Annotated in this window: 52 protein-coding genes and 1 pseudogene (1 of these 53 cut by a window edge); 27 read left to right on the top strand and 26 right to left on the bottom strand. The window is 42.8% G+C overall.

From position 1 onward, the window contains the following. Positions 1-646, top strand: the 3' portion of a protein-coding gene (locus LVD17_RS00755) for a hypothetical protein (RefSeq protein ID WP_233764033.1). 317 nt of this gene lie to the left of the window's left edge; only the last 646 of its 963 coding nucleotides appear in the window; its start codon lies off the left edge, out of view; its stop codon occupies positions 644-646. Positions 647-1,091: 445 nt separating this feature from the next. Here LVD17_RS00755 and LVD17_RS00750 read toward each other — a convergent pair whose 3' ends face one another. From LVD17_RS00750 to LVD17_RS00740, 3 genes are all read right to left on the bottom strand, one after another. Then, on the bottom strand, positions 1,092-1,802 hold the full coding sequence (locus LVD17_RS00750) for a hypothetical protein (RefSeq protein ID WP_233764032.1): 711 nt from the start codon (positions 1,800-1,802) through the stop codon (positions 1,092-1,094). A gap of 72 nt (positions 1,803-1,874) precedes the next feature. After that, positions 1,875-2,102: a hypothetical protein gene (locus LVD17_RS00745; RefSeq protein WP_233764031.1), complete on the bottom strand. Its 228-nt coding sequence runs from the start codon at positions 2,100-2,102 to the stop codon at positions 1,875-1,877. A gap of 7 nt (positions 2,103-2,109) precedes the next feature. Beyond that, the gene (locus tag LVD17_RS00740) at positions 2,110-3,108 is read right to left on the bottom strand and encodes a beta-ketoacyl-ACP synthase III (RefSeq protein ID WP_233764029.1); all 999 of its coding nucleotides are present in this window, start codon (positions 3,106-3,108) and stop codon (positions 2,110-2,112) included. Positions 3,109-3,227: 119 nt separating this feature from the next. On the opposite strand from LVD17_RS00740, the gene LVD17_RS00735 reads away from it, so the two are divergent. Both LVD17_RS00735 and LVD17_RS00730 read left to right on the top strand, forming a co-directional pair. Further along, positions 3,228-3,731 carry a YybH family protein gene (locus LVD17_RS00735; protein WP_233764028.1) on the top strand — a complete coding sequence of 168 codons (504 nt, stop codon included), beginning with the start codon at positions 3,228-3,230 and terminating at the stop codon, positions 3,729-3,731. 84 nt (positions 3,732-3,815) lie between these two features. Then, positions 3,816-6,224: an ABC transporter permease gene (locus LVD17_RS00730; protein WP_233764026.1), complete on the top strand. Its 2,409-nt coding sequence runs from the start codon at positions 3,816-3,818 to the stop codon at positions 6,222-6,224. A gap of 25 nt (positions 6,225-6,249) precedes the next feature. Here the strand turns inward: LVD17_RS00730 and LVD17_RS00725 are convergent, their stop codons facing one another. From LVD17_RS00725 to LVD17_RS00675, 11 genes are all read right to left on the bottom strand, one after another. Beyond that, on the bottom strand, positions 6,250-6,951 hold the full coding sequence (locus LVD17_RS00725; protein WP_233764024.1) for a lycopene cyclase domain-containing protein: 702 nt from the start codon (positions 6,949-6,951) through the stop codon (positions 6,250-6,252). Between the two features lie 53 nt (positions 6,952-7,004). Next, on the bottom strand, positions 7,005-7,478 hold the full coding sequence (locus LVD17_RS00720) for a sterol desaturase family protein (RefSeq protein ID WP_233764023.1): 474 nt from the start codon (positions 7,476-7,478) through the stop codon (positions 7,005-7,007). Positions 7,479-7,488: 10 nt separating this feature from the next. After that, positions 7,489-7,965, bottom strand: coding sequence for an SRPBCC family protein (locus tag LVD17_RS00715; RefSeq protein WP_233764021.1), 477 nt, complete (start codon positions 7,963-7,965; stop codon positions 7,489-7,491). Between the two features lie 40 nt (positions 7,966-8,005). Continuing rightward, entirely contained in the window at positions 8,006-9,451 is a 1,446-nt protein-coding gene (locus LVD17_RS00710; protein WP_233764020.1) for an SDR family oxidoreductase, read from the bottom strand. Beyond that, complete coding sequence (locus LVD17_RS00705) at positions 9,448-10,749, bottom strand: cryptochrome/photolyase family protein (RefSeq protein WP_233764019.1); 1,302 nt, start codon at positions 10,747-10,749, stop codon at positions 9,448-9,450. The genes LVD17_RS00710 and LVD17_RS00705 overlap by 4 nt, the downstream gene beginning before the upstream one ends. After that, entirely contained in the window at positions 10,750-10,917 is a 168-nt protein-coding gene (locus LVD17_RS00700; protein WP_233764018.1) for a DUF6435 family protein, read from the bottom strand. A 22-nt stretch (positions 10,918-10,939) separates the two neighbouring features. Then, positions 10,940-11,461: an isopentenyl-diphosphate Delta-isomerase gene (gene idi / locus LVD17_RS00695; RefSeq protein WP_233764017.1), complete on the bottom strand. Its 522-nt coding sequence runs from the start codon at positions 11,459-11,461 to the stop codon at positions 10,940-10,942. A gap of 2 nt (positions 11,462-11,463) precedes the next feature. Continuing rightward, positions 11,464-12,300 (bottom strand): phytoene/squalene synthase family protein, encoded by an 837-nt coding sequence (locus LVD17_RS00690; RefSeq protein ID WP_233764015.1) that lies wholly within the window; start codon positions 12,298-12,300, stop codon positions 11,464-11,466. A 3-nt stretch (positions 12,301-12,303) separates the two neighbouring features. Beyond that, positions 12,304-13,779 carry a bifunctional phytoene desaturase/3,4-desaturase gene (crtID, locus tag LVD17_RS00685; protein ID WP_233764013.1) on the bottom strand — a complete coding sequence of 492 codons (1,476 nt, stop codon included), beginning with the start codon at positions 13,777-13,779 and terminating at the stop codon, positions 12,304-12,306. 9 nt (positions 13,780-13,788) lie between these two features. Next, on the bottom strand, positions 13,789-14,295 hold the full coding sequence (locus LVD17_RS00680) for an RNA polymerase sigma factor (RefSeq protein WP_233764011.1): 507 nt from the start codon (positions 14,293-14,295) through the stop codon (positions 13,789-13,791). A gap of 445 nt (positions 14,296-14,740) precedes the next feature. After that, positions 14,741-15,340, bottom strand: a complete 600-nt coding sequence (locus tag LVD17_RS00675) for a MerR family transcriptional regulator (protein WP_233764009.1) — start codon at positions 15,338-15,340, stop codon at positions 14,741-14,743. 542 nt (positions 15,341-15,882) lie between these two features. Here LVD17_RS00675 and LVD17_RS00670 point away from each other — a divergent pair. The 3 genes from LVD17_RS00670 (at position 15,883) to LVD17_RS00660 (ending at position 21,708) form a co-directional block, all read left to right on the top strand. After that, entirely contained in the window at positions 15,883-18,420 is a 2,538-nt protein-coding gene (locus LVD17_RS00670; protein ID WP_233764007.1) for a GEVED domain-containing protein, read from the top strand. 373 nt (positions 18,421-18,793) lie between these two features. Further along, positions 18,794-21,331 carry a fibronectin type III domain-containing protein gene (locus LVD17_RS00665; RefSeq protein WP_233764005.1) on the top strand — a complete coding sequence of 846 codons (2,538 nt, stop codon included), beginning with the start codon at positions 18,794-18,796 and terminating at the stop codon, positions 21,329-21,331. A gap of 137 nt (positions 21,332-21,468) precedes the next feature. Then, positions 21,469-21,708: a hypothetical protein gene (locus LVD17_RS00660; protein WP_233764001.1), complete on the top strand. Its 240-nt coding sequence runs from the start codon at positions 21,469-21,471 to the stop codon at positions 21,706-21,708. On the opposite strand, the gene LVD17_RS00655 is transcribed toward LVD17_RS00660, so the two are convergent. The 3 genes from LVD17_RS00655 to LVD17_RS00645 all read right to left on the bottom strand — a co-directional run bounded on the left by LVD17_RS00655 (position 21,695) and on the right by LVD17_RS00645 (position 23,857). Continuing rightward, the gene (locus LVD17_RS00655) at positions 21,695-22,321 is read right to left on the bottom strand and encodes a class I SAM-dependent DNA methyltransferase (RefSeq protein WP_233764000.1); all 627 of its coding nucleotides are present in this window, start codon (positions 22,319-22,321) and stop codon (positions 21,695-21,697) included. The genes LVD17_RS00660 and LVD17_RS00655 overlap by 14 nt on opposite strands. Before the next feature lie 271 nt (positions 22,322-22,592). Further along, the gene (nudC, locus tag LVD17_RS00650) at positions 22,593-23,522 is read right to left on the bottom strand and encodes an NAD(+) diphosphatase (protein WP_233763996.1); all 930 of its coding nucleotides are present in this window, start codon (positions 23,520-23,522) and stop codon (positions 22,593-22,595) included. Positions 23,523-23,533: 11 nt separating this feature from the next. After that, on the bottom strand, positions 23,534-23,857 hold the full coding sequence (locus tag LVD17_RS00645) for a winged helix-turn-helix transcriptional regulator (RefSeq protein WP_233763991.1): 324 nt from the start codon (positions 23,855-23,857) through the stop codon (positions 23,534-23,536). A 301-nt stretch (positions 23,858-24,158) separates the two neighbouring features. Between LVD17_RS00645 and LVD17_RS00640 the strand changes: the two genes are divergently transcribed. Together LVD17_RS00640 and LVD17_RS00635 are read left to right on the top strand one after the other, a co-directional pair. Then, positions 24,159-25,820 (top strand): leucine-rich repeat domain-containing protein, encoded by a 1,662-nt coding sequence (locus tag LVD17_RS00640; protein ID WP_233763989.1) that lies wholly within the window; start codon positions 24,159-24,161, stop codon positions 25,818-25,820. After that, entirely contained in the window at positions 25,813-26,271 is a 459-nt protein-coding gene (locus LVD17_RS00635; RefSeq protein WP_233763984.1) for a hypothetical protein, read from the top strand. The genes LVD17_RS00640 and LVD17_RS00635 overlap by 8 nt, the downstream gene beginning before the upstream one ends. A gap of 42 nt (positions 26,272-26,313) precedes the next feature. Here LVD17_RS00635 and LVD17_RS00630 read toward each other — a convergent pair whose 3' ends face one another. Both LVD17_RS00630 and LVD17_RS00625 read right to left on the bottom strand, forming a co-directional pair. Beyond that, positions 26,314-27,246 (bottom strand): TolB-like translocation protein, encoded by a 933-nt coding sequence (locus tag LVD17_RS00630; RefSeq protein WP_233763982.1) that lies wholly within the window; start codon positions 27,244-27,246, stop codon positions 26,314-26,316. Between the two features lie 36 nt (positions 27,247-27,282). Further along, on the bottom strand, positions 27,283-27,981 hold the full coding sequence (locus LVD17_RS00625) for a J domain-containing protein (RefSeq protein WP_233763980.1): 699 nt from the start codon (positions 27,979-27,981) through the stop codon (positions 27,283-27,285). Positions 27,982-28,235: 254 nt separating this feature from the next. On the opposite strand from LVD17_RS00625, the gene LVD17_RS00620 reads away from it, so the two are divergent. The 3 genes from LVD17_RS00620 to LVD17_RS00610 all read left to right on the top strand — a co-directional run bounded on the left by LVD17_RS00620 (position 28,236) and on the right by LVD17_RS00610 (position 33,774). Next, positions 28,236-28,568 carry a PadR family transcriptional regulator gene (locus LVD17_RS00620; RefSeq protein WP_233763976.1) on the top strand — a complete coding sequence of 111 codons (333 nt, stop codon included), beginning with the start codon at positions 28,236-28,238 and terminating at the stop codon, positions 28,566-28,568. Continuing rightward, positions 28,565-31,228, top strand: coding sequence for an ABC transporter permease (locus LVD17_RS00615; protein WP_233763975.1), 2,664 nt, complete (start codon positions 28,565-28,567; stop codon positions 31,226-31,228). Before LVD17_RS00620 ends, LVD17_RS00615 begins: the two co-directional genes overlap by 4 nt. A 536-nt stretch (positions 31,229-31,764) precedes the next feature. Then, on the top strand, positions 31,765-33,774 hold the full coding sequence (locus LVD17_RS00610) for a TonB-dependent receptor plug domain-containing protein (protein WP_233763974.1): 2,010 nt from the start codon (positions 31,765-31,767) through the stop codon (positions 33,772-33,774). A gap of 69 nt (positions 33,775-33,843) precedes the next feature. On the opposite strand, the gene LVD17_RS00605 is transcribed toward LVD17_RS00610, so the two are convergent. Continuing rightward, the gene (locus LVD17_RS00605) at positions 33,844-35,022 is read right to left on the bottom strand and encodes an MFS transporter (RefSeq protein WP_233763973.1); all 1,179 of its coding nucleotides are present in this window, start codon (positions 35,020-35,022) and stop codon (positions 33,844-33,846) included. 386 nt (positions 35,023-35,408) lie between these two features. Here LVD17_RS00605 and LVD17_RS00600 point away from each other — a divergent pair, with 386 nt between their 5' ends. The 3 genes from LVD17_RS00600 (at position 35,409) to LVD17_RS00590 (ending at position 39,917) form a co-directional block, all read left to right on the top strand. Further along, entirely contained in the window at positions 35,409-36,089 is a 681-nt protein-coding gene (locus LVD17_RS00600; RefSeq protein WP_233763965.1) for a response regulator transcription factor, read from the top strand. 3 nt (positions 36,090-36,092) lie between these two features. Beyond that, entirely contained in the window at positions 36,093-37,346 is a 1,254-nt protein-coding gene (locus tag LVD17_RS00595) for a sensor histidine kinase (protein WP_233763963.1), read from the top strand. Positions 37,347-37,478: 132 nt separating this feature from the next. Continuing rightward, positions 37,479-39,917: a TonB-dependent receptor gene (locus LVD17_RS00590; protein WP_233763961.1), complete on the top strand. Its 2,439-nt coding sequence runs from the start codon at positions 37,479-37,481 to the stop codon at positions 39,915-39,917. Positions 39,918-40,832: 915 nt separating this feature from the next. Here the strand turns inward: LVD17_RS00590 and LVD17_RS00585 are convergent. Together LVD17_RS00585 and LVD17_RS00580 are read right to left on the bottom strand one after the other, a co-directional pair. After that, positions 40,833-41,393 (bottom strand): transposase, encoded by a 561-nt coding sequence (locus tag LVD17_RS00585; RefSeq protein ID WP_233763959.1) that lies wholly within the window; start codon positions 41,391-41,393, stop codon positions 40,833-40,835. A 403-nt stretch (positions 41,394-41,796) separates the two neighbouring features. After that, complete coding sequence (locus LVD17_RS00580) at positions 41,797-43,149, bottom strand: sensor histidine kinase (protein ID WP_233763957.1); 1,353 nt, start codon at positions 43,147-43,149, stop codon at positions 41,797-41,799. A gap of 156 nt (positions 43,150-43,305) precedes the next feature. On the opposite strand from LVD17_RS00580, the gene dinB reads away from it, so the two are divergent. The 3 genes from dinB to LVD17_RS00565 all read left to right on the top strand — a co-directional run bounded on the left by dinB (position 43,306) and on the right by LVD17_RS00565 (position 47,963). Beyond that, positions 43,306-44,496: a DNA polymerase IV gene (gene dinB / locus LVD17_RS00575; protein WP_233763955.1), complete on the top strand. Its 1,191-nt coding sequence runs from the start codon at positions 43,306-43,308 to the stop codon at positions 44,494-44,496. Between the two features lie 129 nt (positions 44,497-44,625). Beyond that, complete coding sequence (locus LVD17_RS00570; RefSeq protein WP_233763953.1) at positions 44,626-47,613, top strand: DNA polymerase III subunit alpha; 2,988 nt, start codon at positions 44,626-44,628, stop codon at positions 47,611-47,613. 200 nt (positions 47,614-47,813) lie between these two features. Further along, positions 47,814-47,963: a hypothetical protein gene (locus LVD17_RS00565; RefSeq protein ID WP_233763952.1), complete on the top strand. Its 150-nt coding sequence runs from the start codon at positions 47,814-47,816 to the stop codon at positions 47,961-47,963. Positions 47,964-48,124: 161 nt separating this feature from the next. Here LVD17_RS00565 and LVD17_RS00560 read toward each other — a convergent pair whose 3' ends face one another. Beyond that, positions 48,125-48,262, bottom strand: a complete 138-nt coding sequence (locus LVD17_RS00560; protein ID WP_233763951.1) for a hypothetical protein — start codon at positions 48,260-48,262, stop codon at positions 48,125-48,127. 45 nt (positions 48,263-48,307) lie between these two features. Between LVD17_RS00560 and LVD17_RS00555 the strand changes: the two genes are divergently transcribed. Further along, the gene (locus LVD17_RS00555) at positions 48,308-48,529 is read left to right on the top strand and encodes a pinensin family lanthipeptide (protein ID WP_233763950.1); all 222 of its coding nucleotides are present in this window, start codon (positions 48,308-48,310) and stop codon (positions 48,527-48,529) included. Between the two features lie 516 nt (positions 48,530-49,045). On the opposite strand, the gene LVD17_RS00550 is transcribed toward LVD17_RS00555, so the two are convergent. Next, the gene (locus LVD17_RS00550; protein WP_233763948.1) at positions 49,046-49,948 is read right to left on the bottom strand and encodes a winged helix-turn-helix domain-containing protein; all 903 of its coding nucleotides are present in this window, start codon (positions 49,946-49,948) and stop codon (positions 49,046-49,048) included. Between the two features lie 135 nt (positions 49,949-50,083). Here LVD17_RS00550 and LVD17_RS00545 point away from each other — a divergent pair, with 135 nt between their 5' ends. Continuing rightward, positions 50,084-51,163: a ligand-binding sensor domain-containing protein gene (locus tag LVD17_RS00545; RefSeq protein ID WP_233763947.1), complete on the top strand. Its 1,080-nt coding sequence runs from the start codon at positions 50,084-50,086 to the stop codon at positions 51,161-51,163. A gap of 470 nt (positions 51,164-51,633) precedes the next feature. Here LVD17_RS00545 and LVD17_RS00540 read toward each other — a convergent pair whose 3' ends face one another. Further along, positions 51,634-51,996, bottom strand: coding sequence for a hypothetical protein (locus tag LVD17_RS00540; RefSeq protein ID WP_233763946.1), 363 nt, complete (start codon positions 51,994-51,996; stop codon positions 51,634-51,636). Positions 51,997-52,287: 291 nt separating this feature from the next. Here LVD17_RS00540 and LVD17_RS00535 point away from each other — a divergent pair, with 291 nt between their 5' ends. From LVD17_RS00535 to LVD17_RS28635, 6 genes and pseudogenes are all read left to right on the top strand, one after another. Further along, the gene (locus LVD17_RS00535; RefSeq protein ID WP_233763945.1) at positions 52,288-52,509 is read left to right on the top strand and encodes a helix-turn-helix domain-containing protein; all 222 of its coding nucleotides are present in this window, start codon (positions 52,288-52,290) and stop codon (positions 52,507-52,509) included. Positions 52,510-52,608: 99 nt separating this feature from the next. Next, complete coding sequence (locus LVD17_RS00530; protein ID WP_233763943.1) at positions 52,609-53,199, top strand: transposase; 591 nt, start codon at positions 52,609-52,611, stop codon at positions 53,197-53,199. Beyond that, entirely contained in the window at positions 53,196-53,411 is a 216-nt protein-coding gene (locus LVD17_RS00525) for a hypothetical protein (RefSeq protein ID WP_233763941.1), read from the top strand. The genes LVD17_RS00530 and LVD17_RS00525 overlap by 4 nt, the downstream gene beginning before the upstream one ends. Before the next feature lie 6 nt (positions 53,412-53,417). Then, positions 53,418-54,167 (top strand): DUF6882 domain-containing protein, encoded by a 750-nt coding sequence (locus LVD17_RS00520; RefSeq protein ID WP_233763940.1) that lies wholly within the window; start codon positions 53,418-53,420, stop codon positions 54,165-54,167. 23 nt (positions 54,168-54,190) lie between these two features. Beyond that, positions 54,191-54,487 carry a hypothetical protein gene (locus LVD17_RS00515; protein WP_233763938.1) on the top strand — a complete coding sequence of 99 codons (297 nt, stop codon included), beginning with the start codon at positions 54,191-54,193 and terminating at the stop codon, positions 54,485-54,487. After that, positions 54,488-55,018 (top strand): annotated as a pseudogene (locus LVD17_RS28635) (DUF6584 family protein). Between the two features lie 250 nt (positions 55,019-55,268). Here LVD17_RS28635 and LVD17_RS00510 read toward each other — a convergent pair. Next, entirely contained in the window at positions 55,269-55,523 is a 255-nt protein-coding gene (locus LVD17_RS00510) for a hypothetical protein (RefSeq protein WP_233763936.1), read from the bottom strand. Positions 55,524-55,837: 314 nt separating this feature from the next. Here LVD17_RS00510 and LVD17_RS00505 point away from each other — a divergent pair, with 314 nt between their 5' ends. Together LVD17_RS00505 and LVD17_RS00500 are read left to right on the top strand one after the other, a co-directional pair. Then, a complete protein-coding gene (locus tag LVD17_RS00505) occupies positions 55,838-56,611 on the top strand; it encodes a helix-turn-helix domain-containing protein (protein ID WP_233763934.1) in 774 nt (257 codons plus the stop codon). A 67-nt stretch (positions 56,612-56,678) separates the two neighbouring features. Then, complete coding sequence (locus tag LVD17_RS00500) at positions 56,679-57,542, top strand: ester cyclase (protein ID WP_233763932.1); 864 nt, start codon at positions 56,679-56,681, stop codon at positions 57,540-57,542. Positions 57,543-57,671 lie beyond the last annotated feature (129 nt).

Below are 57,671 nucleotides of genomic sequence, written 5' to 3'. Positions count from 1 at the left end.
TGGAGAAAAACATACAGGTCTGATTTCTACATTAACTTCATGGCCAGCTACACTAACTTTAAATGCCGATGACCTGATCGGTGCATTTGATGCAGGTGTGATTGCCAGAGACTCATTGGAACTCGGAGACCAGTTTCAGATCACGGCAGGTTTCAATTTTGAGGATGGTCGAAAATTGCCTGGTTTTGTTACCAGCGTTGATGGTACACCTACTATAGCGTTCAGCCCTAGTTTTGCCAACCAGCCTGGCCTGGTAATGAATCTTGTTTACCTTGTTACCTGTCCTTCAAATCTGGCAGGAAGTTATACAGCAGAGTTGGTTTCATCCAGTATTGACCCGTCCAATTTCAGGTCGCCTCAGCCGGTAACGGTTACCGGTTCGGGCGGTGTCTATCAGTTGAGCGATGGTACACTTGATATCTTCGGGCCTGATTTTCCTATTGGATTAGCTTTTAGTGAGATATGTGAGGTGATTACCATCACACCGGGATCGGTAGATTTCCCTACCCAGGTAATATATGTACAGGGGCCGGGAACCACATATGATCCTGATACAGGAGTTATTACTTTCGATATTACTTATGATGCCACCTCCTGTTGCGGGTTAGCAGGTATTCAGTTTACTTTTACCATTACTCCAAATTAAAGTTAGTTATATTGTTTGTATAAAGGGCTGCACTTCTTGTGTAGTCCTTTTTTTATTGACCGACCTGACCAAGCTTGCTTTTACTGATCTGTTCCCGGGTTTGAAGTTCTTTATTTACTACTCCGTACACACTCTTTTGATTGTGTCCAATTTGTTTAGAGCAGGCAGCGAACAGAGCTAAATTGCGGCTTTAACAAACTTCTGAAATTAAGTAAAGCGTAACTGTTCTGTAGCTTGACAGGGGCAATGGATAGAAGTTAATAGCTTTCCGTGCGTATCAATGCTCCGGCAAAGGTCTGAAGGTTAGGCACTGGTCAGGATGCCCTTCCCGTAAATGCAGCCCTGTTTGGCAATATTCAGATATTGGGATGTATGAATCGCACACGTTAATGATAAACAAAAAAAGGCAGCTTTTGCTGCCTTTTTGATATATAAAATCTTGTAATTAAATAAGAGAATTGTAATAGTTAAATATTTTCACCAAATCATCTTCCTTATTAAACTTTAGCTTATTCTCCTTTATGAAATTTTCCACATCAGTTTTCTTGTTGCCAAAAATACCTTCGTTCTTCTTAAAGGAAGAACCTATGACTTTATGTGCCCTGGCATTGTTCACTACATAGTAATCAATTTTCTTCAGAATCTGCTTGTTCCGGTTACCCATGTCAATGGCTTGTACATAGGTTGGGTCCTTTACCTCTACGTAAGGTACGCCTATTAACATCAGCTTATCCTCAAACAGTACCTGAGCAATTGATTTTGGTAAAATTTTGTTGGCATCATCAATAAGATCAGTATTAACATAGCTCTCAATCTCATTATTATGATTTCTATATGAAAAAGTCTTTAATACCGGAAGTGTACAAACTTTAGTTTTGTTGTCGTTCTCTATCTCCAGTAGCTGGTTTTTAAGATCATACCTCAACGGAAAATTTTTATAAAGCTTATCACTGTTGGTAATGGTAAAATCGCCAACCAACCAGTTTTCGTTCAGGTAAAAACTGCCTTCCATACCTGGAGGAGGCAAAGGAAGTTCATTGATAACCTGTCCTGGATTGACGTTTCTGTCCAGGATGGAAGTCTCCTGGTTTGTGGTTTGCGAAAAGGCTATGGAATACGCTAAAGTAAAAAGCATAGCCAATAAAAGGGTTCTCATAGATAATGGTTTAAGTTAAAAAATTGAATTTTAGAACTGATTGATTCTTAAGTTAAAATCCAACTTTGGTCATTAAAACTTATCTGGAGTTTGAATTATTTTGAGTACCACTTCATGTGGGTCTCCATCGTTATCCTCCAGAAACAGTTTTACAAGAGGATTGTCCTCCGCAATTCTGTTCTCGATTCCCACAATTTTTGTGCCAGAGGGCAGCTGTTTTTGCAGGCTATCCTGCATGTTTTCAATAGCCTGTGCTATTTCTACTTCTAAAGTACTGGGGTTGTATATAGATGTTTTCATACAAATATTACCATTTAATAAGTGAAGAAGCCCATGTAAATCCACTTCCGAAAGCCGCCATACAAATCAGATCATCATCTTTTATTTTTCCTTCTCCCCAAGCCTCGCTCATAGCGATCGGAATAGAGCCGGCAGTGGTATTGCCATATCTCATAATGTTATTATACAACTTTTCTTCAGGTAATCCAAGCTTTTGCTGGATGTAATTGCTGATTCTGAGGTTAGCCTGATGGGGTATTAACAGGTCAATATCATCCTTTGTTAAATTATTGGCATCCAGGGCCTCCATAATTACTTCATGAAAGCGTACAACGGCATGTTTAAAAACCATGTTGCCGTTCATATGCACTTTAAATGTAGACGTATCCAGTATCTGCTCTGGTTGCCTCTCTTCGTGCGGGCGACTGCTACCGGGATCCTTAACATAGAGTTCTTCCGCATACCGGCCATCAGAGTGTAAGTGAGAAGATAGTATACCGGGCTTTTCTGACGGCTGCAAAACTACTGCACCAGCACCATCGCCAAAGATCACGGCCGTGCCCCTGCCGCGGGTGGTAAGGTCAAGGGCTGTGGATTGTATTTCAGCACCGATGACCAGAATGTTTTTGTACATCCCTGTTTTGATAAACTGATCTGCCGTAGACAGAGCATATATAAAACCGGAGCAGGCATTCCTGATATCAAGTGCTCCTATGGATTCTAAGCCGAGCTCGCGTTGCAAAAGCACTCCTGAGCCAGGAAAGAAATAGTCAGGCGTTATAGTAGCAAGCACAATGAAATCAATGTCTTCAACTTTTAAGTTGGCACGTTCCAGTGCCATATGGGTTGCTTTTGCAGCCATGTTGGCTACTGTATCTTTTTTAGAGTCAATAAACCTTCTTTCGCGGATACCGGTTCTTTCGATGATCCATTCATTATTGGTGTCCATTAACTTGGACAGGTCATCGTTTGTGACCACTCTCTCAGGTACATAATGACCAACTCCGGCAATTTTCGAATAGCGCATTTAAATATAATTTTTTAAAGCATCAAATATAACTAAAATTAACTAATGTTAGTTAGGCTTATAGGTTCTCTATATAATACCTGTTTTATATGTATATTGTTAAATAAAAATTACCAGATATGAATTACTTTTTGTTGTCATTCATTATTGCCTTTGTTTTGCCTCAGGATGAGGCCGATGATACGATAAAGCGGCTCAATAAACAGATGGAAGAAGCATTTAATGCCGGTGAGCTTCAGAAGGTAGCAGGTTTTTATCTCGATGATGCCTACCTGATCAGCCCCGGAGATAAAACAATTACCACCAGAGCCAATATAGATGAATCCTGGACCAGTATAAAGAATCCTGTTAAATGGGAGCTTGAGGTAATAGAAGTGACAAAAGATGAGAAATCTATTTACGACAATGAATACTGGAAGGCACTGAAAAACAAGCCTCCGGAGTGGAGGGCGCAAGGAATTGATATCGACAACAATCAACAATTGGTGTATCAGTTGGGTCATTCGAAGTTGACCACCATGCGGGACGGAAAGGAGAATACCAGTGAAGTTGATTTTATTTTAATATGGAAATATACTGATGAGGGCTATAAAATATTATTAGATACTTATACCTGGCAATAATGCAACCTTTCTGGAGTAACTGTGTCTTATTAAGAGTTGACAGGTGTTGAGAAATTGCTTTTATTCATCAAAAACTCCGGTGCTATGTTCAAAAACTACTTTAAAATTGCAGTCAGAAACCTTATAAACAAATCTGGCTATTCATTTATCAATATTTTCGGCCTGGCTGTAGGCCTTTCATGCTGTTTGCTACTAGTGCTTTATATAACTGATGAGCGCAGTTATGACCGTTTTCACGAACAATCAGAAAATATTTACAGGGTAAACGCCACCTATGAATATGGGGGTTCTTCCGCAAAAATGTATAATACTCCAACGGCTCTGCTACCTGGCATTCTCAGAGAATTTTCTGAAGTAAAAACAGGAACACGACTTTTTGACGTAAGTATCTTTAGTCCTGTTGTGGTGCAATACAATCTGCAGAAATTTCAGGAGAAGAAGTTCTTTTACGCCGACAGTACATTTTTTAATGTATTCAGCTTCGAAATGATTCAGGGTAACCCATCTACCGCCCTGGTACAACCCAACTCGCTGGTAATCACAGAATCAGCAGCAAAAAAGTATTTTGGTGATACGAACCCAATGGGTAAGGTACTTAAGATCAATAATACGCAGGATTTTCAGGTGACGGGTGTAGTTGAGGATACCCCGAATAACTCACATTTTCATTTTGATTTTCTGGCCTCATTTTATAGTCTTAATGCCTCCAAAAGTGAGACATGGTACAGCGCCAATTATGCTACCTATATCGTTTTTGAAAATACTGCAAGCCAGCATAAGCTTGAAAAGGAGATTACCACATTTGTGACGGCACAGCTTGGAGAAGAGTTTGCCAGCTCTGGTTATAGTTTTTCTTATGACCTTATGCCAATTACTGATATTCACTTATACTCTGATGTGCAGGCGGAAATGGAGCCACAGGGAAGCATAGAAAATGTTTACATTTTTACTGTAATAGGTATTCTCATTCTTTTAATAGCTTGTATCAATTATATGAACCTGGCCACTGCGAGATCTGCTGACCGTGCGCGTGAAGTAGGCATGAGAAAAGTAATGGGCGCTTTTAAAAAGCAACTCTTTTATCAATTTATGGGCGAATCGGTGATCATTACATTGCTTGCCACGGCTATTTCTATTGTTATAGTAAGCATGGTATTAGGGCCGTTTAATGCCTTTACGGGTAAAACATTGACCACGGATCACCTGCTGGCTCCTAATATTTTGACAGGGCTCTCTGCTATTGTTATCGTGGTCAGCCTGTTGGCAGGGGCATATCCTGCGCTTAGCCTGGCATCTTTCCAGCCTGGCGATGTACTTAAGGGCAGCTTCAGGAGATCAGCCAAAGGTAACCTCCTGAGAAAAATGCTTGTGGTGGTGCAGTTTTCCATATCCATATTTCTGATTATAGGTACACTGGTGATCTATAAGCAGCTTAATTTTATGAGAGATAAGAAACTGGGGTACAATAAGGAAAATGTGCTGGTAATATCTACCGACAAGGAAGTAAATAAAAACTTTGAGCGAATAAAACAGCAGTTGGAGGCAAAGCCGGATGTATTAGGGGTATCCATAGTCTCTGAAAATCCGGCAAACATTAATGGAGGCTATAGTATACATGTAGAAGGCATGGAAGGCGAGAAGACTCTGTCTGTTAACGCCGTTACGGTGGATAAGGATTTTGTTTCAAACCTTGGAATGGAGATGATTGAAGGTAAACCTTTTACGGAAGCGGATACCGAGCGATCGACCAGGGAAGACAGCAATGACAGGGAATACAGCTTTTTGGTCAATGAAGAGCTGGCCAGGCAAATATTGCTTTCCCCTGAAGATATAGTAGGGCGCAGGGCAATGCTGAACGGACGGAATGGTATAGTAAAAGGTGTGCTCAGCGACTTTCATTTTTCATCTTTAAAAAACAAGATAAACCCCCTGGTACTGTTTATAGAACCTGCCCAGTACAATGAAATACTCATAAGGATCAAGCCGGCTGATATGGAGCGAACTCTGGCAAGTGTAGGTGCATTGTGGGCAGAGTTGGTGCCTCACCGTCCATTTGACTATCGCTTTCTGGACCAGGAGTATCAAAAACTGTATGATAATGAATTAAGGCTTGGCGACATCTTTACCCTTTTTGCAAGCCTCGCCATCATCATTGCCTGTTTAGGATTATTCGGACTGGTGGCTTTTACGGTAGAGCAGCGTACTAAGGAGATCGGTATAAGAAAAGTACTGGGGGCAACTATAGCCAATTTGTTTTTGCTTGTATCAACGGATTTTACCAGATTGGTGTTACTTGCATTTCTTATCACTGCACCCCTGGCTTACTATGCCATGTCGCAGTGGCTGTCAGATTTCGAGTATAGAGTAACTGTTGGGTTATTGCCGGTGTTGGTTGCTATATTTCTGGCTTTGCTGCTTTCACTTATCACAATCAGCTATCAGTCGGTTAAAGCTGCACTCATGAATCCTGTGGACACGTTGAGGAATGAATAAGAGGTAGGTTCTGACAAGCGAAATTTTAGCGCTTCTCTCTGAGTTTATTTTCCAGTTCTTCAAATAACGTAACATTCATCAGGAGCAGGAGCATGCCGTAAAAGGTGTCTTCTACGGGGATTGTGCCCAGCCTGATCCCCAGGTTTTCCGCGTTGTTGTACCAGACTACCTGGTCCTGGATATAGGATCCGGTAAGTACACCATTGATCAGAAAAAAAGGTATGAGTATGAAAACAAAGCTGAAATAAAACCTTCCCAGGTATGCTGATCGGAGAATGAATATGTGTAACAGTAAAAAAGCGCACAAAGCAAAGAAAGTTACTGATGTGTAAGCTCGGTGAGTATTGCTGACAGCGATCAAAAAAGATATGGCAATGAGTGTCCAGGTGATAGCAGGGGCATATTTACCTAAATAATCCTCTTTGAAGAGGTGTTTGAAGCTAAAATAGGTAAACACACAGGCATAAGGAATACAAATAAAAAACAGCCATTCTTCTATAGGGAGATTCGCAATATTAAGTCCTGTGAGATATGTTTCGTTAAATCCCCATATACCCCATTTGGTAAAATAAACATCCCAAAGAATGAAAACCACACCCGGGATGGCTATGGCAGGCATCAGGTATTGCCACTTGCTTGAAAAGTTAGCCTTCGGATAAAAACTAAAGGCCAGTGGTACGGATATAGCCAGGGTATTGAGTAAAAGGTAAAGATAATGCCAATTCATGCTGAGAACTTTTAATGTGGTATGTTTTAAACAAAACATACACGCGTAAGAATTTAAGATTTTCTTATATCTTTTACTTTATACTTTTTAGGAGCATAAAGGAAACCAAAGGCTTCGCCATCTTCTTTTGTGTGTTTTTTATGATGAATGTAATGGGCGTTGATCATACGCTCCAGATATTTGCTTCTTTTCTTAGGACGCCATCTGATTCTTTGATGTACTATAATGTCATGAAAAATGAAATAAAAGACCCCGTAGCATAGTATTCCTATCCCAACTGACAGTAAATATGGAGAATAGTTGATCAAGGTAGAGTAGTAAATAAGCCCGATGCTGGGCAAACTGAAGACCAGGGCGAACAGGTCATTTCTTTCCAGTGTATGATTGTGCTTTTTATGGTGTGACCTGTGCCATACCCATAAAAAGCCATGCATAACATACTTATGGGTAAACCATGCTACAAATTCCATAAATAGGAAAGTGACAATGATTATTAATGCACAAAGGAGAAAGGTTAATATTGCCATTTTTACACTTTTAAGCTTTTATTATCCTATTTTGAAAATAATCCTGTAGTACCTTATAGCGGTGATCAAAGATAGTTTTCACTTCTTTTCCGACAAATATTCTATTGGCCATTCTACCTATGATCCCGTACGGAATTGCATAATTCACCTCATCAACCATCTCTACTCCATCCTTAACCTCTCTGAAATGATGCTGATGATGCCAAAGCGCATAAGGCCCGAATCTTTGTTCGTCTACAAAATAGTGCGGTTCCTGAACATGCGTAATCTCAGTTACCCAGTCAACCGGTACACCGGGCAAAATGTTTACTTTATAACAAATGAGCTGGCCGGGATACATTTTTTTTCCACCGGAAGCGTACCTGATCTCAAAGCCCATATGCTCAGGTGTTATTTTGTTTAAGTTGGCAGGAGTAGAAAAAAACTCCCAGGCCTCTGATAGTTTGATAGGTAAATATTGTGTCCTTTTGATGTTGTATATTTTCATTTTGATATTGAGCTATAGTATCAAGTCAGGCATTGCGCTGTTATACTTTTACAATTCTTGAAGCCATGCCAGGAAATATGAGAAAATGAAAGGGCAGCACACAGTACCAATATATGCGGCCCCAAATACCCAGTGGCCGGAAAGTTGCTTTCTGCATTAATAACTTCTTGCCTTTGGTTTCCTTAATATGGAACTCCAGCCAGGCTTCGCCCGGTAGCTTCATTTCTGCATATAGCAATAGTTTTCGATCCTTTTCACTGGCCAGCAGCACACGCCAGAAATCCAGAGCATCACCTGCTTTTAATTCAGTAGGACTTCTCCTGCCCCTTCTTAGCCCAACACCTCCGACGGCTTTATCTAAGAAACCTCTGATCTCCCAAAGGAAGTTTCCATAGTACCAGCCATTCGTTCCTCCGATAGACCAAAGCTTTTTCTTTACCTCATGGATATCAGTTTCGAATTCTACCATTCTGACATCATTAAAGCACCCGTGTCGGGGGACTTCAATAAAGTTGCGAAAGCTATGGTTCATACCTTCGTTAGAAATGGCATCTTTCCAGCTGGAGATAACATTTTTTTGGCTGATCCTGCTAAAAGCCATTTCCAGAGCCTCACGGTATGAGTATCTTTGTATGACCACCTGTTTGTCTATGTCGCCAAGCTTTGCCACTACATTGTGTCTCATGCTATCTACCAGATTGCGTGCGAGCGGATAAGAGGTAGAGGTCACAAAATACAACCATAGTGAAGATAATTTTGGAGAAAGCACCGGGACAGTGATAATAAACCTTTTAAGCTTCCTTACCAAAGCATATTCCATCAACATTTGCTTGTATGACAATACATCGGGGCCGCCGATATCATAAACCTGATTAAAAGTATTCTCATTGTTTAGCACACCCACCAGGTACTGGATTACATTACGAATACCGATGGGCTGGCACCTGGTTTTAAGCCATTTGGGGGCAACCATTACAGGTAGCTTCTCCACAAGGTCTCTGATAATCTCAAAAGATGCACTTCCGGATCCAATAATAATTGCTGCCCTTAACACGGTCAGTGGCTTTTCTGAGGTTTTTAGGAAATCTTCAACATTCTTCCTTGAGCTTAGGTGCTCGGAAAGTTCATGGTCATTGACAATGCCGCTGAGATATATGATCTGTCGGGCGGAAGTGCCCTTCAGGTATGAGGCAAAATTTAGAGCTGTATTTTTCTCTGAGATAGAAAAGTCTGCATAAGAGCTACTCATGGAGTGTACCAGATAGTAGGCTGCGTCAATATCCTGTGGCAAATCCTCAAGGCTTTTCTTTTTCTCAAGATCGGCCTCAATTACACTTACGTGTTTCAAAAATTCCTCATCGAAATCCTCCCAGTCAAACCGGTGTCTGTCCCGTACCAGGCAAACTACATGGTGGCCTTCGTCTACCAGTATCGGAAGTAGCCGCCGTCCTATATAGCCGGTTGAACCTGTAAGCAAAATTTTCATGACCCCAAAGCCTCTTTATAGGTTTTAATAGCTCGTTCGCGTGCTGTTTTATGTTCCACTATTGGCTTGGGATAGCTAAGCTCCTGAAACTCCGGTACCCATTGCCTGATATACTTCAGCTCAGGATCAAATTTTTTAGTTTGCAGCTCAGGGTTAAATACCCTGAAGTATGGTGCTGCATCTACACCTGTACCGGCAGCCCACTGCCACCCCCCGTTGTTAGAAGCCAGCTCATAGTCCAGCAATTTCTTTGCAAAATAAGCCTCACCCCAGCGCCAGTCTATCAGCAGGTGCTTGGTGAGGAAGCTGGCCACTATCATCCTGACCCGGTTGTGCATATAGCCCGTGGAGTTAAGCTCCCGCATGCCGGCATCTACAATCGGGTAACCTGTTTGTCCGTTGCACCAGGCTTCAAATTCCTTCTCACTATTGCGCCAGTTCAGACTATTATATTTCGTCTGGAAGTTTTCATCCACTACCCTTGGGAAGTGCCAGAGTATCATCTGATAAAACTCGCGCCAAATGAGCTCATTCAGATAAACTTTACTTTTTTGCCTGGCCTCGTCAGCTAATTTTCTGATGCTGACTGTACCGAATCGAAGATGTATGCCAAGGCGGGAAGTGCCATCCATAGCAGGATAATCACGACGCTCTTTATAGTGCTCCAGCGTGACATCTGTTAAATTAGAGGAGGGGATATCCATGCCTGAAGGCCTGAATCCCATGTTTTCAAGGCTTAGCGGCTTTTCAGACTTCCTCTGTGCAAAATTTTTAAAGTGCAGGGCAGATGGCACCGATTCATAGTTCTTGTCTGAAATAGTGCTGTGCCACTGCCTGCTATAAGGGGTAAAGACCACATAGGGATCTCCATTGTCCTTTAGTACCTCCGATTTTTCGAGCAAAACCTGGTCCTTATAAGTTTTAAACTCAATATCATTTTTAGCCAACAGCGAAGATATGTTTTTGTCTCTGTCAACCGCATAGGGTTCATAATCATGGTTTGTGTAAACCTTTTTGACCTGATATTTACTGATCAGCTTTTTCCATACCTCAAAAGGGCTGCCATACTCCACCAGCAATGTGCTGCCTTTGCGTTTAAGCTGGTCATTGATTTGAGTAATCTGATCATAAATGAACGATACCCTTGCATCACGCCTGTCTTCCAGATCATTGAGTATATTGGAATCAAAAATGAACAATGGTAATACAGGCAGGTCATCGCTTAGTGCCCTGAACAGGCCAACGTTATCATCCAGCCGTAAATCTCTTCTGAACCAAAAGATGTTTACTAAATCCATTTAGACAGATTTTTTGTCAATTTCTTTTTGAATGGCTTCAGCCTCTTCCATTTTTAATGCATAAAGTTTAAGGTCTCCGGACCGCTGTATGCGCATGGCTTCTTCAAGAATCTTCTTTCTTCTGTTCTTTAATTTTTTTACGGGGTCAGGTTTAAAGAATGAAAACATACGCTTACAGTTTTAATGTTAGTTATGCCACCTTCGATTTCAGGTGAGGTGTTATACTGTCTATAATTATTTTGAACCAATGGGTGTATTTATCAGCATTGATGTCCATATCCGCCTTTAGAGTTTTCAGGTCTATATACATCCAGTCTTCCACTTCATCTTTATTGATGACAGGCTCACCGTCATATGTGCCTATAAATACATGATCAAGCTCATGCTCAATAAGCTTCTTGTCCAGTTCTGTTTTATATATAAACTTATAAAGGAACTCCGGTTGCAGATTTATCCCCATTTCCTCTGTCAGTCTTCTTTTTGCTGCTTCATGTACCGGCTCTGATGGCCTGGGATGGCTACAGCAGGTGTTGGTCCATAGTCCTCCTGAGTGATATTTGCTTTTACTCCTTTTCTGAATAAGTACTTCTCCTCTCGAATTGAAAATGAGTACTGAAAATGCTCTGTGCAATAAGCCTTTTTGGTGAGCCTCCAGCTTCTCCATTCGGCCCGTTTCCTTGTCTTTAGTGTCTACTAATACTACTTCTTCCATGTTCAAATCAGGTTAAGCCTGTGTTTTAAATAAGAATAAAATAATATGGAAAACTTTTTCTGATTAGGTATCCTGATCCTCTTTTCCATAACATTGGAGGAAGGTGTCCTCCTGATTTTATTGAAGAGGGCGTAATAATAAACGTATGCCAGATAAACTCCAAACCGGGCTGATCTGGGAAGTAGTTTAATGCCTTTAAAGCCGTTTTTGAAATCACTTTCAATGCTTTTCTCTATCTGAGCTTTGCTTACCTCATCAAACTGCTCCATATCCAGTCCGGGAAAGTAGGTACGGCCCATATGCTGATAATCATCCCGAAGATCACGTAAAAAGTTGATTTTCTGGAATGCTGAGCCAAGTTTCATTGCATAAGGTTTTAGACGGTCGTACTCAGACTGGTTGCCTTCGCAGAACACCTTCAGGCACATAAGTCCGACCACCTCAGCAGAGCCTAATATATAAGTTTCAAAGCTATCCTTCGAGTGGATGGTTTTAGTCAGGTCCATACGCATACTGTAAAGAAACTGCTCGATAAGTTCGCGGTCGATATTATATTTATTGACAGCAAACTGAAAGCTGTTGAGGATCGGGTTAAGGCTTATGCCTTCATCTATGGCCAGATACGTATCCTTTTCAAACCTGTCCAGCAGCTGCGACTTGTCATAATCATGAAAAGTGTCAACTATCTCATCGGCAAACCTAACGAAGCCATAGACAGCACATATCGGATTGCGAAGCTTTTGGTCAAGGCATTTAATAGCCAATGAAAAGGAAGTGCTGTACGATTGGGTTGCAAGATAACTACACTTTGTAGATACCTTATCATAAAGCTCTTTCATAGGTTAATGTAATTGGTTGATAATTTCACCTGCTACTACCTGTCCCGAAATAATAGATGGAGGTACTCCGGGGCCAGGCACAGTAAGCTGTCCTGTATAAAATAAGTTTTGTACTTTCCGGTTGTTAATTGACGGCTTAAGTATGGCCGTTTGTTTTAATGTATTGGCCAGCCCGTAAGCATTTCCCTTGAAGGCATGGTAGTCTTCAATGAAATTACTGTGGGCATAGCTTCTTTTATAGATTACATGATCTTTTATAGATTCCCCGGTCAGGCTTTCCATCCGGGCTATTGTCAGGTTGTAATAACGCTCCCTTATCTCTTCAATATCTTCAAGTCCCGGAGCTACCGGTATCAGTATGAATACATTCTCCATTCCCTCCGGGGCGCATCCATCATCCGTTTTAGAGGCAGCGCATACGTAGAAGAGTGGTTTTTGAGGCCATTTTGGGTCAGTGTATATATCTTTTGCATGCTGCTCAAACTCTTCGTCGAAGAAGAGATTGTGATGGAGCAGGTTTTTAATCTTCTTATTAATACCCAGGTAAAAGATCAGGGAAGACGGCGCCATGTCGCGTTTGTCCCAGTATTTTTCGTCATACTTACGAAAATTTTCGGGCAGCAGGCTTTGCTCTATATGATGATAATCTGCACCAGCAACGACAAAATCGTAGTCATGTTCCCTGCCATTGACCACGAGGCTTTTGATCTTTGAACCTTTCATTACCAAGGAGGAAACCGGTGAGTTATATTGAAATTTTGCGCCTAAGGATTCTGCCAGTGAAACCATAGCTTCTACGATTTTAAACATTCCTCCTTTAGGGTACCAAGTGCCTAATGCTATGTCAGCATAGTTCATAAGGCTGTACAGGGCAGGGGTTTTTGAAGGCATGGCACCCAGAAAAAGAACGGGAAACTCCAGAAGCTGGATCAGTCTGGGGTCTTTGAAGTATTTTCGGATATATGTAGCAATGGATTGAAAAACATGAAGTTTGAAGACACCCGTAAGCAGGCGCATGTCTATAAACTCTGTGACTGATCTGCCGGGTTTGTATACGAGGTCATTGATGCCCACTTCATATTTGTAGGCAGCTTCCTCCAGAAATACTTTAAGTTGGTTGGAACTTCCCGGCTCGAGCTTATCAAACAAGGCATAGATATCATCAGGTTTGGCCGGAATGTTAACAATATCGTTTTTGCTAAAAAGTACTTTATATGAAGGGTCGAGCCGGATCAGCTCATAATAGTCGGAGATGGATTTTCCGAAGCGGTTAAAGAATTTTTCGAAAACATCTGGCATCCAATACCAGCTCGGGCCCATGTCGAAGGTGAACCCATCGGCCTTGAACTTTCTTGCCCTTCCTCCGGGGGATTCGTTTTTTTCATAAACAGTTACGGAGCAGCCTGCTTTTGCAAGGCAGCAGGCTGCGGATAGACCCGCGAAACCTGCTCCGATTATGGCAATATTTTTTTTTGTCATTTAGTCCATTCAGGTGCTATAAGCCACCAATTTTTTTTGTATCTCCTTCCGGGCATGGAATATCCTGTTTTTCACAGTACCAATCGGAATCTCCAGAGAGTCTGCTATTTCATGATATTTGTACCCGTCGACGTGCATTTTAAACGGTACCAGCAAATCACTCTTAACCCCGTTCATACAGTTTACAATATCCTTATACTCGTATGATGAGTCCGGTGAATTAAAAGTGTGATTGTCTGCTACATTAAGATAATATAATTCCTTAGTATCATCATGAGTGGTTTTTGCGCGTTGAGCTTTTCTGTAGTTGTTGATAAAAGTATTTCTCATGATGGTATATAACCAGCCTTTCAGGTTGGTGTTCTGCTTAAATTTATCTCTATAGGTCAAGGCCTTTAGTACAGTATCTTGTATAAGGTCTTCTGACTCTTCCTGGTCTTTGGTAAATCTTCTGGTAAATAATTCCAAGGTGTCTTTCAGGGAAGCGATTCTATGGTTGAACTCTATTGCAGTCATAGTTGTTTAATAATTTTAATTAAACGTTAAACAAAATTAAATTATTTAGCTGATATTATCAATGTTTGTCTAGGTTTAAATGTTTTATGTTAGACAACATTGTTTATCTATCAGATGATATTCTGATTAGATGAAAAATCATGCTAGAATTTGCACTATCTATGACCGGGAGCGGAAAACGTCCCGTAAATCCTTAGGTTTTTGAAAAATATGGGTGTTTTTAGGGAATTTTATATTGAGATCAAAAACGGGTTTGCCGGTTACATACAGCTCACAGCTGTGGAATTTTTCCGACAGTAGGGTAATAAATTCCTCGAGGCTCTCACCTTTTGGATAGTAAGTTATGCAGGTTATAAGGTAACTTGGCTTCAGAACTTTAACCACTTCTTCCAAATCCTTAAGGGGTACAGCCTGGCCCAAATAGAAGGTTTTGTATCCCGATTTTTTAAGCATATAGTTTGAAGAACAGCAATGCTATCTCATGTAATTCCTCTTCCGGAAGAAACAGGACTATTTTATCTGCATCCTTTTGAGTATTAATAGCAAGGCCGTCAATAGCAACTATTATCTTCTGTTTAACAAGGTTGGAGATGAAATGTTCCTGAATAGGAGAGATGTTATTGGAAAGCCACAGTATGCCGATTTTATCCAGAAAAGGATAAATGATTTCTGTTATGGTTTTTTCAAAGCCAAATCTTATAATGTAATTGGAAAGAAGCTTGTCGAATTTGGCCTCATCCAATTCAATCATACAGATGGTGAGCTCATCAATCAACAATTCAAAACTGGACTCCTCAGTGCTAAGCTCAGCTACCTTGCGATAGATCTCGCCAATAGATAGAGACGCTATTTTTGAGATTTTATGACCATGATTATTAAGTATGGAGATATTAAGGATCTTTTTCAGGTCATCATCGGAATAATAGCGTATGTTGGTAGGAGTTCTTTTTGGGGTAATTACTTTATAGCGCTTTTCCCAAATGCGTATGGTGTGGGCTTTAATGCCTGAGAGCTTTTCAAGTTCCTTGATCGAATATTTCCCCATTTATTCCTTCTGTCTTGCCTTAGAACATTAACGAATTTATTTTGTTTAACTTTATTTGCTCAGGCTTTGGACTTTAAATGCTGGCTGCATATGTACTTCAAAATAGCCCGTTTGAGAAAAGTATCGCAATATAGGCTAAGGTACAGTTGCTGGCAAATATTTTTCACTAAACACCTGATCGTATGTTGTTTAATTTCCCATCGGAGGAGTCCTTTCTCATGTCGTATTACACACATGTCAATACTTGCCATTGAAACTGGCTTCGATATATTTTTATAATATGAACTATGTGTATTGTATCAATTAGTAGGTATAAAATTTTTAGTTCATCTTAAATATTGAAATTTTATTTTGATTTCCAGGATGTATTTTTGTAACTAGCGCACCGTATTTATTCCGGATCAATTAGCCGTTGATATCTATCTTTAAAAAAGTCTAAAGAACGCCCCACTTCTTTATAGCTTTTGTTACGGGATCAGTACATACCCCATATAAATCAAGATCAACAACTGTAATTATTTTTAACCTAAACCAAATAATGTATGTTGAAACATTTACTAGTTTCTTGCATGGTACTGTGCTGTGCGTACACTGCTTATGCACAAGTGGGGCCCATAAGGACATGCTCGGCTCATGAAATACTTGAGAAGCAAAACAAGGACCCGGAAATTGCCGCAAAAAGGCGGCAAATCGAACAACACACCAGGGAATTTCTCCAAAAAAGAAATGTCGGAATGGCACAAGGCAGAACCGGCGTACTTACTATTCCCGTAATTGTTCATGTTATTTATAGCAACTCTCAGGAAAACATCAGTAATGCCCAGATCCAGTCACAGATTGATGTATTGAATGAAGATTTCCGTAAGCTGAATAGCGATGTGAGCGGAGTGCCTTCAGAGTTTACCGCTACTGACATGCAGATCCAGTTTACACTTGCCAAGGTAACCAGGAAATCCAGTACAAGGACTTCGTGGGGTACTAACGATGCCATGAAGAAGTCATCGCAGGGAGGTGTGGATCCTATTGATCCTGCCCATAACATGAATATGTGGATTTGTAATATTGGTAATGACATTCTTGGCTATGCCCAGTTTCCCGGAGGCCCCGCAGCTACTGATGGAGTAGTTTTTTCTCCTCAGTTTTGTGGCAGCATCGATAAGCAACCTGCCGGAGAAACATTTTATCTAAGTGCTCCATTTAACAAAGGCCGTACTGCCACACATGAAGTAGGTCACTACCTTAACCTGAGACACATATGGGGTGATGGTAACTGCAGTGTGGATGACTTTGTTGCGGATACACCTACAGCTGCTGCACCTAACTACAACTGCCCTGGCTATCCTTCAAAGTCGTGCAGTAGTAATGGCGGCTTTACCAGTGATATGTTCATGAACTACATGGATTATGTTGATGACGCCTGCATGTTTATGTTTACAGCCGGCCAAAAAGCCAGAGTAGATGCTGTTTTGGATCCGGGCGGCGCAAGAGACGAGCTAGGCACTATTTCAGGAGGTTGCTCTTTAGCTGCTCCTGCCGGTCTGGCCTCATCAAATGTTGGAAATACCAGCTTTACACTTTCCTGGAATGCCGTTTCGGGAGCAGTTTCTTATGATGTAAGTGTTGGCGGTTCTGTAACTACAGTTAGCGGTACTTCAAGAACGTTTACAGGTCTTGCAGAAGGTACGGCTTATGCCTGCCAGGTAAGAGCCAACTGTAGCAGTGGCAGCGGAGCATATTCCTCTCCGATTACAGTAACGACTACCGGGAGCAACTGTTCTGCAGGTCCTGTTACCTTAACACTTGTGCTGGATAACTACCCTGCTGAAACGAGCTGGACGGTAACATCAGGAGGAAGCACTGTGGCCTCAGGTAGCGGTTACTCAACCAGTGGAGCTACGGTGACAGAGACATTCAACGTGGTGGCTGGCGCTTACACATTTACCATCAACGACTCTTATGGAGACGGTATCTGCTGTTCGCATGGTAACGGATCATATACTTTGCGAGATGCCAATAACAATGTAATAGCAACAGGTGGTGATTTCGACACTTCCGAATCAGTGAATTATTGTACTGAAGGTAGTGGTGCTGATACCCAGGCGCCTACAGCACCTGGTAGCCTGACTGCTTCGGGAGTAACCCAAACCTCTACAACAGTATCATGGAGTGCTTCTTCGGATAATGTAGGCGTAACCGGATACGATGTGTACGTCAACGGATCACTGAATGGCTCTACCACTTCCACTTCAAGAACGATAACCGGCCTTGCTGCCGGCACAACGTACACCATTGCTGTAAGGGCTAAAGACGCTGCAGGAAATGAGTCTTCTGCAAGCTCGGTGAGTGTTACTACACTTTCTGACAACATCACTTATTGCGACTCTAAAGGAAACAACACCAATGATGAGTGGATACAAAGAGTGCAAATAGGAAGTATTAACAACAACTCAGGTTCAAACAGCGGCTATGCGGACTTTACCTCATTGTCAACTTCAGTAAACAAAGGTTCAAGCTATACCATAACCATAACTCCGGCCTGGGCAGGAACTGCTTATAATGAGGCTTATAGCGTTTGGATCGATTACAACCAGGATGGTGACTTTACCGATTCAGGCGAGCAGGTATATAGCAGAAGCAATACCACTTCTTCCTCTGTAAGTGGAAGCTTTACTATTCCTTCAGGCGTACTTTCAGGAGCTACAAGAATGAGGGTTTCCATGAAATATAATGCTGTGCCTACATCTTGTGAGACATTCACCTATGGCGAGGTGGAAGATTATACCATTGTTGTCGGAGGATCTGCAAGATCTGTTCAGGCAGTTGACATGTCGGATATGGGATTATTCCCTAACCCTGCGTTTACTCACACTACTGTTCATTTCTCTGTAACCGGCGAGGTACAGGATGTTGACCTGAGCATCTTTGACGCAATGGGTCGCTCAGTATACAAGCAAACCATTGCCCAGGTAAGCGGGTCTCATGATGAAACTATCGATATCAGTGGCTTGCAAAAAGGCCTGTATCATGTAGTGATCAGTGGTGAAAATATAAGCCAGACCAGTAAGTTGCTGGTAAAATAAATAGTTGAAATTATTAGTAGTCACAAGGGCTGTACTGAAAGGTACGGCCTTTGTTATTTTATATACTCCTGACAGGGCCTGAAACCCGGTCAGAGGTATGGGTAAGTATGAATAATTCTGCAAAAAATTGAGTGTCAAGAATAAAATTTCTATTTACTCCAAATTGTTAAAATTTTCTTTTGATTTCAAAAATTTATTTTTGTATCTAGCGCAATTAATTATCAAATCAACCTTTGAATGACATCTGTCTTAGAAAGTTTTAAAGAACTACCCACTCTTTACATCTCTCGTCCGAGGATAGGTGCTAATTCTCATGGTGCGATTAAAAAGACCAATCATTGTAACTCATTAATTAACCTAAACCATAATTTCTATGTTAAAATGTTTACTAATTACCTGCATGGCCCTTTGCAGCGTATACGCTACTTATGCGCAAGTGGGTCCTGTAAGACAATGTGCTGCTCAGGAAATATTTGAGAAGCAGAACAATCACCCAAAAATTGCCGAGAAAAGGCAGCAAATCGAACAACACACCCGGGCATTTCTTCAAAAAAGGGGCAACGGCATAGCACAAGCCAGAACCGGCGTGCTCACAATTCCTGTAATTGTTCATGTTATTTATAGCAACTCTCAGGAAAATATCAGTGATGCCCAGATCCAGTCGCAGATTGATGTATTGAATGAAGATTTCCGTAAGCTGAATAGCGATGTGAGCGGAGTGCCTTCAGAATTTACAGCTACTGATATGCAGATCCAGTTTACACTTGCCCAGGTAACCAGGAAATCCAGTACAAGGACTTCGTGGGGTACTAACGACGCCATGAAAAAGTCATCGCAGGGAGGTGTAGACCCTATTGACCCCGCTCACAATATGAATATGTGGATTTGTAACATTGGCGGAGGTATTCTGGGTTACGCCCAATTCCCGGGTGGACCAGCTTCTACCGATGGGGTGGTTTTCTCACCTCAATACTGCGGTAGTCGTGATAAAGAGCCTGCGGGTGAAAATTTTTATCTAAGCGCTCCCTTTGACAAAGGCCGTACAGCAACTCACGAAGTAGGTCACTACCTTAACCTGAGACACATCTGGGGTGATGGTAACTGCAGTGTTGACGACTTTGTTTCTGACACTCCAACCGCTGCCGCTCCTAACTATGGGTGCCCCAACTACCCGTCAAAATCATGTAGCAGTAACGGCGGCTTCACCAGTGATATGTTCATGAACTACATGGACTATGTTGATGATGCCTGCATGTTTATGTTTACAGCCGGCCAAAAAGCCAGAGTAGATGCTATTTTTGAGCCAGGTGGTCCAAGGGAAGAACTAGGTTCATCTACAGGTGGATGTTCTTTAGCTGCTCCTTCAGGCCTTGCCTCGTCAAATATCGGCGATACCAGCTTTACACTTTCCTGGAATGCCGTTTCAGGAGCAGTTTCTTATGATGTAAGTGTTGGCGGCTCTGTAACTACAGTTAGCGGTACTTCAAGAACGTTTACAGGTCTTACAGAAGGTACGGCTTATGCCTGTCAGGTAAGAGCAAACTGTGACAGTGGCAGCGGAGCATATTCCTCTCCGATTACAGTAACGACTACCGGAAGCAACTGTTATGCAGGTCCTGTTACTTTGACACTTGTGCTGGACAACTATCCTGCCGAAACAAGTTGGACAGTAACATCAGGAGGAAGCACTGTGGCCTCAGGTAGCGGTTACTCAACCAGTGGAGCTACGGTGACAGAGACATTCAACGTGGGAGCTGGTGCTTACACATTTACCATCAACGACTCTTATGGTGACGGTATCTGCTGCTCATATGGCAACGGATCATATACTTTGAGAGATGCCAATAATAACGTGATTGCAACAGGTGGTGATTTCAACTCTTCCGAATCGGTGAATTATTGTACTGAAGGTAGCGGTGCTGATACCCAGGCGCCTACAGCACCTGGTAGCCTGACTGCTTCGGGGGTAACCCAAACCTCTGCAACAGTATCATGGAGTGCTTCTTCGGATAATGTAGGCGTAACCGGATACGATGTGTACGTCAACGGATCACTGAATGGCTCTACCACTTCCACTTCAAGAACGATAACCGGCCTTACTGCCAGTACAACTTATACTATTGCTGTAAGAGCTAAAGATGCCGCCGGAAATGAGTCTTCTGCAAGCTCGGTGAGTGTTACTACACTTTCTGACAACATCACTTATTGCGACTCTAAAGGAAACAACACCAATGATGAGTGGATACAAAGAGTGCAAATAGGAAGTATTAACAATAACTCAGGTTCAAACAGCGGCTATGCGGACTTTACCTCATTGTCAACTTCAGTAAACAAAGGTTCAAGCTATACCATAACCATAACTCCGGCATGGGCAGGGACCGTTTACAGAGAGGCTTATGGCGTTTGGATCGACTACAACCAGGATGGTGATTTTTCAGATTCAGGTGAGCAGGTATATAGCAGAAGCAGAACAAATGCAGCATCTGTAAGCGGAAGCTTTACTATCCCTTCGAGCGCACTTTCAGGAGCTACAAGGATGAGAGTTTCCATGAAGTATAACGCTAATCCTTCATCTTGCGAGACATTCACTTATGGCGAGGTGGAAGATTATACCATTGTTGTCGGAGGATCTGCAAGATCTGTTCAGGCAGTTGACATGTCGGATATGGGATTATTCCCTAACCCTGCGTTTACTCACACTACTGTTCATTTCTCAGTAGCTGGCGACGTGCAGGATGTTGACCTGAGCATCTTTGACGCAATGGGACGTTCGGTTTACAAGCAAACCATTGCCCAGGTAAGCGGGTCTCATGATGAAACTATCGATATCAGCGGTCTGAAAAAAGGACTGTATCATGTAGTGATCAGAGGAAAAGATCTGAACCAGACTAAAAAATTATTGGTGAAATAATCACAGGAAGAACATAAGTAGTAGTAGTTATGAGGGCTGTGTCGCAAGGCATGGCCCTTGTTTTATTTTCAATGGATTGTCGTCCCGGTTCAGAGCAGCGCGTGAACCTTCTTCTACACATTTAATCGCGGGATGATGTGAAAAAGGGGGGTGAGGTGGCTGTAATACTCAAATACTTCCATCGTCATCCTGAAATTTTCTATCTTGAACTCCAAATATACAACCAGGTGTTTTGGAAAATATTCAGGACTCCCGGATCGGGGCAGTGCCTGAGTCTTCTTCTGTACATTAATTATGAGGCAGGGTGGAGTGCGAAGCCGGAATGGCTGTATGGATATTATGATCTGGTGGTTGATTGCGACTTTAAACCTTTCTAAAAACAAATGATACCAGCCGAGGTAATTCCTTTGCGCTATCTTCATCAAACCATTCGTCAATCTCCTGCAGTGTAAAGCCATGCTTCACAGCGGCTTTTATGTAGTCCGATATGTGATGAGTAAAACAATCCAGTACTACAAGCCCTTCATTGGTTTCAAATCGAGCTTTACTTCCTGAGTATTGCTTGAACGGGTGCAGTTCACAGATATAAAAAAGCCCATTGTTTTCCAGTGCAGCGCTGGCCTCTTTAAAGATAAAATCAAGGTCTTCAATGTGCTCCAGTACAAGGCTGGATACAATAAGGTCTGCCGGTTGGGCCAGTGGAGGCCAGCTTTGTGTAAGGTCAGCCTGACGAAAAGAGACATGGGTGTTGTTTACTTTCTGCCGGGCCTTGTTCATCATTTCTTCTGAGAGATCGAAGGCAGTGAGGTTTGAGGTGAGTGACGCCAGCCATGAGGTGTTTTTACCTGTGCCACAACCTGCTTCAAGTATGTGGGCGAACTTGCGGTCGGCCAGCGTTTTTCTGAGCACTTTGGCTTCCAGGTCCCTGGTTTTATTGATTACGGTATCATAAGTGGCAGCCCAGGTGTTGTATCCTTCTTGATTGTTCATATTAGCTTTATAGGAGGTTAACAAAAGTAAATCCTGACGGGTTATTACCTTAAATACTACGGAAAACCAACGGATTAGTTATGAGCAATATTAAACTCTCGCGAATATTCATATTTACTTTTCTTCTAACCGTCTTCACAGGTTGTGAATTCATTGGAGCCGTTTTTGAAGCTGGCGTTTGGGTAGGCGTGTTTATAGTTGTTTTTGTGCTTTTTTTGATCATTTGGCTTGTTCGTAAACTGTTTTGATCATAAACCCCTTAATACCAACTCTATGCTATATTTTTTGATATCCAGTTTTCTATGAGGTAGCGGGCAATAGAATCTGTTTTTGACAGGCTGATTTTCCCGGTTTGAGAGGCCTCCAAAAGTTCTTTTGCTGTAAACCAGGCAGCATTAGGAACTTCATCCCGATCCAGAGTAAACTCCAGCGAATCGCTTTCCGCAGTAAAGCCAATCATAATTGAGGCAGGAAACGGCCAGGGTTGAGAGGCAACGTACCGGATATTCTTAACCACGAGCCCGACTTCTTCCATCATTTCCCTTTTTACAGCTTCTTCGAGCGTTTCCCCAGGTTCTACAAAACCTGCCAGCGTTGTGCAAACGGTGCCTGCAGGGGTATCATGTACACCCAGCAGGCACATATGCTTTCCATGTTGCGGTGTATGTTCTATGAGTGTGATAATGGCCGGGTCAAGCCGGGGAAAACACATGGCCTTGCAGGCGTGGTTCGTACATTGCCGGGCATGTCCGCCTTGTATGGCTGCAGACTTTGATCCGCAATGGCTGCAATATGCATGAGTTTTGTGCCAGTGGATCAGTCCTCTGGCATAAGCGGCCAGTGATGCCTGCTCCTGGGGTAGCCGGGTGACAACCTTTCGTAAATCATGAAATTCACCCGCAGCTACCAGTTGAGATGCTTCTTCCAGTTCATATGCAGAAAGGTCAACTGCAAATACCGGCCTTTCATTTTCCAGTCCCAGAAAGATGGTTTCGGTAGTGACCGAAAAAATATGTTCCGATTGCTTAAGCAGAAGATAGCTAAGACTGTCGAGGTTGGCAGAGAATAAACTTTTGCTACGCCAATAAGGCATAAGCAATGCCTGTGGAGACTTAAACTGATTAGAAAGCCAGGTCTCGTCTTTTCGGAGGTTGCCGGCCCTGTCTATGGAGTTTTGGCAGTAAAACAGTTTCGTATTCATAGATATAGAGTTCAGAATTTTTTAGCCCATTTTCGTGACCACTCTCCCAGGGGGCTGAGTAGAGTATAAAGTTCTTTTCCTGACTGGGTTAGCTGGTATCCCTCCATGCACCTTTCGATTATATATGCGTTGGTGAGTTCCTTTAACCTGCTATTCAACGTTGTAGGCGATACCGTATTGCAGCGAACCTGGAGTTCCCTGAAGGTACATGGCCCATGGTTGAGGTTCCAGATTACACCCATGGCCCAGCTACGGCCGAGCAGATCAAACAGCGCCATAATAGGCTGACCGGATTTCGAACCCCTGACCGGAGCCCCAGGTTTGGGTATTTTCATATTTAGTCCTTGGTCTTTAGTCGCGAGTATTGAGTTTGTTTTCATGCTGGTACAGAGCTTGTGTTAGCTTTAACCATCCTTTACAAACTTCTGGCAATGATACAAATATTGTAGCATTGCTACAATATTTGTATCAAAATAAAAAAGAGTCAGGTACGATATGTTTCGACAATTAATTATGCTAAAAAGCAAAAATTTAAGTTGATTTAATGAAAATATCAGTATTATGGCGAAATATTTACCTAACGACCTCAAAACCCCTATATCTCCATTATTTAAAAGCATTTAATCAAACAAGACAATGGAACAAGACAAAGAGGGACAAAATTTAACAGACACGATTGAAAGGTTTACAGGCAAGAAATTTCCGGAAGAAATCCGGTCTTTTTTTGTTTCGGGAGAATTTAAAAAGTATGAAGGTTATGGGATTTATAATCCTGATAGCTGGAATGCAGCAGCTACCAGAGCAATTACATTCTCGAAGCCCAAACCTATGCTGGAGGAGTACAAGAACTATCTGGAAGATTTTGCTCCCGAAGAAACCCAAAGCCTTTTGCCCGTGGCTAAAATTAATGGGAGATATGGAAGGCCCTTTGCAGCAATAGAACTGGAAAAACCGGGGTATCCTGTATATATTTTGGATTCGGGGTATGTCAATGATTTTGCTCCCACATTTCAGGATTTTTTAAAAGGTTTATACCCTCCCGAAGCGGAAACGCCATTTGCCAAACTGGTGAAAGCCTATAAGGAAAGCAATAAATTTTTTAAAGCTAATAATTACCAAGGGGCTATAGATCGGCTTGAAAAGGAGAGAAATGCGTTTACAGATAAAGTTGCGGTGACGAAGAATGAGGATTATGATATCCTTGAAAAAAGCCTGTTGTTGCTTGGAGATACACATTTAGTCCTAAACAATTTTAATAGCGCGGAGGAATATTACATACGGATAATGAATGAGCGCCCTTCGACTTCCTATTACGTCAATTACAGGTTGTATGAAACCTATTTTAGGGCAGAAAGCTTTGAAAAGCTGGAAGCTTTTCTGGATACTCGTTTGATTCATTTAAAAGCTGAGAAGCGGTTTGGGGACTGGAGTTTTACAAAACATGTTTTGGCAAAAGCCTTTCTGGCACAAGGCAGGAAGGAAGAGGCAATGGCTATTTATAATGCTATAAAAGGAGCAAGCCCTGACAACTTTGTGAAAGTCATCGAATCCATTATAGCTGACCTCAAGGCTGAGGCTACTGGAAAACTTGTGCATAAGGACATCATCAACGAGGTGGTTAATTTACTGACTCAGAACTTTGCTGAAACAGTTCAGATGAGTGATTCGGATTTAACAACATGGTGGCAGGCGATTCCTAGAAAAGCTCAGAACGAACTGAAAAAGAAGATCGGGCACCAGGGGAAGGTTAGTCTTGAGGCTATTCAAAAAGCAGCAGCTTTGCTGAGGGTAGGTTTGTTTTACCTGGATTTGAAGGACATATCTTTTATTGATAGGTTTACCATAGCCACTGATATGACCTTGAATGGAAATGAAATAAAGAAGATTCCATCTATAAAGCCGTTGACAAAGCTCAGTAAATTATCTTTAGATAATAATTTACTTACTGATTTAAAAGGTATTGAGCAGATGCCGGCTTTAGAGATTCTTAAGGTTAAGGAAAATAAAATCAAATCCGTGGAGGCACTCTCACTACTCTCAAAGTTAAAAGAGCTGGATATTTCAAAAAACAAAGTCAAAGATCTCACACCACTGGCCCCATGCGGCTCACTGGAAGAGCTAAATGTATATGATAATGCCGGGATAAAAGGCTTTGAGGCACTGGCGAAAATTAGTGCTTTGAAAAAAGTAATTATTAGCGAGAGCTCGTTAAAGGCTGTAAAAGGATTAAATGCTTTAAGGCCGGACATTGCAATTGTGGATGAATATGGTAAACGATTGGTAGCTCAAAATGATTAAAAGTATGGCATATGGTGATACGTCCCCGTACGATGAATTAATAGCTCGGTTTAATGAGCACAAGGTAAAATACATAGTGGTAGGTGGCTATGCCGCTCAGTGTCATGGCTATGAAAATAATGGGGACAGCTTTGATATTTGGATCGACAAAAAGGAAAGGAATTTAGATAAAGTTGTATTGGCGCTTAAGCAACTGCATGTTGAAATTGGCGATCAGGCCAAAATTTTATTGGAAGATTCTGCTGAGCTTGATACAAGGTGGGGCATGGTATGCTTCATGACTGACGCGTCTCCTGGAGAATTTTCCGCGGTATATGAATATTGCGAATGGTTCGACAATGACAGCAATGAAGAATTCCCTGTTATTGAATTGTCACTTCTAAATGACATGAGACAATATACGCTTTCAAAGCCAGGTAATATGCCACGCCAAAAGACTGGTAAAAATTGAGATGACCTGTTAATGTTTTTGCCACCAGATTGTGGGTAAATACTATTTACTTAGGATTTTATCCCAGCTGATGCGATAAACATTATCAAAGCCATTTTCAACACTTTCCATCATGTCCACAATGGTTTGATAGTCCTTTGCTTGTTTTATAGCACTTCTGTTGCTCGTAAAATAAAGGTATTTGCCATCAGCAGATACAAACGGGCAATAGTCCAGGGCAGTTGAGTTTACAGCATTAGATAGCCGGTGAGCGGGCAGCCATTCGCCCTGCTCGCCTTTTTTGCTGATGTAGAGATCGCCGCCTCCCATGTCGTCAGACCTGCCATACGAGGTGAACAGGATATAACTCTCGTCAGGTGCAATAAAGGCATTAAACTCGTAGGTTTCGCTGTTGACGGCTTCGGAAATGCTCTCAGGCTTAGAATACTTGCCATCTGTCAGGCGGCTTACATAGATATCTTCCTTACCCTTATTGCCTTCATATTCAGCCGTGAAGTACAGGTCACCGTTGCTGGTTACTGAAGGGTAAAACTCATTCATATCCGTATTGATGGGCGAACCGATGCTTTTGGGTTCTCCCCATGTGTCTTTATTTCTTTCCACATACCAAATGTCATAATCCTTTTTTGTGTTGCCGTCTGCCGAACGGTTACTGACAAAATACAGTCGTGTGCCATCTGGAGAAAAAGCAGGCTCCAGGTCACTGTATTGTCCTGAGAACGGGGCCACTTGAGGTTTAGACCACTTTCCTTTGACTTTAGTCAGTCGCATGATAACGCTGATCTCACGCTTATAGCTTTGTAAAGTATAAAACACTTCATTGCCGTCTGCTGATATGGCGATGTCCCGGTTAGGATATTTGGTGGAAATAAGTGCTGGCTCAAAAAGTTGGGCAGAGGTATCACTTGCCTTTTGGCTGTAAAGTGTAGTACAGCACAGCAATGTCAGCAGAAGAGGGTATATCGGTTTTAACATGGGTACGTCAGCTTAGTTAGCAAAAATAAAACTAAACTAAAGTAAGGCAAAAACCACGATCAATAAAAAAACACTGGCTACTCCGAAACTCATTTTCCCATGCAATGTAGGGTGACCAAAAGTTCCGAATGAACAAAAGGTAAGAAAGAAGATCATAATCATTTTTGGGCCATAGATACTTTTAAATGCCTTGACGGAATAGTCAGTCATGGAGACTTTTGCTATGCTTATATCATTATTGGTTATAAAAGAGCGTATTACTATCACCTGATCATTTATATCAAAAGTTGCATAATGCTCTTTGGGAATTTGAAATCTTAAATCTTCAAACGTTAGTACAAAAACATTTGTCTGATAGTGCTTCTTTGGAAATTCCGTTGAATGAATCTTTTCCACTTTACTTACAACCTCAATGCTTTCACGGTGTGGGAGATAGCAGTCTGCGATTATAAAAGGACTAAATATAAGAGCTACTTTGGCGAAGTATGTAAAATACTTCAGATAAGGCCAGACACTTTCTTCATACTCCTCTTTTGTAGGTGTTCCGGAGGGCCCGTGTACAGGGGGCCACTTGCTTTGTTTGTGGGGTGTGTGCCTGGTTGATTCGTTTTGTCGGGCAGCACTGTTAAGCAAGAGATCATACTGCAGCCGCCTTCCCTCATTTCCTAAAACCTGATATGCTTCATGAATATCGTGAAATTTTTCAGAGGTGCCGGGTTGGTACAGCAGAGCCAACTTTTAATAAGGATTGGACCGATAGTGGACCGGTTAGATGGGAACATGGAAAGTAAAGATGGCAGGCATGCACAGAGTAACCCTTACAGATCAGTACAGAAAAATGCAGGTTCAGGCAGGTTATCCATCAGGTCACGGCAACGGGTTTTGTGTCGTGACCTGTATCATCGAAATTGCAGTATCCCATAAGCATTTCGTGAGGAAAAATATGCGAGGATAAATTTTTATATATTTGTTTTACAATTTATATACAAATGGAGAAAACATATTTAGGAGAGTTCGAAGAGTTGGTGCTTACCATGGTAGGTATTCTGAGAGAGGAGGCTTACGGCAATGCTATTGTGAACGAGATCAGGGGCCGCATGGAGAGGGAGGTTAACCTCAGTGCCGTACATGTTACGCTGTATCGTCTGGAAGATAAAGGGTATGTAAAGTCATCGATGGGAGGGGCCACGGCTATCCGGGGAGGCAGGCGAAAGCGGATTTTTACCATTACCAATGCGGGGTTGAATATGCTGCATGCCATCCAAGAAAAGCGTATGGAACTCTGGAAACTACTGCCACAGCTAAAATTTGCAGACCTATGAAAACATCTGTACAACCGCCAAAATGGGCTATCGATTTTCTGGAGTGGTTTTGCCCGGACAGACTTTTCGAATGTGTGCTCGGAGACCTGCTGGAGCAATTTGAAAATGAGCTGGAGCTTTATGGCGAAAGAAAGGCCAGGCGAAGGTTTGTGTGGAATGTGGTCCGGTTTTTCCGTCCAGGCATCATCCTGAGAAACAAATTCAAACTCAAAATAATCAACACTATTATGTTACTCAGTTATTTCAAAATTGCGATACGCAATATCAGAAAACGGAAACTATATTCCTTCATTAATGCCTTTGGCCTAAGCATAGGCATAGCCTTTTGTATACTCATTTACCTGTTTATCCAGGATGAACAAAGCTTTGACCAGTTTCATGTCAATAAGGCCAGGATTTTCAGGGTAGAAGAGAAAAGCTATGACCGGTGGTCAGAAGATAAAGAGTACCCATACCGCCACTCGGCATACCTGCAAACCGGCCTGATGCAGGTACTTAAGGACGATTTACCGGAAGTGGAGATGGGCACAAGGTATAATTCGGGCGGACGTGGGGTTTTTAGGTATGGCGAAAAAGTATTTACCGAAAAGCTCACTTATGTAGATGCCGATTTCTTTAAAATGTTTTCATTTCCTCTTTTACAGGGAGATGCTGAAAAGGTATTTAAAGATAAGTACGAGGCTGTGATTACCCCTGCAATAGCAGAAAAGTACTTTGGTGATGAGGACCCCATCGGTAAAGCGGTAGAGATAGATGTTAACGGGGTGGCCACCTATACAGTGACAGGTGTGATACAGGAAGCCCCGGCTAATTCCAGCTTTAGCTTTGAAGTGCTGATCTCTCAGGAGAACAGGATGTTTTATGAAAGGAACATTAACCAGTGGGGCAACTACTCGACACCGACTTTTGTGCAATTGACCGAAGGGGCTGACATGAAGCAGTTCAGTGCCAATCTGGATAAGGTGATTGAAAAATACATAGCTGAAGATCTGGAAGAATGGAGAGAGAATAGCAATTTGCCCGATGATGTCAAGCTGCTGGAACTGCAGTACTCTAACCTGTCGGACATCCACCTGAATACCAAAGTATCGTGGCAGAAAACCAGTGATCCTCAATACTCCCTGATATTGGGAGGTATTGCCATCCTCATCCTTATCATTGCCTGCATCAACTACATTTCCCTGGCACTCACTACTTCAACTGCCCGCAGGACAGAGGTAGGGATAAGAAAAGCAGCAGGAGCCAAAAAGGGACAGTTAATCTATCAGTTTGGCTTTGAATCCATAGTACTCGCCCTTATTTCCATGATTATAGGATTAGGACTTGTGGTTGTATTCCTGCCGTCGTTTAATGAATTTACCAATAAGGGCATAACTCTCGGCGGAGCCAGCATATCCGGCCTGCTGGCGGTGAGCTTTGCAGTAACCCTGCTGATAGGTTTGCTGGCTGGAAGTTATCCCGCCTTTTTCCTATCCTCTTTCCGGCCTGTGCAAGTGCTCAAAGGTGGCTTCACTTCCAAACTTAATGCTGTATTTACCAAACCCCTGGTAGTACTTCAATTTGCACTTTCAGCTTTTTTGATCATCAGCTCGGTGATCATGTACCGGCAGATGCAATATATTACGGCTAAAGATCTTGGCTATAACAAAGACCAGGTGCTGGCCATTCCCACACAAACCGGATACAGCAAAGAGGGCAATAAGATGGTCGAACGATTTAGAAATTATGCAGCGCAGGAGCCTTCCGTCATTTCCGTTACCGGTACCAATTCCTCTTTCAATCAGGGATGGTCCAGAAGTGGGTATGAAATTAATGGCGAACAAAAACTGGCCTATGTATATGTTGCCGATCCGTACTATGTACCAACTCTGGAGCTGACCCTGGTGGAAGGCAGAAATTTTGATCCTAATCTGGCCTCTGACAGCAGCGCTTTGATTGTCAACGAAGCGCTGGTAAGGGATATGGGATGGGAAAACCCGCTGCAAGAGCATCTTAACTGGCGTGAAGACAGTACTGGTCTGGGGCCTAAAATCATTGGAGTAGTTAAAGATTACCACTTCCTTTCACTGGAGAATGAAATAGAGCCGCTGCTTATGACAATGAATACAAAAGATGCAGGCTTCCAGACCACCATGCTTGTAAAGATCGATCACGGCAATATCCCGGAATCTATAGATAAAGTAAGAAGCCTGTGGAATGAGCTGGCTCCTGATAAGCCTTTCGATTATACTTTCATAGACGAAGATGTTGCCAAACAATATGCGTCTTATAAACGCTGGATGAATATCATGGGCCTGTCTACTGCTTTTGCTATATTGATCTCATGTTTCGGACTGTTTGGTTTGGCAGGTATCAATGCCATGAACAGAACCAAGGAGATAGGTATCAGAAAAGTGCTGGGTGCTGAGCTTATGAGCATCTTTGTGTTGCTCAACAAGCAGTATGTATGGCTGGCGTTAATTGCCTTTACCCTTGCGGCACCCTTGTCCTGGTACGTGATGGATCAATGGCTGGCCGATTTTAAATTTTCCATAGCCATGGGCTGGGAGCTGTTTGTGGTTAGTATGGTTGCAGGATTATTGGTGGCGCTTGCTACGGTAAGTTATCATGCAATCAAAACGGCCTTAGCCAATCCCGCAGAGACATTGAAATACGAATAAGCAATACTTCAGCCGCGGTCAGATCAACGCTCGCGGCTGAGATGTTTTGCTATACATAGGGCCTGGCTTATAGTTTCAAGCTCTGTATCACTGATTATTTTGAGCTGCAAATGGCCCCCTATTTGAAACCTGGTAAGCCTTCATTCATTTCTTTTTTTGTCCAGCAGGTGGCCCCAATGTTTTGCCAGTATGGAATGGGCTGCCCCGGTCGCCAGGTCTTCATAAATGCCTATCCACGGATCCGCAAGGTATACACCTGTGGGGTTTCCTTGAAAGCTTCATCCGTAAAGGCATCTATAATATAAGTGCTGATTTTCATAAAACTGTTGGTTCGAATAAACTAGATAACCTTCTTAATAAGAGGGGTTTAAATTGTAATCCATACCTCGAATATTGAATTTTGCCCCTCTTTGGTGGATAATGTTTGGGCATAATGAAATATTCATATTACTTTTCTAATAATCTGGCTTCGGATTCCCCTTATCTTTTTGTATATTGATTGGAGAGTATTGTTTATAATTTAACCCCTTAATATTATGAAAAACTCTTCCATTTCCTCTTTGATTTTAGCCATTTTTCTAATAACGTCATTTCAAACCCATGCCCAAAATGAATCGGATACTACCGATTACTTTTCGATGTCATTAGACGAGCTTATGAATCTGACCATTACGGTGGCTTCAACCGAAGCATTGTCGACAAGAGAGTCTCCGGGTATTGTTAACCTGATCACGGCAGATGAAATAGCGAGATCCGGTGCGCGTGACCTGATCGATGTATTGCGCATGATCCCCGGTTTTGAGTTTGGTGTGGATGTACAGGGGGTGATAGGAGTAGGGGCGAGAGGTAACTGGGGCCATGAAGGCAAAATCCTGATACAACTTGATGGTCAGGAGATGAACGAAAGAAGTTTTGCGACCACACAGTTAGGTAACCACTTTCCATTGGAGCAAATAGAGAGAATCGAAATTATCAGAGGTCCGGGGTCTGCTATTTATGGTGGTTACGCGGAGCTGGGTGTGATTAATATTATCACTAAAAAAGGAAAGGCCCTTAACGGTGTTAGCGTAGCAGGCACATACGGGCAGTTGCCGGATGCGCTAGGCAGGGCAGAAGGGACTGTGATGGTAGGCAGAAGTGCCGGAGATGTGGCATTTGATGCTAAATTAACAGTAGGACAGGGAAACAGAAGTGACAGAACTTATACTGATTTCTATGGAGACTCTTACGACATGAAGGATAACTCCGAACTAAAAAACCTGCATATCAATAGTGGATTGTCATACAAAGGACTGGGTATACGGCTGATATACGAAGACTACCAGATACAGCAGCGCGACCTTTTCGATGCGGCTATGCCGGTGCCCGTAGATATGCATTTCAAAGGCGTGTATGCTGAGGTCAAGTATGATTATAAGGTCTCTGACAAGGTGAAGCTGACCCCGAAGGTCCAATATAAAAACCAGCAACCATGGCTTACAAACAGTGCAGTGGCCCGGCAGTTGGACGAGAATGACTACGCAGGTGTTTTTGCTGACAAAACGGTAGAACAAACCTTGGGAGACTTGGTGCTGAATGTCAACTTCACACCCAAAATTAATGTGATAGCAGGTATGCAGTACTATGTAGACAAAGGGGAGTCGGTACCTGGCTATGAGTATGAAATCACTAATAGCACCGACGTAGAGTTTTATAATTTCAGCGCTTATGGACAGGGGTTGTTCAAATTGGGGTTTGCCAATGTTACTGTAGGTGCACGTTATAATAACCATGAGCAGTTCGGTGATTCATTTGTGCCGAGAATTGGCGTTACCAAAGTAATTGACAGATTCCATGGCAAGCTGCTGCTTAGCCAGGCTTTCAGGGCGCCGAGTATTCAAAATATCGATCCTAACCCTGATATTGAACCTGAGCTCACTACGGTTTTTGAGCTGGAAGCCGGGTATCAGCTTACCTCTAAAATGGCTCTTACAGCAAATTTCTTCGACATAAAGATCGAAGACCCGATTGTTTACTTCTATGATAGCGATACCGATGCGGAAGGCTATGAAAATTATGATGAAACAGGCACCCGGGGTATAGAGCTGGAATATAAGTATAAAGATACCTGGGGATCGATGGGCTTTAACTATTCTTATTATACAGCCCATGGAGACAACAAAGTGGCATCTTACAATGTGCCCGGGGACGAAGATAAACTATTGGGTTTCGCCCAGAGCAAAGCCAATCTTTTCGGATCATTCTTGCTGACTAAGAAACTTACTTTCAGCCCCTCCGTTACTTACCTGGGAGAGCGGGCAGGATTCGTAATTGCAGATACCAATGACAACCCGGTACTGGCCACTTTCGATCCTGTGGTATTCGCAAATCTTTACTTTCAATACAAAGACCTGTTTACCCAGGGACTGACAGCCGGAGCAGGAGTTTATAATCTGACTGACAATGACTATGCTTACATACAACCGTACAACAGTGGGCATTCACCCCTCCCTGCTGCGGGCAGGGAGATAGTGGTGAGGTTGAAATACAGACTTAAATTTAGTTGATTAGTTGAAAGGGGCCTCCAAGGATGATGTTTGATGTTTAAGGTTATTGAACTGAGGAGGCTCCTTTTTTTATTTTTCCGTTCCTACCCTGCCCAGGTGAACCAATCCAAAAGCCGGACCAACAAGCAATATAATAAATAAGAAATCAGGGGTGATAAGCGAATCAAGCCAGGTCAATAACTGAATACTGACAATGGTGATGGCAAAGCCAAGGCTGTTGACCACGGTAAGTCCGGTACCAATGTAAGCCTTGTCGGCCGTTTGAGCTACCAGGGTTGAGAACTGAGGGGAGTCAGCCACCACGGCCATGCCCCAAATCGAAAGGGTCAAGATAAAAAGACCAACCGGAACCATGTACAGTAGCGGAGACAAAAGACAACAGATACCAGACAAAGCCAGAGCTGCGAAAGCAACTTTTTTACTGCCAAATCTCATGGCGATGTGGCCTCCTATAGCGCATGATAATGATCCGGCACCGATGGTTATAAAAGACCATAGCGGTACATTCAGATCAGTGCCTGCTGACTCATTGTAGTGCCTCAATATAAACGGGATAAAAGCCCAAAAGGCATAAAGCTCCCACATATGGCCGAAGTATCCGAAAGCGGCATTTCTGAAATTATTATGCCTGAAAAGTTTAAATATTATACTTAAATCAAACTTGCTTCCCCGCTTTCTGAACGGCCCGTCACCAACGCCGGCCAATATGGCCACACCGCCCATAACGGCTGCCGATGAAGTGGTTATCAGTATATACTTCCATGGCAGGCCACCCGTAAGGTCCCTGATCAGGTGCGGAAAGGCAGTACCCAGTACCAGGGCACCCACCAGGTACCCCAAAGCTTTGCCGAGCCCTTTCTCATGCCAGTCAGAAGCGATCTTCATACCAATTGGGTATATTCCGGCAAGGAAGAAGCCTGTAATAAACCGGAAAGAGAGGATCACCTCATAACCGGTAGAAAAGAGAGGGCCGAGGTTGAAAATACTGCCAAGCAGGGCACAGGTGAAAAATACTTTTGAAGGTGAAAAACGGTCTGCAATAGTAAGAAAGGCAAAAGTAAGTGTGCCGGCAATAAACCCAAGCTGGACAGCGGAGGTAATGATGCCAAGCGCATTGGCAGGGAGTGATAGTGCCTTATCCAGATCAGGTAAAATAGCATTACCGGCAAACCATAGCGATGTACCTGCAAACTGAGCGATAACAATGATCGGCAAAACATAACCGGGGCGTGAATGGGAGTCTTTCAATGCTTGTAGCTTAAAGCCGAAAATTAATGTATTTTGTCAATAAGCCAAAACTGGCCAGGATCAAGCAGAATTTCTGAGGAGACTCTAGCTTTTCACCTCTATGTTTGACGAGCAGTAGTGAATAGCAACAGGCAAAAGCAGTTGGCAAAGTAGGATGAAATAGCAGTAGGCGCGGTTTTTATTTTGTTTCTCTTGGTAACTTTACGTTGAGACTTCTTGCTTTTCCGATTCACTCACTCCACAGCATTGACCCTGAACAGCCACAAGCACGGAGCGCTTCAAAATCTCTTCAGAAACTATTGATATATTTGAATGTAAACAAAAATTAAAACAACAGGCTCAATGGCACTGAAAGATGCTCAGTGCATAAAAGCCGCAGTAAGTAGATGAAACTGTTATTAGTAGAAGATCATGCCGAGCTTGCCAGCAATGTAATATCATACCTGGCCAAGGAAGGCTACGTGTGTGAGTGGTGTAACAGCTATCAAAAAGCAATCAATAAACTTTCCGGATTTGAGTACGACATTATCATGCTCGACCTCATGCTGCCGGATGGGGACGGACTGGATATCCTCAGGTTCATTAAGCAGCAAAATGCCGATGCCGGAGTACTGATACTGTCGGCCAAAAATGCTTTGGATGACAAGATCCAGGGCCTTGACCTGGGTGCTGATGATTATCTGCCCAAGCCTTTCCATTTGTCTGAGCTGAATGCAAGGTTAAAAGCCATTTACCGGAGGAGGCACCTGGGTGGGGCACATGACATCATATTTAATGAAATAAGCCTCAACACCGATACCATGGAGGTCAAGGTCAATGACCAGTACCTCGACCTTACCCGGAAGGAATACGAGATGCTGCTCTACATGATCGTCAATAAAAGCAGGGTGCTCACCAAGCAGTCCATTGCCGAACATCTCTGGGGCGATTACATGGATTCGGTCGATTCTTTTGACTTTGTTTACCAGCACATCAAAAACCTGAGGAAAAAAATAGTACAGGCAGGTGGCCATGATTACATACAGACTATGTATGGCTCGGGGTATAAATTCAACCCTAATATCTAGCACATGAAACTGATATTCAAAATCACACTGCTTTACCTGCTGATCTCACTGGTGGTATTCCTGATCGGGGGCATTATCACCCATCAGATCATTATGCGGGAAGTCATCTATGAGGAGCAGCGGTTTTTGAGGGAACGGCTGGACTTTGCCATCAGAATGATCGAGCGCAGAATGCTACATAAGCCTTTTGAACGTGACAAAATAAAGATCATACCTCTTGGTGCCAGAGGCGAGGAAACGGAAATAGCTTTTTCGGATACCGTAGTGATGCATAGTACGCTGCAGCGTATGGAGCCTCACAATAAACTGGATGTAGTTAAAAAAGTGGGGCAGCAGTATTATAAAATTACCCTTTATGACCTTATTGTTGAAGAAGATGACATTGCCGAAGGGGTAAACGAAGCCCTGGTGAAGGTATACTTACTACTTCTTGTAGTGGTGCTTATCCTGAGTTGGGTGGCTTCGGCCTTCCTGTTAAAACCTTTTAACATCACCCTGGAGCACATCAAAAACTTTAGCCTTAGAAAAAACAATCCCATTAAGTATAAAAAATCGGACACCAAAGAATTTGACAAGCTTAATAAGTTTGTAGAAGAAATGACTGAGAAGATCCAGACTGACTACCAGTCATTAAAGGAATTTACCGAGAATGCATCACATGAAATGCAGACGCCGCTCTCCATTGCCAATGGTAAACTCGAGCTGCTCATGGAGTCGGATAACCTCACGGATGAGCAGGTTGCACTGATCATGTCGGCTCAGGGGTCGGTACAGCGTCTTTCCAGGATGGGTAAAGCCTTGTCGCTGCTGACCAAAATTGAAAACAAGGAGTTTGAAAGTACCGAAGAGATCAATCTCAGTGAGCTTTTATTAAAACTGCTGTTTGATTTCAAAGAACTCGCTGACCTCAAATCCATAAAAATTGAGTCAGAGATACAGGAGCATGTAAAAGTGAATATGGATAGTACCCTGGCGGCTATTATGGTAACCAACCTTCTGCAAAACGCCATCAGGCATAATTATGAAGAGGGCCGGATCCATGTAGTGTTAACCCATACGAGGCTCTTGATCAGTAATACAGGCGGGGCCCTTAAATCTGATCCGGGCTCCCTCTTTGAGCGCTTCAAAAAGGATAACCAGAGCAAAGAGTCTGTAGGCCTGGGTTTGTCCATTGTAAAGAAAATATGTGAAGTGAGTTCGTTTGATATTTCTTATCAATATCAGGACCCTGACCATACGATCGAGGTGATATTTTAAAACTTCAGAATTACTTCAGATTTCATACATATTTAAATCAAACCTGTGATCTAGTTTTGTAGTTAACAACCATAGGGGAAGGCAGGTGTAGTTGAGCGTGATTCTCAAAAACTCAAGACATAAATTAAATACATGAAACAACAATTTTTACTGTTATTAGCATTTTTTGCAGTTACCGCGTCGTTTGCGCAGAGAGGGGATTATCAGGGAGCAGGACAGCCTCCTGCAGTAACCGGTACTGTTATGGATACCGAATCAGGTGCTCCACTGGAATACGCATCGGTCAGTTTATTAAAAGCCTCAGACAGTACCCTCGTGGATGGAGGGATCACTGATGCCAATGGGAAATTTTCAGTAAAAGGCAGGCCAGGGAAATATATCGTACAGATACAATTCATTTCTTATGTATCCAAAAGTTTCAATGTCACCCTCGAGCCGGGAGGTAAAGATCTGGGTGTAGTCAAACTCAGCCCCGATGCAGAAACTCTGGATGAAGTAGTGATAACAGGGGAGAAGAGCCAGATGGTAATGGAGCTTGATAAGCGTGTGTTTAATGTGGGGCAGGACCTGAGCAATACAGGGGCCAGTGCCGCAGATATACTGGACAACATCCCTTCCGTGAGTGTAGACATTGAAGGTAATGTAAGCCTTCGCGGAAGTGGCAACGTAAGGGTACTCATCAACGGCAAACCATCAGGACTGGTAGGCATCAGCAGCACCGATGCCTTGAGGCAGCTACAAGGGAATCTTATTGAGCGTGTAGAAGTGGTAACCAATCCATCTGCCAAATATGAGGCTCAGGGTAATGCCGGTATTATTAACATCATTCTGAAAAAAGATAATAACGATGGTGTCAACGGTTCATTCAGTGCCAATGCCGGATATCCCGATAACTACGGACTTTCATTTAATGTCAACTACCGTAAAAAATGGATGAACCTGTTTGCCAACTATGGCATCGACTACAGAAAAAGCCCGGGTTCAGGATTTGCCAATCAGATATTCTACAAAGAAGATACAACATACTACACTGACATCGACAGGGATCGGACCCGTGGAGGCATATCCAACAATTTCAGGTTTGGTTCTGACTTCTATCTTAACGATAAAAATACCATCACAGTAGCAGCACTTTATCGTATCTCTGATGAAGAGAACGAGACGGAACTGTTTTACACCGATTATGATATTAACCGCAATCTCGTAGCCAGAACCCAAAGACTTGATGATGAGCTGGAAGATGAAGAGAATATTGAGTTTTCATTAAACTATACCAAAACATTTAGCAACGAAAAGCATAAGCTTACAGCAGATGTTCAGTACAGGGAAAGTAGCGAAGTGGAAGATGCTGAGCAAAGACAAGGATTGGTGCCATTGCCTGGTGAGGTATTTGAACCAGATGTTTTTCAGCAGTCATTAAACGATGAGTTTGAAAGCAACCTACTGTTGCAAACCGATTATATACATCCTATTGGAAAAAATGCCAAGGTGGAGGCCGGATACCGCGGCTCATTCAGGAAAATTGATAATGCTTATATTGTAGAGCAACTCAATGAGGATGGGCAGTTTGTAACACTGGAAGGTTTTACCAATGACTTTAACTACGATGAAAACATCCATGCGGTATATGCTATCTATGGCAATAAAATGAATAAATTTTCATATCAGATTGGCCTTAGAACTGAGATCACCGATATCACTACCGAACTGGTGCAGGATGATCTTAAAAATGATAAAAACTATACGGGTCTCTTCCCCAGTGCGCATGTAACCTACGAGCTTAAAAATCAAAACTCATTACAGGCCAGCTACAGCAGAAGACTCGACCGTCCCGGTTTCTGGAGCCTCAACCCTTTTTCAAATTTTACAGATTCGCGTAACATAAGAACAGGAAACCCTGACCTTGACCCTGAGTATACCGATGCCTATGAAATCGGCTATTTGAAAAATTGGAATTCTGCATCATTGTTTACAAGCTTCTACTACCGCCACTCCACCGGTGTGATCGACAGGATTCGTTATGTAGAAGATAGCATTACCTATGCCGTGCCACTAAACCTGAATAGCCGTGATGCTTATGGCGTGGAGTTTACAGCATCTAAAGATGTAGGCAAATGGTGGAAGCTGAATGGTAGTGCCAACTTTTACCGCTCCGAGACCAAAGGGCAGTACCAGGAGCAAGATCTGTCAAACGACACCTATACCATGTCAGCCAGAGTTACCTCCAAGATGACACTGTTTGGCGTACTTGACTACCAGGTCAGCGGCCACTACAGAGCCCCGCAAAACAGCACCCAGGGCAGAACAAAAGCCTTCTACATGATCGATATGGGATTGAGTAAAGACATATTTAAAGGTAAAGGCACTATAGTACTCAACGTGCGCGACCTTCTCAATTCCAGAAAATGGAGGTCAGAGACCATTACGGAAGACCTTTATCAGGAGTCAGAGTTCCAATGGAGAGCCAGGCAGGTAACGGCAACATTCACCTATCGCTTAAAGCAGAAGAAGACCCGTGAAAGAGGTAATGGAGAAAGAGGAGGTGATTTTGGCGGAGATGACGGATTTTAACGACTGAGAAACATACCGGCGGCATACAGCCATCAATATTCGGGGCTAAATAATATATTTCCATGCATTTTAAGGAGAGGTGCTAAAGGGAATAAATAGTCCCCAGGGTCTGCTTCACGGCAGGCCTTTTTGTTTTTTTAGAGGTCAAGCTCCCTTTTTCATGATCCCCCATGATCTGTCCCCCGACAGATCATCTGCAAGCCGTTAAGTACTACACTCATCCACCTGGTCTATGCTTTCAAAAATAGTTTTAATATTTCCATGAAGATTAGCCTTAGAAGGTGCCTGTCAGGGGACCGGCACCGGTTTGGGAAACTGATGAAAGATACCGAAATACCCCCCATGATCTGTCCCCCGACAGATCATCTGCAAGCCGTTAAGTACTACACTCATCCACCTGGTCTATACTTTCAAAATAGTTTTAATATTTTCATGAAGATTTAGCCATAGGAGGTGCCTGTCAGGAGACCGGCACCGGTTTGGTAAACTGATGAAAGATACAAAAATACCCCCCATGATCTGTCCCCCGACAGATCATCTGCAAGCCGTTAAGTACTACACTCATCCACCTGGTCTATACTTTCAAAATAGTTTTAATATTTTCATGAAGATTTAGCCATAGGAGGTGCCTGTCAGGAGACCGGCACCGGTTTGGGAAACTGGTGAAAGATACCGAAATATCCCCCATGATCTGTCCCCCGACAGATCATCTGCAAGCCGTTAAGTACTACACCCATCCACCTGGTCTATGCTTTCAAAATAGTTTTAATATTTCTATGGAGATTTAGCCATAGAAGGTGCCTGTCAGGGGACCGGCACCGGTTTGGGAAACTGATGAAAGATACAGAAATACCCCCCATGATCTGTCCCCCGACAGATCATATGACTCAAAGCATGTTACTCTTGCCTTATCAGTTACATCCGGTCCATGTAATGTGTTAAAAAACCGAAATTATCTTTTTCAGTCATATAAAAAGAGACGGATGACCAGTAATAATCCTCAGGTTGAATAGCGAGACTCCAATGTTCCTGAAGAGGGTTTAAATGGAGATAATCAAGCTTTTGCTCAAGCTTTGGTTTGGAATCCATCAATATGGCCAGCGCATTTCTTTGCCAAAACCTATGATTCCTTTCGGGGGTTTTTTCTTCAAAGTAAGGTATTACATTAGGGTGATTAACCCTAAGATCTTTTAAGAACTGACTTGAAGTCCATTTATTGAAAGAGGCATGAGGCATTTCCTTTCCATTTTTCTCAAGCATTTCCCACAGTATATGCAAATGATTTGGCATGATGACAAAGCCATATACCGCAATTTTTTTTCTTTCCACCAGCCACTGGAGTTGATCAATTATGACCTTCTTGTATTTATCCTTTTTTAGCAGATACTTCCAGTCTTTTATAGTATTGGTCCAGAAGTAGACCTCATTAAGTTCCATGTGGGAGTTTCGTTTCGAAGTGGCCAAATGTTCTTGCATGAGGCAATATGTGAATTATAATTTAATGGATACAAATTTTTAAAAATGCTTTTTTGAGAAAGTGTCCTCTGAATGAAGAAAGGCGCCTGTCAGGGGACAGGCACCGGTTTGGATTTTAGTACCGTTTTGATAAAGAAATCTCCTCTTCATACAGATCGGTTTCTTTTCCTTCCCCCATGATCTGTCCCCCGACAGATCATCAGCAAACCGTTAAGTACCACACCCAACTATCCGGCAATGCTTTCAAAACAGTTTTAATATTCAAATGGAGATTTAGCCGTTGAAGGTGCCTGTCAGGGAACCATCAACGTTTTTGGGTGGCAAGATCAAATAAGCTTCTCTCCATGGTCTGTCCCCGACAGTCCATTTATGAAACTACACATACCTCTCACATCACATAAGCCTACCTAAAAAACAACTTAATCACCGTGCCCTTACCAGGTTCAGAGCTTACTTTGATGTTGCCGCCGTGTAAATGCATGATCTGTTTGGAGAGGCTCAGGCCGATGCCGGAGCCATGCTTTTTGGTGGAGAAGAAGGGTACAAATATTTGGTTAAGCTCTTTTTGAGGGATACCTGAGCCATTGTCCTGAACCTCAACCACCTGCTTGTCATAATCCTGATAAGCCTTTAAATGTATGGCGGGGTTGGGCACCCCTTCCAGCGCATGGATGCTGTTGGTGACCAGGTTGATTAGTACCTGTTCGATCAGGTGGCTGTCCATTTGTATGGTACTGACGTTATCGATTTGTGATTCAAACCGGATATTTGCTTTGTCCAGCTCGCTGCTCATCAGGTTTTCGATGGTGTTAAACAGCTCCTGCATCGGTACAGGCTCAAGTTTCGGCTTGGCTACTTTGGTCAGCTTCCGGTAGTCATCAATAAAAGAAACCATTCCATCACTACGCTTTTTGATGGTTTTTAGTGAAAAGCGAAGGTCTTCAATGGTTTCCTCATCCAACTCCTCCAAAGGCTTCTGCTGCCCATCTTTTTCCAGCATGGTCTGCATGGTTTCGGTAAGGGAAGAGATGGGAGTGGCGCTGTTCATAATCTCGTGGGTAAGTATCCGGATGAGTTTATGCCATGCCTCTATCTCTGTTTGTTCTATTTCCCCTTTGATATCCTGAAAAGTGATCAGTTTATAGCTTTTGTTGAGCATGATCATTGAGTTCACATCTACAGAAAGCGTCCGGGTTTCACCATGGGCATCGATGTTGATCAGCCTGCGGCCGGTATCGCCAATGGCATCAATTTCCTGCACGAACGACGGCTGCTTGGCTTTCAGTATCTTCCAGTTTTTAACACCCTCAGCATGCAGCACCTGCTCTGCCGGTTTGTTGATCAATACGATATTTTCATTATTCTCAAGAGATATGATGCCGATATTGATGTTGCTGACCACCATTTTCAGATAATGAAACTGGCCTTCATGCTCCATTTTTACATTCTTGTAAATATCGATGATCTCGGTAAATGCCTCATTGAGTTCTTCAAACGACTGCCCGATCTTGCTTTTGCTGAAGTTGATCGAAAAATCCCGGTATTTTATGGCCAGGAGGAATTTTGCCAGCTCCCGGTTGGTATGGTTGATGAACCTTAGCAGCTCCACTACCTGTACAGCAAGTATTATAAACAGGATGATTTGATTAAAGAATAACCTGTCATCTCCAAAGATCAGGGCAAAAGCAGCCATAACCGCAAGGATCATGAAAAGCCTGGCTGCAACTTTAAAAGTAAATTTTTTGTAAAACCTCATCTCTTGGGTCGGCACTTAAAGGCTTAAAACTAGCGTAAATCTCTCAATATTTATAATACTAAAAATATTAGTATTAGCTATTATATTTAGTCTCAAGATGCTATATTTGTAAATGATACGGATCGCAATTTTATGGCAGAACGCTCGATTTTACATATGGACCTTGATACCTTTTTCGTTTCCTGCGAAAGGCTTATTGATGATAAGCTTATAGGTAAGCCCATCCTCATAGGAGGGACTACTGATCGGGGGGTCGTGGCATCGTGTAGCTACGAAGCCAGAAAGTTCGGAGTCCATTCTGCCATGCCCATGAAACTGGCCCGTCAGCTATGCCCGGAGGCAATCATTATTAAAGGTAATGCCGGCACATACTCTAAAAAATCTGAGGAGGTGACGGAGATCATCAAGGAAAGTGTACCGCTGTACGAAAAGACTTCTATTGATGAGTTTTATGTAGACCTTTCCGGAATGGACCGCTTTTTCAACAGCCTGATGCTGGCCTCAGAGCTGCGTAAGAAAATAATAAAGGAAACCGGGCTGCCCATTTCGTTTGGTTTGTCTGAAAACAAAACAGTTTCCAAAGTGGCTACCGGAGAGGCCAAACCCAATAATCAGCTCAAAGTCGATTATGGTTTGGAAAAAGCCTTCCTCGGCCCGCTTTCGGTTACCAAAATACCGATGGTAGGGGAGAAGACCTATCATGCCTTGCGAGACCTCGGTATCAGAAAAATACAGACCATCCAGGAGATGCCTATGGAGCTGATGGAAAAGGTGTTTGGGAAGAATGGTGTCACTATTTGGGAAAAAGCCAATGGCATTGACCGTTCGCTGGTGATTCCCTATTCAGAGCGTAAATCCATTTCCACTGAGCGGACTTTTGACAGGGACACCATAGATGTGGTCAAACTGAAAGGCATACTACTGGCAATGGCAGAAAACCTGGCCTTCCAGCTTAGGAGAGGAGAGAAGCTCACCTCATGCGTAACGGTTAAGGTCCGGTATTCTGATTTCAATACCCATACCCTGCAAAACCGTATTCCCTATACCTCGGCAGACCACGTTCTCATACCCAAAGTATTGGAGCTGTTTGACAAGCTATACAACAAGCGTCTTCTGGTTCGCCTGATAGGAGTGCGGTTCAGCCATTTGGTAAATGGAGGCTATCAGATCAACCTGTTTGAGGATGCAACAGAGATGATCAACCTATACCAGGCTATGGACAAAGTGAGGGATAAACATGGCGACAGAAGCGTGATGCGAGCCGCCGGCATAGAAGCTAAAACCATCAGCCGGTTCAACCCCTTCCGCGGAGAGCCACCACCACTTTTGCCTAACCGGAGGGCGTAGGGGAGCCGGGAAGCTTTTTGGGGTTCGGTATTCGGTGAACAGGAAGCGTAGACAGTAAATGGTAAGCAGTAACCAGTGATCAGTAGTTTGGTAATTGTAAAAGGGGATCGGAAAACCAGCAACCAGCAAATGTACTTAAACAACCACACATACTATAGCTTTAAATACGGGGCCATCAGTCCTGGGGAGCTGCTGGTGGAGGCGAAGCGGCTGGGGGTTGAGTGCTTGACGTTGACGGATATTAACTCTACGGCAGGATGCCTGAACTTTGTGCGGCTCTCGGAGAAATACGGGGTCAGGCCTGTGTTGGGGATTGATTTCAGGAATGGGGCACAGCAACAGTTTGTAGGGATTGCTAAAAACAATGAGGGTTTCAGAGAGCTTAATGAGTGTATTTCATGGTATTTGCATGAAAAAGAAGATATTCCCTCCAGGGCACCTGCCTTTGAACATGCTTACGTAATCTATCCATTCTCAGGCTTTACCGGAGGAGATTTGAAGGAAAACGAGTTTATAGGAGTAAGCCCTGAAGATATTATGCGGCTGCGATTTTCTCCGTGGAAGAACAGGCCGGAGAAGCTGGTGGCATTGCAAACCGTTACTTTCCGTAAAAAGAGGGATTATAATGCCCATCGCCTGTTGAGGGCCATCGATAATAATACCCTGCTGAGCAAACTGCCTAAAACAGAGGAAGGCAAACCTCACCACCAGATGATGCCCGCTGCGGAGCTGAAAGGAAAGTATGAAGAGTTTGGGGTGCTGGTTGATAATGCCCATCGGCTTCTGGATAGTTGCCATATTACATTTGAGTTTGGGGAAACGGCTCAGCTCAACATGAAAACCTATACCGGGTCGGAAGAAGAGGATTACCGCCTGGTGCACCGGCTCTGTATGCGCGGGTTGAAGTACCGCTACGAGAATCCCGGCAAGGATATTAAAAAAAGAATAAACGATGAACTGGCTACCATACGGCAAAAAGGTTTTCTGGCTTACTTCCTCATCAACTGCAAAATAGTAAGTTATGCCCGGAAGAAGGGCTATTTCTACGTTGGCAGAGGCAGCGGAGCCAACAGTATTGTAGCTTACCTGTTGCGAATAACCGATGTAGACCCCATAGAGCTGGACTTGTACTTTGAGCGGTTTATCAATCTGTACCGGAAAAATCCGCCTGATTTCGATATCGATTTTTCATGGCGCGACAGGGAGGATATAACAAGGTTTATTTTTGAATACTTCAACAAAAGGGTACCCAACGGCGTGGCCTTGCTGGCTACCTATAGCACTTTTCAGTACCGGGCCATGGTGCGCGAGCTTAGCAAAGTATTTGGTCTTCCCCCCCATGAGATAGACCGGCTGGCAGATGGCGGTGAAGCAGTAGACCAGGTCTCGGCATTGGTGCTGCGGTACGGGCAGTTGATTTCCGGCTTCCCCAGCCATATGAGTGTACATGCAGGAGGTATTTTAATCGCCGAAAAGTCGATCCATAACTATACCGCCACCAGCCTGCCGCCTAAAGGCTTTCCTGTTACCCATTTTGATATGGTAGTGGCGGAAGACATAGGACTGTATAAGTTTGATATCCTGGGGCAGCGAGGACTTGGCAAGATCAAAGATACCCTGGAGATCATCAAAGGGAACAGGCCTGATGAAGATGAGATCGATATCCATGACATTAAGCGCTTTAAAGTGGATGAGCAGGTAAAAGCCATATTGCGGGAGGGGCAGGCCATAGGGTGCTTTTATGTGGAGTCGCCCGCTATGCGTATGCTGCTGAAGAAACTCAGAGTAGACCATTACCTGGGGCTTGTGGCCGCCAGCTCCATCATCAGGCCCGGCGTGGCCAAGTCGGGGATGATGCGTGAGTACATACTGAGGTTTCGTGATGAGGAAAGAGTGAAAGATGCACACCCCGTATTGTTGAAGATCATGCCTGATACCTTTGGGGTAATGGTGTACCAGGAAGACGTAATTAAAGTGGCGCACTACTTTGCCAAGCTAGACCTGGGTGAGGCCGACGTACTTCGCCGGGGGATGTCAGGGAAGTTCCGTTCAAGAGAAGAATTTCAAAAGGTGAAAGAGAAGTATTTTGCCAACTGTAAAGCCGAGGGGCACTCCTTTGAACTGGCTGCTGATGTATGGCGGCAAATAGAAAGCTTTGCCGGTTATGCTTTTGCGAAAGGACACTCGGCATCTTATGCGGTGGAAAGCTACCAAAGCCTTTTCCTGAAAGCTCACTACCCGCTGGAGTATATGGTAAGTGTGCTCAATAATGGAGGTGGCTTTTACCGAAGGGAACTGTATATTCACGAAGCGCGTATGCATGGAGCTGAGATTGTACCTCCATGTGTCAACAAAAGTGAGGCCTACGCTGTAATAGAGGGCGTGAGGATCTACCTGGGCTTTGACCTGATCAAAGACCTGGAAGCACAGGTGATGGAAAATATATTGAGAGCCCGCAGCAAGCGATCATTTCTGAACCTAAGCGACTTTTTGAAGCGCGTTTTCATCTCGCTGGAGCAACTGAGCCTGCTTATACGTGCGGGAAGCTTCCGGTTTACCGGTAAATCGAAAAAGGAGCTGCTCTGGCAGGCCCATATCGCACTGGGAAGAACCAAAAAGACCAACCCCGTACCATCATTGTTTGATTCACCGGCCAGGGAAATTAAGCTGCCCAAGCTGTACACCTACCAGTTTGAAGATGCCTTTGAGGAAATGGAACTCTTCGGCTTCCCGCTCTGCGATCCGTTCATGCTCCTCCGCGATGAACCCGAAGTAAGCGTAAACAAAGCCAGTAACATGATGAATTTCCTCAACCAGGAAATAACTATCCTTGGCTATCTCGTTGCCATTAAAAACACCAGTACAAACAAAGGTGATCGCATGAACTTCGGCACCTTCCTAGACCGTAAAGGCCATTTCATCGATACCGTACACTTTCCCCAGGTAGCCTATAAGCACCCATTCAGAGGCAAAGGCATCTATAAAATTACCGGTAAAGTAGTAGTAGAGTTCGAATTCTGCACCCTCGAAGTCTCTGCCATGGAAAAACTACCCTACATCGATGATCCAAGGTACACAGATGATACGGGAGTGTTGAGGGTGATTAGTAATCGGTGATTTTTTTGGTAAATGGTGCAGAGTCGCTGTCATTGGGTATCAGTTTCTAAAACAGGAAAGACACTCAAAGAAACTGGTTAACCCAAGGATGAAGTACTTTCGGAAAGTATTTCGAAGTGTTGGGAAAGTTTAGTTGAGAAATGGGGAGACAACGTGTTCTTTTGAGTTGGTTTTAATCTTATAATCTAAAAATTCAAGTCATGGCAGTAAAGCATACACCAACAAATGAGGTGCATACAGGGCACAAAGGAGGAAAAACGGGTTGTGGATTTGACACAACAGAAAATCCAACACACTGGGTTAATTCAAATGAAAGAATTACTTGTAAGAAAAATGGATGTGGGGGATGATAGTTTGGAATAAGCCTCCCTACTTCCCAGCAGAGTCTCTCGCAGAGGACTCTGCGACATTCGGAGGCACAATCTTAATTATGGTAGGAAAGTAGCATGGGTACTAGTAAAAATTCTCAGCCGCAATTTAGCTCTGTAAGCTGCCATTCAGAAAACGATTATTAGCCAAAAAATGCGTATTTGCAGAGAGGGGATTGTTTTATAAAAACACCTTCATTCCAATACCCCATCAACCCATACCCCTTATCGATCAACTGAAACCAGGCATAGGTTAATCCATCATCTCCTGAATGTACCATAGCCCCTATAATTGTGATAAATATTACCAACTAAAATTCACAATTATGAAAAAGTCAAAATTAAAACTCGACGATTTAAAAGTTAACAGCTTCGTAACAGAAGTTCCTAAGGACGCGCAAAATACTGCTCAGGGAGGAGGTAGAACCATTATTGTTAATTCCGCTCTTTGTCCATTTCAGAGTATTGCTTTTGTGTGCAACATTCAGGACCCTCTGTATACCTGGGACGCCGAATGTCCGGCAACTGCGGGAAATACAGCATGCTAAAAGTCGGTTTCTTATATTAGTTTGCAGAGTCTCACATGCAGACTGTGCAAACTAAATTTCTTGTCTCACATCAACTCTTGCAGATATTCTATCAATCCACATTCCCCATCCGTCAATTGAAAACGGTCATTCATCAATTGAAGGCACTTTGAGCACTTCGGAACCGGTACAATTGTATCACTAAAGCAATCTGGGTCGATGGCTTTAGGAGCTTTATAGCTTGAGAGCCAGGGAGTATTTCTCTGGTTCTTTTTTTGAATTGCTGATGACCATTTCCCGGATCAAACGTTAAACCTGTGGAGTAAATGGATTGGAAAGTAAAACAACTAAAGTGAAACTCGCTGCTGAAAATCAGTAAACCGAGCTTATTGTTATATTATACACCTTTGCCTACTGCTTTTGCCGATTGCTATTAACAACTGTCTATCAGCAAAGAGGTGAAAGTGTTAGGGTCTCCCCAGAAATTCAGCTTGATCCCGTTTCCCCTTTGAGGTTTGACTCTGGCTGCTTCAGGTTTTACCCCTGGTTATCTATTATGAATTTATACCCTATGCCCCTGATGTTGATAATTTTAATACTGGTGTCGGCCATGAGTTTCTTGCGTAGTTTTGATACGAAAACGTCCAGCGTACGACCTATATAGTCACCCTCGTCTCCCCACACCACTTCCAGTATATACTCCCGGGTAAGGGTCTGGTTTTCGGAATTGCATAGTAAATACAGCAAATCAGCTTCCTTGCCTGACAATTCTGTAGTCTCATGCTTGAGAGAAAGTGTCATAGCTTTTTTATCGAACCTATATTGCCCAATCAGAATCATATTTAGGTCTTGTTTTGGGCTCACTTGTTTTTCTCTTCTGAAATAGATAAACAGGCCAAGCATGGTAATACAAAACAAAACCGATGTTGCAATGCCCAAATAACCGATCTGACTTTTACTCGATGAGGCCTTTTTGGCAGGGACAGCGCTATTATATAGTGATAAGGCTGATGGGTTTGAGTCCAGAATAGTGACGAACAACTTATAACAAGCTTTAGGCTGCACTCTTAATTTGCACGGAATCAGGTCTGTTGTAGTCCAATCACTTACCTCATAGCTATAGATCACCTTTTTAGTCTCACAGTTTTCTACTTCCACCAAATAGCTGGTGGCAATACCAGTCTCTGTCACCACTTCGTTGATGATGGCCATCATTGCTTCGGGGGTAAAGCTGAAGCCGGACTCAAATTCAATTTTATACCGGTCCGTGTCCTTCTCAATAGCCAAAACTCTGGAGGTACTGTCTCCGGAGTGGAGCAGGATCTGGTCACCGATCATCCGCATACCCACTTTGATGTGCCGTTCTTTAATATCTGTATGGCTATAGGCTGTGGATATAAACAAACTGTAAAGGATGATTATGATATTTCTCGAGGTCATTGCTACAAAGCTATTTGGTTTTACATCGTATCGAAACGTTTTACATTCATTTTACACTATTTTACCTTCTTTTAAACCTTGTGGAAGTGCTTCAGGATACATTTATCAAAAAAATCACGAAACAAATATTTAACCATGAAGACACTCACACTTATGTATTTCCCCGTGCTGATTTTGGCTTTGGTCATATTCTCATGCAGCGAGCAAAGCAAAAATCATCTGGCAGAACAAAATGATGCGGCCCCGAAAATTGTGCAGGCCAACTTACAGGATGATTACAGTATCGCCCGGCATCTGGGTTGGAAACCTGAGAAAACCAATAAAAACTTGCAGGTTGGTGAATATGTGAGAAAGATATTTCAAGATACAAAAGGGCACCTCTGGTTTGGTACCAATAGCCAGGGTGTAGCTCATTATGATGGCGACTCGCTTACCTATCTGTCTGCAGAAGAGGGGCTGAGCGGCATGCCGATAACCGGAATAATGGAAGACAAAGCAGGTAATATGTGGTTTACGACCCATCGGGGAGTATCGATGTATGATGGAGCGTCATTCCGCAACTTTACGGTAAAAGATGGGCTGGCCGACGATGAAACCTGGAGCATATTTCAGGACAGCAAAGGAATGATATGGGTAGGAACAGCCAGAGGATTATGCCGGTTTAATGGTGAAAAATTTGAAGTTTTTTCGCTGCCTTCATCAGGTATGAGTTGGGTTTGGAGCATTGCAGAAGATAGAATGGGCAACCTTTGGTTTGGAACGAATGGTGAGGGAGTATATAAGTATGATGGGGAGACAGTCACGAACATAAATAAACAAAACGGGCTCAGTGATAATAGTATAGTCAGTATTTTGGAAGATGCTAAAGGAAACATCTGGTTTAGCTCCATGCATGGCGGAGTAAGCCGGTACGATGGAGGGTCGTTCGCCAGGTTTTTTGAAAATGAGATTGGTAGCGATGAAGTATGGGCGCTATATGAAGATAAGGCAGGCAATATCTGGTTCTCTTCAGAAGGCTTTGGTGTCTATCGCTATGATGGAGCAAACCTTGCGAATTTTGGACAAAAGGATGGGCTTAATATTAAAGTTGTACAAGCAATTTTTGAAGACAAGGCGGGACAATTATGGGTTGGCGGAGCAGGAGGCCTCTACAGGTTGGAAAGAAAAACGTTTGTTAATATCACCAGGGATATCCTGAACAGAGACAAATGTTAAACCTCACAAAACTTATTTCTCCGGCGGAGTTCTGCTCCAAAAAACTCTGCATACTTCCGGGGGTATTCATTTCGTAGGTATAATTTGCCATTTAACCTGCCATATTGTGTTTGGTCTGTTAGTTTTTTCCAGTCTCACGGGTAAGCTATATACTTGTATCAATTAAAGCCAACTATAGACAACAGAAATCCTCCGAGAACCAGGTTCCGGAGGATTTTTTGTTTAAGGCATATTATGAATTAAAGCTCCATTCTCTCTGATGGGCTTTCGCTTACCAGGCACTTATCATAATTCATTTCGTAGGTATAATTAGCAGTTTAACCCGTCATATTTGTGCTTGGTCTGTTTGCTTTTTCCAATCCCACAGGTAAGCTATATACTTGTATCAATTAAAGCCAACTATAGACAACAGAAATCCCCCGAGAACCAGGTTCCGGGGGATTTTTTGTTTGGAGCTGCATATATAATCATTACATCTCCCCTGGTAGAATTATACGCGGCATGCTTTTCTGCTCCCAATCCTTGAGTTTAACCCTCAACTCCAGATAAAATTCCAAAGCCAATTCATAGAGAGCCGTGCCATCCTTTATGTTAAGCTTTTCACTATAAACTTCCAGTATTTGATAGTACCAGTTGAGCAGGTCGTCATCATCATGATCCTGAAAACCGGCGAGCAATAAGATGGCCCTGTCAAGATCCAGAGAAAAAGCAGTAGGGTCAAAACCCAACCGGCTTAACTCACGGATGAAACTTGCGGTTTTGAGCTCCCGTCTGATGAGAAATAGGGTTAGGTCTTTGTTGATGTGGTCACTTTTAATTTGATTTTGTTCCATTTTATGTATTTGGTGAGAATAATTCATGCAATTCAAGTTCAAGCGCTTCAGCTATGTTTATGAGTAAACCTATTGGGGAGTTTAGCTGACCGTTTTCCAGTTGAACAATTTTAAGCTCAGGAATTGAGCAAATCTTTGCCATTTGCTCAGTGGAGATTTTCTTTTTTAATCTAAGGTTTCTAACGTGCTGTCCGAATTGCCTTAAAAATAATTGAGGCTCCATGTTCTTTATTTTATTAGTGTTCGCTATAACGAACACTAATAAAATAAATATTTTTCATATTCGGAATAATGAACACGAAAGAACAGAAATATTTATCCAAACTGGGTGAAAAAATAAGAAAGCTAAGGGAGGAAAAGCACTATGAACAAAAGGCATTTGCCTTTGACCATGAGATCGGGAGAACCCAGCTTTATATGATTGAAAATGGAAAAACAAACCCAAGATTGCTGACCCTAATGAAGATAGCTAATGGTTTGGATATCTCCCTCAGTGAATTATTGAATTTATAGTGAATTGAAAAAGTTGCAAGGTGAACTAAGCATTTTTACCTATTTCCCAGCAGAGTCTCTCGCAGAGGACTCTGCGTCCATAAAACCACTAACCATACAATGAGCACCAGAACCGCCATACCAGAGCATGAAGGCATCTATTTCATCACTTTTACTTGTATAAAGTGGTTGAACCTGTTTGAATTATCCAATGGCTATGCTGCCGTGTATAAGTGGTTCGACTACCTGATTAGTAAGGGACATTATCTGCTAGGGTATGTAATAATGCCTAATCATGTTCATCTGCTCATAGCCTTCAGAAACAACGGTCAGTCTTTGAACAAAGTAGTGGGCAATGGAAAGCGCTTTATGGCCTATGACATTATCCAACGACTCAAGGAAGCCGGTAACGACCAGCTACTTGGTCAGCTATCATCGTATGTAAGTGTGGCCGAGAAGAAAAAAGGAAAGCTACACGAGGTTTTTGAGCCATCTTTTGACTGGAAAGAGTGTCTTAGCCATAACTTTATAGAGCAAAAGTTGAATTACATACATGAAAACCCATGCAAAGGTAAATGGCAGTTGGCGAGTAGGTTGGAAGCGTATGAGCATAGCTCGGCAAGCTACTATATTGCAGGAGAGCAGGGAGTGTATCCTGTAACCAGCTATATGGAATTGGAAGATGTTGATTTAACGCAGCGTTCTTTATGAGAAGCTCTTTGGGTGAGGTATGGTTCCGGGATGACGCAGAGTCCTCTGCGAGAGACTCTGCTGGGAAGGTAAGAAGTATGGTGTCCGGAGTAGGTGCCATGTATAACGCAAAATACTACGAGAGAACCTGCAGGGAAGGTTATAACCCCATTCCAGAGTTGCTTTCCATTGAGTATTTTCTACAGAAAACTAAGGTAATAACCATTAAATGATAAAAAATGAGCCTATTTAAAAAACTATTTGGTAAAGAAAACCAGGAGGAAAAAGTACAAGTTGATAACAGCGATTTCAAAACTCATCAAAAATCTGACGGGCAGTCGTTTGAAGAATTATTTGAGCAAAATGCCGGGTTGTCATTCGAAAAGCAGATGATTCTGGGGGATGTAATTGGGTCGAACTCGTGGCAATTTGATATGGGGTCTGGTACAATATCTTTTGGAGATGCCTTGAGGTTTCCCGTCCAGGTTATAGGCTCCCTGTCGTTTAACGACTCTTCTTGGATGTGGGGATGGGCCAATGCTAAAAGTGGTATCCCTGAAAACCTGTTGGTACAGTCTAACGAGTTGAAAAAACTGGGAGAGCAAAAGCAAATACCTGAATTGACCGACGGACACTTTTCGGTGGAAGAAGGGTTTGAACACAAAATGGGAATGGCGGCCTGCGGGCTCTTCAAGTCCAAAGCATACTACTGCGCTAACTATGGACAAGGAACCTTGGTAGTGACCATTGACAGCAAGGAGATTCCGGATATCGACAAAAACAGGTATGAAAAAATGCTAACAAGCTTTCCGCAATTAATCAGCAACATAGACGTAAACCACAAAGCTGCATTTATAAACTACCTTATTGATCGCGAGTTTCAGTTAAAGGAGGAAAATGATAAAATTGAAGGTTCAAAAGATGGCAAAACCATCACCGGGGAATTTGATGATATGGGAAGGCTGAAGAATTTAGGAGGGAAGATATAACTACTTAAATGCATTCAGGCAAGATGAAATTTCTTAAACCATGGCATGATACCGATGAAAATCTGGAGGTGCAGCTTAGAAAGGAGATTTCAGTGGGCCATATCCTATATGGAAAAGAAGTAAAAACTATAGCACGCAGGCAAGATAATGATGATGTCCTATTTAAGGTGGCTGACACTGACTTTCAATACGCGATGGTGCATTTAACATGGTCATCAAAAAGTAATCCTGACTCTACATACCCTTTGACGCGAACATTTAAAGATGCTGATGAGGTTTTTGAAAGATTAATTTTGGAGGATAACAATAACTGGGTGTAAATGAATCTTCAACGAAAAATAGAGAAGATAGAGCAAGACATTGATGTAGGGATTAAATTTAAATCTGCAAATCGTCTCAGGAATTTGATAAACCAATATCCAAATGAAATTTTTATTTGGGAGCGATTGGCTGAACTCTACTATGAGTCGGGGTTTTATGATGCTGCTGGAAAGTATTGGATTTTTACTCCACCAACTGAAGATCGGATAAAAAAATGCGTGGATATTTATTTGAAATCAGTGAATTACTCCTGAACACAAGTACTTCGGGATATAACATTTAGAGGAGATAAAAGTAAACTTCCTGAATATGCAAAAACTAAGTTACTAGAGCTGGAAGCCAACAGCAGGTCAAAGTCAAACCATGTACCTACATTCAAACCTTGGAAGAATGAGGGGAAAAACCCAGGTGGAAAACATAAACCTACGTTTAGAGATAGATTACTAATATTAGGAGTGGTAAGCGCTCTGTTGCTGATAGTTTTTTGCATTTTTGTCGGTTTTATAACTGTTGTTGGCTGGCTTTTCTGATTTTGTGAAGCAGTGGCTTATCACAATCTCCGTCATTCCTGAATTTTCATAGACAAACGGGATCTCATGCATACATTTAAAGAAAATATCAGGAATCTCCTTGCTCGGGCCTATAGCTGTACCTCTGCTTCCTGCTTCCCAGCGGATGTCTCTCGAAGAGGACTCCGCGTCATTTGGAGCACATGCGTCTGATTGAACTTTGCATTTGCTCTGAACCTGAGGCCCCGTGATTAAGTGTGTGGTTGAAGGTTTAGGTACTGCCCATATCCGGGAGACCCTGAATATTTCTATGAAGTTTGGTAATCATATTCCGGTGCAATACAGAAATTTCAGGGTGACGATTTAGGAGGTTTTTTCGCTCATTTTTATGCAGAAGTACAATGAAAATATCAGGAATTCCATTGCTCGGGCCTATAGCTATACTTCTGCTTCCTGCTTCCGCGCGGATGTCTCTCGAAGAGGACTCCGCGTCATTTGGAGCACATGCATCTGATTGACTTTGCATCTGCTCTGAACCTGAGGCCCGTGATTAAGTGTGTAGTTGAAGGTTTAGGTACTGCCCATATCCGGGAGACCCTGAATATTTCTATGAAGTTTGGTAATCATATTCCGGTGCAATACAGAAATTTCAGGGTGACGATTTAGGAGGTTTTTTCGTACATTTTTATGCAGAAGTACAATGAAAATATCAGGAATCCCCTTGCTCGTATTTATGCCTTATTTAATTACGGAAGGCTTTGCATCTTGAAACGACACACTCAAAATTTCCGTAAACAGATTATGTCAATCATGGATACAGTATAGCCAAAGCTAAAATAAATGAAGCTAACCGAATACCAGCCTACCAGCCAGCTCAGGCCATTTATCAAAGCTTACAGGATCATTGAGAGTGACGATGAGATCATCAACAGGGTAGTGCCCGGCACTTCATTTGCGCTGGCTTTTCGTTTTAAAGGCCAGATAGCTTATCTCGACAAGAACAATAAACAAACCTTGCCCTCAGCAACTTTCTCCGGCTTGAGGAAAACCGTCCGGCTCATCAATTATGCCCCAAAAACAGCGGCCTTGATTGTAATGTTTACCGAAACCGGGGCATCGGCATTTTTCAAGCTCCCCATCTTTAAACTCTTCGAAGAGAGTGTTTCTTTAGATAATTTTTTTCGACAATCAGAGATCTCATCAATTAGCGACCAATTGGCTGAAACTGAAAAGTTTGAGGATATGATCACGCTTATTGAAAAGTTCCTGTCCTCAAAGCTGCTCTATTATAAACCAGATAATCTGGTGATAGAAGCTGTGAACAGAATCCATGCTACCGGTGGGTCTATGCGAATAAACAAACTGACAAATGACCTTTGTATCAGTCAGGATGCCTTCGAGAAGAGGTTCAGGAAAGTGGTGGGAAGCAGTGCCAAGCAGTTTTCAGGCATTGTGCGGATGAATGAGATTATTAGTAAAACCCCTTCTTTAGAGTCTTTGTCAACTATTGCCCTGGATCATGGGTTTTACGATCAGCCTCATTTCAATAAAGAGTTCAAACTTTTTACCGGGCTAACCCCTACAGCGTTCTTCGGGGCAGCTTCTTACTGGTAAATCAATGATTTTTTACAATCATTAGCCTTCAATCTTCCCCAAGTTTGCTTTATCAAATTTTAGAACTATGAAGTATTTATTAACACCAGGCATCTGGCTGCTTGCCCTGGTATCGGCTGCATCTGTTGTGGCATGTGTACCGGATCAGGCTGACCAGCTTGATAACGAAGTAACTATGGAAGTAATTAACGAACAAACCGCAAACAAAGAAGCTATTCGAAACCTGTATGAGGTTATCCTTAACGAAAGGAAATTTGAACCTCTTGATGACCTGATTTCAGAAAGCTATGCCAACGATCAGGGAGGCAAAGGGGTGGAAGGATTTAAAACAGGCATCGATCAAGTGATCAAAGCCTTTCCGGATGCAAAATGGGAAATAGAGGAGCTTATCGCAGATGACAACAAAGTGATGATCAGGCAAAGGGTTAACGGCACCCATGAGGGTAACTTTCAACATATTGCACCAACAGGTAAAACCATCAGTAATCAGGGGTATGCGGTATATACTTTTGAAAGCGGTAAGATTATTTATCACCAAATCATGACTGACCGCCTGAGCTTTTTGCAGCAGTTGGAAATATTACCGGCAGATTTTTCCAGTCTTACGAATAGGTCCGGCGACCACGTGATTTTTGTAGACAGGTTTACTGTTCCGCGAAGTGCTTATGGCGAGTTTATGAAGAAGGTGGCCTACAACAGGAGCTACATTAAAACACTTCCCGGCTTTATTGAAGACAATATAATGGTAAATGAAGGCAATGCTGACCATGTTGAGCTCATGACAATTGCCGTTTGGCAGAGCCAGAAACATTTGGAAGCAGCCAAAAGATCTGTTCAGGACGAGTACCGGAGAATTAATTTTAACCCGGCAGAATTTACCAAAGAGCACGGTATTACAATGGACAGGCAGGTATATGCAGCCGTTCATTAAAACAGTTCATAAGTCTGCTCATTTCATTGTTGTAGCTTTTTCTCCCCGGTGGCTGTCCCCAGACAGCCACCTTTAAACACTTCATTACTTCCTGCCAGAGCTTTGTACTGAATGGTTAGGGTTTTATGC

This window comes from Fulvivirga ulvae (assembly GCF_021389975.1).
GTDB lineage: Bacteria > Bacteroidota > Bacteroidia > Cytophagales > Cyclobacteriaceae > Fulvivirga > Fulvivirga ulvae.
The sequence above is the reverse complement of the archived record's forward strand: the minus strand, read 5'-3'. Positions and strand labels throughout refer to the sequence as shown.

Bases quoted from the DNA above. Each gene is read 5' to 3' on its own strand.
- LVD17_RS00740 (WP_233764029.1), bottom strand. From the start codon at position 3,108: ATGCGCTATTCGAAAATTGCCGGAGTTGGTCATTATGTACCTGAGAGA.
- LVD17_RS00630 (WP_233763982.1), bottom strand. From the start codon at position 27,246: ATGTTAAAACCGATATACCCTCTTCTGCTGACATTGCTGTGCTGTACT.
- LVD17_RS00640 (WP_233763989.1), top strand. From the start codon at position 24,159: ATGGAACAAGACAAAGAGGGACAAAATTTAACAGACACGATTGAAAGG.
- LVD17_RS00710 (WP_233764020.1), bottom strand. From the start codon at position 9,451: ATGAAAATTTTGCTTACAGGTTCAACCGGCTATATAGGACGGCGGCTA.
- LVD17_RS00735 (WP_233764028.1), top strand. From the start codon at position 3,228: ATGAATTACTTTTTGTTGTCATTCATTATTGCCTTTGTTTTGCCTCAG.
- LVD17_RS00670 (WP_233764007.1), top strand. From the start codon at position 15,883: ATGTTGAAACATTTACTAGTTTCTTGCATGGTACTGTGCTGTGCGTAC.
- LVD17_RS00525 (WP_233763941.1), top strand. From the start codon at position 53,196: ATGAGAAGCTCTTTGGGTGAGGTATGGTTCCGGGATGACGCAGAGTCC.
- LVD17_RS00675 (WP_233764009.1), bottom strand. From the start codon at position 15,340: ATGGGGAAATATTCGATCAAGGAACTTGAAAAGCTCTCAGGCATTAAA.
- LVD17_RS00745 (WP_233764031.1), bottom strand. From the start codon at position 2,102: ATGAAAACATCTATATACAACCCCAGTACTTTAGAAGTAGAAATAGCA.
- LVD17_RS00635 (WP_233763984.1), top strand. From the start codon at position 25,813: ATGATTAAAAGTATGGCATATGGTGATACGTCCCCGTACGATGAATTA.
- LVD17_RS00750 (WP_233764032.1), bottom strand. From the start codon at position 1,802: ATGAGAACCCTTTTATTGGCTATGCTTTTTACTTTAGCGTATTCCATA.
- LVD17_RS00690 (WP_233764015.1), bottom strand. From the start codon at position 12,300: ATGAAAGAGCTTTATGATAAGGTATCTACAAAGTGTAGTTATCTTGCA.
- LVD17_RS00615 (WP_233763975.1), top strand. From the start codon at position 28,565: ATGAAAACATCTGTACAACCGCCAAAATGGGCTATCGATTTTCTGGAG.
- LVD17_RS00590 (WP_233763961.1), top strand. From the start codon at position 37,479: ATGAAACAACAATTTTTACTGTTATTAGCATTTTTTGCAGTTACCGCG.
- LVD17_RS00610 (WP_233763974.1), top strand. From the start codon at position 31,765: ATGAAAAACTCTTCCATTTCCTCTTTGATTTTAGCCATTTTTCTAATA.
- LVD17_RS00665 (WP_233764005.1), top strand. From the start codon at position 18,794: ATGTTAAAATGTTTACTAATTACCTGCATGGCCCTTTGCAGCGTATAC.
- LVD17_RS00570 (WP_233763953.1), top strand. From the start codon at position 44,626: ATGTACTTAAACAACCACACATACTATAGCTTTAAATACGGGGCCATC.
- LVD17_RS00725 (WP_233764024.1), bottom strand. From the start codon at position 6,951: ATGAATTGGCATTATCTTTACCTTTTACTCAATACCCTGGCTATATCC.
- idi (WP_233764017.1), bottom strand. From the start codon at position 11,461: ATGGAAGAAGTAGTATTAGTAGACACTAAAGACAAGGAAACGGGCCGA.
- LVD17_RS00620 (WP_233763976.1), top strand. From the start codon at position 28,236: ATGGAGAAAACATATTTAGGAGAGTTCGAAGAGTTGGTGCTTACCATG.
- LVD17_RS00730 (WP_233764026.1), top strand. From the start codon at position 3,816: ATGTTCAAAAACTACTTTAAAATTGCAGTCAGAAACCTTATAAACAAA.
- LVD17_RS00500 (WP_233763932.1), top strand. From the start codon at position 56,679: ATGAAGTATTTATTAACACCAGGCATCTGGCTGCTTGCCCTGGTATCG.
- LVD17_RS00655 (WP_233764000.1), bottom strand. From the start codon at position 22,321: ATGAACAATCAAGAAGGATACAACACCTGGGCTGCCACTTATGATACC.
- LVD17_RS00705 (WP_233764019.1), bottom strand. From the start codon at position 10,749: ATGGATTTAGTAAACATCTTTTGGTTCAGAAGAGATTTACGGCTGGAT.
- LVD17_RS00510 (WP_233763936.1), bottom strand. From the start codon at position 55,523: ATGCAAAGTCAATCAGATGCATGTGCTCCAAATGACGCGGAGTCCTCT.
- LVD17_RS00565 (WP_233763952.1), top strand. From the start codon at position 47,814: ATGGCAGTAAAGCATACACCAACAAATGAGGTGCATACAGGGCACAAA.
- LVD17_RS00555 (WP_233763950.1), top strand. From the start codon at position 48,308: ATGAAAAAGTCAAAATTAAAACTCGACGATTTAAAAGTTAACAGCTTC.
- LVD17_RS00515 (WP_233763938.1), top strand. From the start codon at position 54,191: ATGAAATTTCTTAAACCATGGCATGATACCGATGAAAATCTGGAGGTG.
- LVD17_RS00720 (WP_233764023.1), bottom strand. From the start codon at position 7,478: ATGGCAATATTAACCTTTCTCCTTTGTGCATTAATAATCATTGTCACT.
- LVD17_RS00540 (WP_233763946.1), bottom strand. From the start codon at position 51,996: ATGGAACAAAATCAAATTAAAAGTGACCACATCAACAAAGACCTAACC.
- dinB (WP_233763955.1), top strand. From the start codon at position 43,306: ATGGACCTTGATACCTTTTTCGTTTCCTGCGAAAGGCTTATTGATGAT.
- crtID (WP_233764013.1), bottom strand. From the start codon at position 13,779: ATGACAAAAAAAAATATTGCCATAATCGGAGCAGGTTTCGCGGGTCTA.
- LVD17_RS00530 (WP_233763943.1), top strand. From the start codon at position 52,609: ATGAGCACCAGAACCGCCATACCAGAGCATGAAGGCATCTATTTCATC.
- LVD17_RS00520 (WP_233763940.1), top strand. From the start codon at position 53,418: ATGAGCCTATTTAAAAAACTATTTGGTAAAGAAAACCAGGAGGAAAAA.
- LVD17_RS00550 (WP_233763948.1), bottom strand. From the start codon at position 49,948: ATGACCTCGAGAAATATCATAATCATCCTTTACAGTTTGTTTATATCC.
- LVD17_RS00545 (WP_233763947.1), top strand. From the start codon at position 50,084: ATGAAGACACTCACACTTATGTATTTCCCCGTGCTGATTTTGGCTTTG.
- LVD17_RS00585 (WP_233763959.1), bottom strand. From the start codon at position 41,393: ATGCAAGAACATTTGGCCACTTCGAAACGAAACTCCCACATGGAACTT.
- LVD17_RS00700 (WP_233764018.1), bottom strand. From the start codon at position 10,917: ATGTTTTCATTCTTTAAACCTGACCCCGTAAAAAAATTAAAGAACAGA.
- LVD17_RS00535 (WP_233763945.1), top strand. From the start codon at position 52,288: ATGAACACGAAAGAACAGAAATATTTATCCAAACTGGGTGAAAAAATA.
- LVD17_RS00505 (WP_233763934.1), top strand. From the start codon at position 55,838: ATGAAGCTAACCGAATACCAGCCTACCAGCCAGCTCAGGCCATTTATC.
- LVD17_RS00595 (WP_233763963.1), top strand. From the start codon at position 36,093: ATGAAACTGATATTCAAAATCACACTGCTTTACCTGCTGATCTCACTG.
- nudC (WP_233763996.1), bottom strand. From the start codon at position 23,522: ATGAATACGAAACTGTTTTACTGCCAAAACTCCATAGACAGGGCCGGC.
- LVD17_RS00600 (WP_233763965.1), top strand. From the start codon at position 35,409: ATGAAACTGTTATTAGTAGAAGATCATGCCGAGCTTGCCAGCAATGTA.
- LVD17_RS00680 (WP_233764011.1), bottom strand. From the start codon at position 14,295: ATGACTGCAATAGAGTTCAACCATAGAATCGCTTCCCTGAAAGACACC.
- LVD17_RS00580 (WP_233763957.1), bottom strand. From the start codon at position 43,149: ATGAGGTTTTACAAAAAATTTACTTTTAAAGTTGCAGCCAGGCTTTTC.
- LVD17_RS00560 (WP_233763951.1), bottom strand. From the start codon at position 48,262: ATGGTACATTCAGGAGATGATGGATTAACCTATGCCTGGTTTCAGTTG.
- LVD17_RS00715 (WP_233764021.1), bottom strand. From the start codon at position 7,965: ATGAAAATATACAACATCAAAAGGACACAATATTTACCTATCAAACTA.
- LVD17_RS00645 (WP_233763991.1), bottom strand. From the start codon at position 23,857: ATGAAAATACCCAAACCTGGGGCTCCGGTCAGGGGTTCGAAATCCGGT.